A 57,671-nucleotide genomic window follows, 5' to 3' on the forward strand; every position below is an offset into this window, starting at 1 on the left:
ACTGTTCTGAGGGAATTTATTGATCGGGGTGTAACATATGTTTGACAAACCTACAATGGTGTATATTAAATTATTACCTTACATAGAAAAAGCCAGCCACAATTATGTGACCAGCCTCTCTTCTACTTGCTCTATTTTTTGGTACGTTCTCCCTCAGATTCCATTACCTGTTGCATAGCTTTCTGTCCAGTGCGTCTTGCAACTTCTTCCTTTTTCTCATTCAGTTTTGCAAGGACAGATTCTTTTTGACGGTTCTTTTTATCTTTTGGTGCAGCATTATTCTTAAGTCCGTCAATCATATTATAATTTGCTTCCTCTGTGATTTCCGCACTTCGCAGGTATTCTCCATTCTCCATGTACTTCTGCCAGTTATCCAATTTCGGTTTATAGCCTTCCGTCTGCTCCTGCACTGGCGGATGCAGAGAATCAAGAATCTTCTGTTTTACTACATCATCAAATCCGTTGTAGGTGCTGTCTACAAGCACATTACCTTTCTGATCTAAGACTACATACGCAACATCTTTCCCATACTGCTCATGTTCCATAAGAAAATAATTTTTTCCCTCTACCAACAGGTAATCTATTACTTCCCATGTTCCGTCTTTTCCCTCTATTTCATATCCAACTGTATCTTTTGTAAGTCCACCGCTTTCTGAAGATGTGACTTTCATAAAATCAGGAATCTCTATAAAAGTGTCTTTGTTTACATAGTAAGTGGTCGTGGCACCATTATCATTAAGGATCAGCACATCACTGGTACTGACTGCATGACCTTTATAATTATGGGGCTGTTTCTTCTCCAGATCCTTTTTTATCTGCTCTGGCGTTTCTCCCGGTTTCATTGTTCCAAGATACACCTGTTCATAATTTGCCACCTGCACCGGAATCTGATCCTGTGCAAGTTCTTCATAGGTACGGAAAAGAAGATTTCTCAATTCCGGTTTCTTTTTTAACTGATAAACTGCAAACTGACTTCTACTCATTCTCCATCCACCTCCAGATCTGCTTTATAAATTTCTACCATTTTCTGCAATTCTTCATATCCCTCATCGCTAAGATAATAGAGCTTCTGAATCGTTGTAAAAATCAGCAGCTTCATATCTTCGTCCAGATAGGAAAAAATCTCATCCATTGCTTCCATTGTCTGTACCCGGTTTCCTGCATCAAAAATTGCCACTGCTATATATTCATCTTCCTCAAACCTTACTATCATAATGTTACATCTCCCTTCTTATGTGCATTGGATTTTTCTTTCGATGTATTCTGCTCCTGCTCTTTTATTTTCGCCTGACGCTCTCTGAGTGCCTGAAGAACAGATTCTTTTCTGCTCTTTGGCTGCGGAACATTTTCTTTTTGTACAGGCTTCTCCGCTATTTTCGTAAGCTCCTGCTTTTGAGCAAAATATTTTTCCACATCATCCATTGCTTTCTGTACTAATGGACTTTTCTTATAATGCTGAATCATATCCACCTCTTCCCGATCAACTTTTCCAAGTCGCATAAGGTCATGCGGTCCGTCGTAATCACTTCCATCATGCAGTTCAAATCCAACACCTTTTATTCCATTCATGCGATCTGCAGGAATTGTTTCATAAATGCGTAGGGCTTCTTCCAAGGTAAGGTTCTCATGATACTCACCCATAACAGGAAATTCCATACACTCTGCAACATAAAAAGTAATCGTGGCTTCTGGCTGTTCCTGCTCTGGTTGCCTGGTAAAAACAGAGAGTGTTTCCGCATTTTCCAGACGTGAAAGCAATGATCGGGCAGTGACTACATCACTGTCTATATCCGATTCTTCCGACACCTCAATCAGCCAGTTTTTTAAACCTGCTGTATCCTTGTTCAAAATATCCTCTGTGATTTTCTCGACCTGTTCTTCCCTATTTTCAACGGTATCCTTATATCCATAAGTATCATACTCATAACTAAAATTATCCAAGTCCACTGCGAGTTTCTTGATTTCCTGCTGATCAAGATAGGCTTCTGATTCCTTTATATACTCTGCCAGAGTAATTCTTTCTTCTAAGATTGGGTTAATGTCTACTTTAATGCCTGCTATTGCCATACCATAAGAATTCAATTCGTTAAAAAAACTATCCTCCCGAATATTTCCCCGATAAGAAAGCACTACATCAAGATCAGAATCTGCACGATACAGGTCATCTCTGCTTCTGGAACCATGTACTCTCGCCCCAATCAATGTAACTTCATTTTCCAGTCCCATTTCTTCCAGAACAGCTCTTGCATGAAATAAAACTTCATATTCAATTTCTGCCCTCCCCATTCCATTCAATGCTGTTTCACATCTGCCAAGTTCCGAAGTGAATCGAACATCTCCACTGGCCAGCACTTCTTTAGAATGACTGATTACCTTATCCCGAAACTCCCTGTCATCAACTTTTACACATTCAACATCTTCCAAACCTTCATTTTTCAGGCTGGCATACATTGCTTTCTGAATAGAATCTTCTGGATTTCCACAGGCATCTCCTGAAATTTCATGAAGTTTCTGATCATAAACCAGGTATTTATAGCCTTCCTCAGTCGGTTGCACTGTTAAATACATACCAGACATTTTAAATTGTACGGTTATTCCTTCATAATTTTTTAATGCCGGTTCCCTGTCATAACCATCAAAAAAAGCCTTTGGACAATTACGTTCAAACTGTATCTTCTCCATTCTCTCTTCTTCTGCATATTCAATTTCTGCATACAGTTCTTCATAATCCATCACATTTGCACCTTCTAGGGGCAATCCTTCTTCCTCTAAAATGTTCTCCATTGCTTCTGAAATAGAAATATCCGGATTATCGTAGACACCACCATCCAGTTCCAGATAGTCCTTATCATAGAATGTATAATCATAACCATCTTCTACTGTCTGGATTGTAAAATACTTCTCTCCAATCTGGTATGCTATCTCTGTATCATGCCCTGCCAAACTGTTGCGTATATCTTTAAAAGTATTGTATATCTGCGGATTCAACCATCCTTCCACTTTCTGACAATCATAGATCAGCGTATCTATTCCATTCTTACACTGGATGAAATCAAGACTGCCTCGCAGCGGTGCCGTATTTTCAATTCCAAGAGCTTTCATTTTATGGTTTGGCAGAGAGTAATATGCTCCGAGGGCAGCTCCAAGATCCTTATATCGCTCAATCTTCATTCCACCTTTTGCTGCCAGATCTTCGATCACATAATATTGGTCAATATAATGATTTTCTGGCATTTTCAGGTCAATGCCATTATTTTCTCTGACTTTATGTATCTCGAAAAAACTGAATTTCTGTTCTTCCCCCTGCTGATTCTGTCCGGTCAATGTCGGCTCCCATGTATCCGTACTGATTGACTGCTGTTCCATGATTTTCATAACTGTTCCGTCTGCTAAGATGACTGTTGCCTGGTCTGGAATGTCCATCAGGTCATATACCGTTACACCATTTTCTTCCAGATATTCTGAAATAGCTTCCCTGGCTCCTTCATCAAATCCATGCCAGATGTCTTCTGCCACCAGTGTTCCATTTTCCGATACGATAATATCTGCCACGTCCTGACCGTATTCCTCACTCCTCATCTGGAAGAATCGCTCCCCATGATACGTTTTCATATCCATCGCATACCAGGTGCCTGTATGTCCGTCTGCTTCATACTCTCTTGTAGTTTCAGTGATATGCTGATTTTTCACACCAAGCACCTCTTCCAGTTTCCGGGTACGGATTTCTTTTCTTGCCATATCAATAAATCCATTCAGGACTGCAGGATGGCTGCCCACAATATAGTCCCTGTTCAGATTTATTCCTCTGCTGATATTTTCCGGAATATCAATGCCATCTGCCCACCGTTTATTGCCATCAGAAAATCTTCCATCATAAGAAAGTTGCTTTAATGTGTTTGCCAGAACAAAGGCAACACGTTCTTCTCCATATTTTCCGATCACATCTATCGCAGTATCCGGGTTCAGACTCATGCCATCAAAGTTTTCTGTGATTGCCTGTTCGATTGCATTTTTACAGTCAATATTCAGTTTTCTGGAATCCAGGTAAGCATCTACATTTCTCTCCTGCATAGCCTTTTCCAAAGTTCCCATATAAACTTCCGGATATGCTTTTACCGGATTGGCATTTAACATCTCAGCTCTCTGTGCCACAAAGTCCGGCAGTTCTGTAAAACCAAAGGAATCCACATAGTATGCGGTTAATCTGCCGCCCCGGTTCATAATGATCACATCACTGACTGACATGGAATGCCCGGTAAAATCGTTTGGTCGTTCTATATTAAAACGCTCAAAAAGATTGTCCAGTGTCGTAGCATCTCTCAGTCTTTCACTGTAAACCATCTGATAGTCTTTGCCATCTACGGTAAATCCCATTTCTTTTGTCGCTTCCAGACTTAAAAATTGGTACCCTCTTTCTTCCTGTCCGCTGTTGATCTGGTAAATTCCATAGCGGTTTCCATCACTTTCTAAAAGAAGTGTTTCTTTGATTTTTGCTTTTTCTTCCGGTGTCATAACTGTTTCCAGGCTTCTCCGGTAATTTTCCCATTCAAATTTCGTCACTCCGAATAACCCGTCATGCTGTAAAATATCCAGTTCCAGATTCATAACCCTCTGTGACTGTTCCTGACCACTCACTGCTCCGGTCAGCCCGTAAACTGTTACTCCCTCATGGTGCAGTTCCACTGCCCGTTCCCTGGTAAGCGGAAGCATACTTTCTGAATAAAATCCGGCTTCATGCAATTCTGATAAACCGATCATCGAATCCGGCAGACTGTCAATCTGTTCCTCCGCTTCTCCAATCAGTTTTAGTACCGCTTCCCTGTTTCCATCCAGAATAGATTCTGCAAGATTCTCTGCCAGTTTTTCCGTTGCTTCCCTGTCATCCAGTTTATAAGCAAAATTCACGATAAGGTTTCTCTGGTCATTGCTGAAAATCGTCCGTTCCTGTTCCAGACGGTTGATGGTCTGCTCCGCATACTGCATGACACTCAGTTCTTCTGTCTGCTCCACAGCAGTTACTTCCTGCTCTGGCCTTTCGATATGAAGTTCCTTGAGTTTTTCCTCAATCTGTCCGATCATATCAGCAGAAGTCTTACGGATGGTGTCCATAGAAGCACGAAGCTCTTTCATATTTTTACCGGAAGACCAGCTCGCAATATAGGAAAAGGAATACTCCGATGTATCCAGTCCAAAATGGTTGCATACCACATAGGCAACACTTTCTGCTTCCACTTCCCTTGTAAGCTGGTCTTTTACGATGCCCTCTGCTTCCATCTGGTCACGATCATGCAATACTGCATGTGCCGTTTCATGCACCGCTGTTTTCATGGTCTGTGCTTCACTCATGCCAGGCTGGACAGCGATATATTTATCGACAAGCTGATAAAAGCCTTTCGCCTCCCCATCAATCTCAATAAAACGGATGGGAACCGGGGCAACCGTTTTCAGTGCTTCCATAAAATCATGGTAGATCAGAACATCCCCCTCCAGTTCTGATACCTCAAACTCTGGAATCGGTTCTCCTGTGGTCTGACTGACATCAAATACTGTCGTAACCCGGAATCTTGTAATGACACGCTCTACTACTTCTGTTTCCGGCTGTCCATCTTCCCCGATCACAATCTCTCCTGTTTCCGGATCAGTTTTTTCAATCTCCTGTTTCTCTTTAAACGGAGCCGGGGCAATGATCTGGATGCCTTTTTCCCCTCTTTTTACCTGCCGGTTAAATTTCTTCTGCCATGCCTGATACCCCGCTACCAGTGTCGCTTCCGGTTTCTGCATGGCGATCAGCAGAGTATTATTGAAACTGTAATTATGGAACTTTGCCATTGTATTCAGATATTCGCTATACTTTTCTGATGTGAATATTTCTGCAACACCCTGTTCCAACTGCTCTGTAATCTGCTTTAATTGTTCTTCTCTGTTTGCCATAATCAAATCCTCCATAGAAAAATCCCGCCAAAGCTCTGGTCACTCTGACGGGATACCCTTTATAACTCCTGTTCATGTTTCTTTTTAGGTTTCTGCTGTGTTTCTCTTGTCTGCTCCTGCTGTTTCTGTTCTTTCAGTCTTTCCAGAACAGACGTTTTATGAACACTGTCAGCAATTCTGTCCTGTCGTTCCTCCGGCATGTTTACTTCCGGGTTTTCCCCGATTCCCTCATCTGCCAGAAGATTTTCTCCCCCTTTCTCATCCATGTTGAGCATGGCATTTAATTCTGCCAGACGTTCCATTTTTTCACTCAGTTCCGCTTCTTTCGGGAATGGCTTCTGCACCTCTTCCTGTGCGGTCTTTAACTGCTGTTGTACCGTTTCCAGATTCTGCTCGGTATCTGCCAGCTTTTTCCCGATTGCAGAGAGTGCATTATGAATTCTCTGGATATTGCCCAGAGTATCCTTTCCGAACTCAATCTTATAAGAACATTTTCTCTTAATCGTCATGGTATAAGTATTCGACAGGAAATTATATTCTGAAGAAAGTGCAAAACCATGATATTCCCCGATCTGCCCTGCTGATTTCACGGACTTCAAGCCGGATGCTGCTGAAAGTAGTGCAACTCCCGCTTCTTTTTTATCGGTATACAGCTTTCCACCGACTGTCATTGCAAAGTGGTCATTATCCTGTAAATCTATTCCTTTAACCACATCTGCATCCACACGCATACCGGCAATCTTCTCTTTTAATGCGGTAATCTGTACTGGATACCGCTTTGCAATATCCGATTCCAGACGATAGATCTGACTGGTGTGGTTTGCTTTCAGAAGTTTCAGTTTACTTACCTGCACATCCAGATCCATCTTTTCTTTGATGTATTCGTTTCCTGTTGCCAGTGCCTTGATCTCTGCATAAGATAGAGCTGTATCATCTACATCTTCACAGGCACGCACCGGGGATTTACTGGTCATGATCTGTGAAATAAACTTCTGCTTGTTTTCCAGAATCTGCCACATGTACGAATCGAACGTATTTTCCGTTACATACCGGAAGATTTTTACCTTGTCATTCTGGTTTCCCTGTCTGAGAATACGTCCCTCCTGCTGTTCCAGATCAGACGGTTTCCAGGGGCAGTCCAGATGATGCAGTGCAAGTAATCTGTCCTGGACGTTGGTACCAGCACCGAGTTTCGGAGTGGAACCCATCAGGATTCTTACCTGCCCTGCCCGCACCTTTGCAAACAGCTCCGCTTTTCTTACTTCCGTATTATATTCATGAATAAATGCGATCTCCTCTTTCGGGATTCCCCGTTCCACCAGCTTGTTTCTTACATCATCATACACGTTGAATGTTCCATCATTTTTCGGTGTGCTGAGGTCGCAGAAGATCAACTGGGTAGCCTGTGTATCTTTTCCGTCCTCCCATACCTGGAAAGCATTCTCCACACAGGCATTTACCTTGCTTTCCCCTGCATCCGGTAGCATATCATTCAAAAGCCTCTGGTCTAATGCACATTTTCTTCCGTCATTGGTAATCTTGAGCATGTTATCTACCCTTGGATCTACTGCACCGCCCCTGACCTGTTCTGCACGTTCCGAAAAGGCTTCCACCATTTCTTTCTGTTCCTCACTCGGCTTTAATACTTCATTGATATATTCTGCTTCCGGTACAGGAAGATTCAGCATATCTGCAGTCTGAATATCCGCAGCTTCTTTAAATATGGAAATCAGTTCTGGAAGATTAAAGAAACGGGCAAATCGTGTTTTTGCACGATAGCCCGTCCCTTCCGGTGACAATTCGATTGCCGTAACTGTTTCTCCAAAAGTTGCTGCCCACGAATCAAAATGTCCCATTCCCATATTCATTAAAGTATCATACTGGAGGTATCTCATAATGGTGTATAATTCAGTCATACTGTTTGATACAGGTGTTCCCGTTGCAAACGTGATTCCCTTTCCCCCGGTAATCTCATCCATGTACCTGCATTTCATAAACATATCTGAACTTTTCTGTGCATCGGTCTGTGAAATGCCTGCCACATTCCGCATTTTTGTGTATAAAAAAAGGTTCTTGTAAAAATGTGACTCGTCCACAAACAGCCTGTCCACGCCTAGTTGCTCAAAAGTCACCACATCATCCTTTCGTGTCTGGTCATTCAGTTTTTCCAGTTTTGCTTTCAGGGTTTTCTTTGTCTTTTCCATCTGCTTGATCGTATACTGCTGTCCCGCTTCCTCTTTTGCTGCTTCAATAGAATAGGTAATATCTGCGATCTGATCTTCCAACAATGAAATCTGCCTTTCCCTGGAAAGCGGAATTTTCTCAAACTGGCTGTGTCCGATAATGACCGCATCATAATCCCCTGTTGCGATTCTGGAACAGAACCGTTTTCTGTTTGCCGGTTCAAAGTCTTTCTTCGTTGCCACCAGAATATTTGCTCCCGGATATAAGCGTAAAAAATCGCTTCCCCACTGTTCCAGCAAATGGTTCGGAACCACATAAAGACTCTTTTGTGCCAGTCCCAGACGCTTGCTCTCCATACCGGCTGCGATCATCTGGAACGTCTTGCCTGCACCTACACAGTGTGCAAGCAGGGTATTATTTCCATAAAGGATATGTGCCACCGCATTTTTCTGATGCTCCATCAGCTTAATTTCCGGATTCATTCCGACAAACTGAATGTGACTGCCATCATATTCCCTTGGCCGGATGCTGTTAAACCGTTCATTATAAATTTTGCAGAGTGTTTCCCGTCGGCTCATATCCTTAAAAATCCACTCTTTAAACTCTTCCCGGATCAATTCCTGCTTCTGCTGTGCCAGGGTGGTTTCTTTCCGGTTCAGTACCCGGTGTTCCCCATCCGCATCATGTATTGTGTCATAGATTTTTGTGTCACGCAGATTCAGTGCATCCTCCAACAGCCTGTAAGCATTTGCCCTTTGTGTTCCGTAAGTTGCGGTGGAAAGCGGGTTATTGCTGCTGTCCACGTTCTTTCCTTTTACGTTCCATTGTCCGGTCACTTCTGCATACTGTACTTTGATACGCTCATAATTGATATGCTGTCGTGGTGTATGGAATGTTTCTGCCATGAACTCTGTAATATAGTCCGGCGAAATCCATGTTGCACCAAGCCTTGCTTCAATCTCGGAAGCGTCCAGATCTTTCGGCTGTACCCGTTCCAGTGCCTGTACATTGACCATATATTCCGGGTGGTTCTCTGCAAACTGCTTTGCAATGTTCAGCTTCTCCCTGACATTCCCGGAAAGATACTCGTCGGATGGCTCCCATTTATCCGTAAGCGGATTCTTGAAGATAACACCTGTAAGCTCCTCTGTGACCTCCTCCTCTGTTTTTCCGGTAAGCTCCATCATATAAGGAATATCCACTTTTGCCTTTTCCCCGATAGATACCGCCAGTGCCTCACTTGCAGTATCTACCGATGTTACCGGCTCTGCCCTGCGGATCGTCCTTTTCGTAAATATGTCTGCTTTCCGCTTCAACTCGCCCTTTTCGTCCAAAAATTCAAGGGAAGTCAAAAGGCAATAGCTGCTGTCCATGCTGAACGCTCTTTTATTCGCATTGCTGCTGAGTAGTCCATATTTTGCAGTAAAGCTGTCATAAACCTGATTCAATTCAGCCTGTAAGCTGGCAACCTCTTCATCACTGCATTCTTCCAACTGCCGTTCCAGAAGCCTGTTTGTTGCATCCCGGATGGCAACCATGCCTCTGACACGTTCGCCTGTCACAACGGGAAGTTCCATCTTATTCATAACAGAATTTTCCCTGTAATAAATATCCTCTCCGACAAGTGCAAAGCTGAAGTTCTTAATGTTCGGATCTGCCGGTATGGATACCACCTGTTCTTCCAGTTCCGTATCCAAAATCTCCTGCTCTGTGATAGTTCCCTGGATATACTTTACCGCTTCTTTTATCTGCTCTGCCAGATCTGCTCCCTCTTTTGCCTTTACTGTTACTTCCTGTTTTCCGTACTGGGTACTTTCTGTTGTGAAATCCCCAAGCACCATTTCCGGGTGGTCAGCAAAATAAGAATTGACCGTATAGCCTTCTGATGTGGTTTTTAACTGTACCCAGTCTGGCTCTGTGATCGCAGCCCTGTCCCTTTTCTGGAAAAACAGAATATCCGCAACCACACTGGTATTGGCATTTCTCTGGAAAGCATTGTTCGGTAAGCGGATTGCCCCAAGCAGGTCTGCCCGGTTTGCAAAATACTGTCGGACTTCCGGATTCTGTTTATCCATTGTACCGCTTGATGTGACAACTGCCACCACTCCTCCCGGACGTACCAGGTCTAAGGATTTTGCGATAAAATAATCATGGATCGTAAAATGGTATCTGTCATACTTGCGGTCACTGACCTGATATGCCCCAAACGGTACATTTCCAATCACACAGTCAAAAAAGCTGTCCGGGTAACTGGTTTCCTCAAATCCCTGTACTGCAATCCTGTTCTTCTGGTAAAGCTGTTTCGCAATCTGCCCGGAAACCGGATCAAGCTCCACGCCATACATATTTGCAGCACTCATGCTTTCCGGTAAAAGTCCCATAAAGTTACCAACTCCACAGGATGGTTCCAGGATATTTCCCTGTTTCAGTCCCATATTTCCAAGTGCTTCATACATAGCCTTGATAACTGTCGGAGAAGTATAAAAGGCATTCAGCGTTGATGCCCTTGCTGCACTGTATTCTTCTGGCGTGAGGACTCCTTTTAACTGCGTGTATTCCTCTGCCCAGGCACTGTTTCTTTCTTCAAAAGCCTGGGGAATACCGCCCCATCCAACATATCTCGACAACACTTCCTGTTCTTCCGATGTTGCTAATCTCTGATCCTGTTCCAGTTCTTTCAGCAGCCGGATAGCTTCCATATTTGCTTTAAACTTTGCCTTCGGACCGCCAGCACCAAGGTTATCGTCCGTAATATGGAAATTATGAGGTTCCTGTTCCTGCACCTGTTCATTCTGCAGATATGGTAAAAATTCTCCCTCATAGCCAAACAGTTCGTTCTCCCCTGGAATATAATTTCGTCCGGTTTCCATACACCGGAAAATATCAGCTTTTGATGAACCACTCGCTTCGTAGAATCCTGCATAGGAATATAAAATATCTTCTTCTCGCTCGTAGGTAGTCAAGTGCAATTCTGTATTTCCTCTTGTCTGGTTTACCAGTTCTTTCCCTTCCAGACCTTGCGGAAGAATCCCCACTGCTTCAAAATGATACCCCTGATATTCAAATACATTCTCGTCCCACTGTTCCTGTACAACTACATCTTCTGGCTCAGATTCTGGTTCCCCTTTTTGTACCTCCTCCATTTCTGCAGACGATTCTTCCACTTCTGGTTCTTCTGTATTTTCTTCTGGTTCGGAGGCACTCACAATATCAAATAAAGACATCTGGTATCCATCTAAGCCATCTGCCTGATCTGGTACTTCCTGTGCTGGGAAAATCGTATAGCTGCCTTCCACATACTGATGTACTTCCGTCAATAGCTGTAATTTCTTCTCATAAGTTTCATTCACTGCTTCAAAATCCAATGGCAGCATTGCCAGCGCATCGTCCATCGCCTGTAACAGTTTCTGTGTCTGCTCCGAATCATTCAGCATAACGGGTAATTCTTTTCTTGCCTCTTCATTGAAGAAATCCTGTTTAAATGGACGCTCAATTTCTTCTGGAAGCCTTGCATAAAAGCTGATCACTTTTCCTGCAATTCGTTTTCTTTCATAATCTGGCATACGTGAATAATCAGCGGAACGTAAGAACTGCTGGTTATCAATCAGGTAGCCGACTCTTTTCGCCACTTTTGCCCAGGGAAGTAACACCGAAGTATCCGGATTTCCAATCTCTCCTCTCTTCAGTTGCAAACCTTTTCCATCATAATCTGCATAGGAATTGTCTGCGCCACATAAAGCATGACTCTGACCTCCTGTTCCGTATCTTTCTTTAATAAAATCCGTTCTGGCTTTATCATCTTCATTTAAGAGATAAAAGGAATAAGTAGAAAGCCTGCCATCGGAATACGGACCTCCACCAGCAAGAAAAGCGTCTATTTCGTCCTGGGTAATAAACACCTTATATTCCTGCCATGCAAACCCATCCCTGGCATTATATGGAATCACTTCTGCAGCAAATTTCTGGAACTGACCGGATATTCTGACCGGGTTATAGGTACGGAACCGCATAATGCTTTTATCTTCCTCATAAGCCATTGCCAGTCCTTCCAGACGCTCATTCATATCTGACAGCCACTGCGGATCTGCCAGCTTTTCTTCCAGATAATCTGTTATTTCCGGATAAATACTGCGAAGATGTGGTAAATCCTCTTCATCAAAGACAAGTTCCGCTACACCCTCTGCCATATCCGCTTTCATATAGGCAAGTGCCTGGGCATGTTCCTTTATCGCATTTTCCCTTGCAACATCAAGTACGGACTGTGGTGCATACTCACCCTGTTTCAAAAGCTGATGGATACGGCCACTCACATCTTCCCAGGACAAAAACGCCTTATCCAGAATCTGATCTGCAACCGTATGCCCTACTGCAATCTGCAATCCGGTTTCATCAAACCAGACCGAATACTCCATACCATTGATTTCAAAGCCCTTTCCACCAGTCCCATACTCCCGCTTCACAAACTCTGTATATTCTTCCGGTGTCTGTTCACTCATAAAATTATAAATAATGCGAAGCTGGCTTTTACTTCGGTTTCCCCCGGTTCTTAAAACCTCATCGACCACCTCACTTGGAATGGCAATCTCCCCGGCATAGAGGGCAGCTATTCTGTTTTCGATTTCCCTTTTCTGTTCATTTACAGATGGAAGTTCGGGCAAAGATAAAGCAGAGGCAATTTCTTCCTCTGCTTTACTTAACTGATCTTCACTTGTGTCTTCGATTAGCTGTATACCAATTCCGTCAAGATGCTCTCTTCCGCTGTTGCCGTCAGACTGTTCATATGTGCTGTCCACGCCATCGGGTTCTCCTCTTTCGACGGTGCCGGATTCTTCTCCAACAGTTTCTCCATCAATACTTCCAATCTCTCCTGCGCTGCTTTCTCGACCTCCTCCAGATGGCTGTTCAGTTTCCCGGTCAGCAACAGGCTCTGGTACAAGCTGTTCTTGTACTCCTTCAGAAATGTCCTCCGCAGCATTCCGTATTTCCCGATCTGTGCTTCTGTTTCCTGAATTGTCAGATTCGGAAATAGGTAATCCCCTTTGCGATGATATGTCAGTGCCATACTCATTTCCTCCTTCATTTTCCTGTGAATATTCTTTTTCTGTAATAGTATCGTTGTTTTCTTTACTTTCGCGAATTAACGTGTCAAAGTTATTATAATTCCTTTCTTCTGAATTTTCAATACCTTTTTTCATTTCTTCTAATGAAATGCGGTGTACATATCTTCCAATATCCACTAGCACAGACTCACTGGCCATGCTTGTCGCATTTCCAATAAATGTCAGCACTGATAAACTGTTATAGTCTGTGATATGTACGAAGTCCATTTCTTCCTGCCGTTCCAGCGGATCAAGTCCGCATCTGGAAGCCAGCGTATAATAAATGCTGTCTGTCAACAGACTGCGAAATTCGCTGCGTATGGTATCTTCTTCCAGCTCCTCCAGGTATGTTCCTTCCGTCACATATGTCAAGCCATCCAGGTATTCATCCAGATTTTCTTCTACCATATACTTCGCTGTTGCCATCAGTGCATCAGAAAGACTTCCTGTATCTTTAGCTTCCAGTCCATAAACTTCTTCTAAATGGTTTAATAACTCCTCCTGTTGCTTCTCCTGCAACCGCCACAGGTAAGGGGTTCTTCCACCTTTTACCTTATGAGTATCCTGAATATCAAATACATATCGGAGTCTTGTTTTCTGCATGGTTTCATCCAAAAGAGCAATTCCCTTTGCTCCTCGGTTTACCCACCGCAGCATTTTTTCATTCCATAATTCCAGCGAAGCACAGGCAGTTGCTTTTGGACGCTGTGCGTGGATCAAAAGCTGATCCATAAATGGATACCTGTATAATCTGGCTGCTGTATCCAGATAGTTCATCCAATCCCTGGGTGAACTACTAATACTGGATGCATGTGCTTCTGCAAGACCTCTTATATCTTCCAATCGAGCCATAACCTTATTCCTCCTTCCGTCAGTTCCTTATTTTTTCTTACTGTTTGTTTTCTTTTTAGGAAATTCCAGACTAAATCTGGCTTTTCCATCTTCTACCCCAAGTACAAGATCAGCATCAAATTTGCTGTCCTTTTTCTTGGAATACAGTCCTTTTACATGGGTACGTCCCTTTTTCAGAAGCTCCACTGCCATCTTTTTATCCATTGATTTTTTCATGCTTTCCAGAAACCTATTTGACTTCCATAAAGCAAACGGACAGCTTCTGTCAGAACAGTAATAATTGGTCTTACCCTCATATACATCAGAACCGCATACCGGGCATTTTCCGATTATTTCCCTTGCAGTCTGAAAACGATTGCGTTCTTCTTCTGGAATCTCCCTGCATACAGAAAGAATCTCAATGATCATAGATACAATCCCATCCATAAATTCATCGTCTTGGATTTTTCCCTTTTCCATCATCAGAAGCTGATTCTCCCATTCTGCTGTCAGGCTTGCGGATTTCAGATTCTCCGGCATTACATGAATCAGCTCACAGCCTGCCACCGTAGGAAAAATCTGTTTTCCTTTACGTTCTGCATACCCGGAAAATACCAGCTTCTCAATAATATTGGCCCTGGTTGCCGGTGTCCCAAGTCCTTTTTTCTCTGTATCAGAATCAAATTCCTTATTCCCCGCTGTTTCCATTGCTGCAAGCAAGGTATCTTCGGTAAACATCTTCGGCGGGGATGTATAATGGGTACTCTTCTCTGCTTTCACAGGAACAAGAGTCATTCCTTCCTCATATCCTTCTGGAAGTTCTGTCTTATTATCTGGTTCATCAGATTTCTTATCCTTCACACAATATTTCCGAAAGGCTTCTTCCACTTCTTTGAAGCCCATCTGCACAGGCAGCTTTCCTTTCGCAGTAAATTCATGTTCTTTGCACTGTACGGAAATTTCTGTCTGCTCATAAAGGTACTCTTCCCCTGTTGCCTGAACAAGCTGCTGTCCGATCAGCATCAGCAGATTTTTCTTTCCACCGGAAAGTCCTCCCATGCCTTTTTCCATTGCTTCTTTTGTCGGCAGGATTGCATGATGATCAGATACCTTTGCATTATTAACCACACGATCTATGTTTCCCCTAATCTGTCCAGATTCCAGAAACGGAAGAAAATCTGTCATGCCTTCGGCAAGCATTTTTACCGTTTCTTTCATATCCTCGGTTACATACTGACTGTCTGTTCTCGGATAAGTAACCATCTTTTCTTCATACAGTTCCTGCAGCATATCCAATGTTTTCTGTGCAGTGTATCCGAAAAATCGGTTTGCTTCCCTCTGCAGACTGGTCAGGTCATAAAGTTTGGGCGGAGAAGTCTTTTTCTGTTCTCTTTTCACTCTGGTCACAACAGCTTCTGTTCCATCACAGAGTTTTCTTAATTCTTCCGCTTCTGTTTCAGACTGAATATTTTCTGAAATTACCGCAAGCCTTCCATCTGACAGGGAAACCTTATAATAGGCTTCTTTCTTGAAATGCTCAATTTTCTCTTTTCTTTCCGTCAGCATAGCAAGCGTTGGTGTCTGCACTCTGCCAACTACCAGACGTTTTAAATATCTGGTTGTGTAAGCTCTCGTTGCATTCATTCCGATCAGCCAGTCTGCCTGTGCCCTGCATACCGCAGCATTACAAAGACCTGCATAGTCTCTCCCGTCATTTAAGGACTGAAATCCTTTCTGAATGGCTTCATCTTCCATTGAACTGATCCACAGACGCTTCACTGGTTTCTGACAGCCTGCCAGATCATAAACTCTTTTAAAAATCAGTTCTCCTTCTCTTCCGGCATCACAGCCATTCACCAGATATGCTACATCTGCCCGGTTCATCAGGCTGCATATCACATCAAACTGCTTCTTTTTATCCTCTGATACCTGAACTTTCCATACTTCCGGAATAATCGGTAAATCCTCAAACTGCCATTTTGCATATTTTTCATCATAGATTTCCGGTGGAACATACTCTGCCAGATGCCCCAGACACCAACTAACAATGCAACTGTTCCCCTCCAGATACCCATCCTTTCTCTGATAAGCAGATAAATTTTTTGCAAGACTCTGTGCCACACTTGGTTTCTCTGCAATCACTAAAAATTTCGCCATATTTTCCTCCTGTTCCTGTCAAAAAGGCAGTCCATAAAGAACTGCCCTTTCTCCATACCTTATGCTTTTTTGTTATTTCTGCTGATCTTCCGCATTTTCTTCATCTTCATTGATGTAACTGTCATCAGCAAATTCCAGACCTTCCTCTACAATACCGTCCTCTTTTTTCTTTCGAAATTTACTTAAAGCAAAAGCAGCTAAACCGCCGAATACCAGTACAATGCCGCCACCCAGGACTGCAGAACCAAACATTTTATTACCACTGGATTCCGGTTTTACTTCTGTTTCTGGCTGTACGGTAGTTTCCGGTTCTGGTGTTGTGGTTATTTCCGGAAGAACAACTGCAGATTCCTCTTTTTTCTCGGTTTCCTCATTTTCATCTAAGAACTCTGCCAGATCCTGTTCATCTACCAGTGACATCATGTACACATTTTCAGAAGTACCGGAACGATCAATAACCATATAAAAGGTATTTCCATTCTTTGTCTGGACAGTCAGAAACTGCTTGGAGCTGTCATTCTCCTTATCATCCACAAGTTGTCCGTTTCCCGGCGTGGAAAATGGTGTTCCCTCTGTGGCAGGCTGCTCCGTCGGCTGTTCTTCTATCACCTGTTCCGCAGTTTCAGCCTGCTCTGCGTTTTCATTTGCCTGTGCAAAAGCGGTCACACTGGCAGAACCAATCAGCATCGTTGCCGACAGCATAATCATTAAAACTTTTTTCATTACTTTATTCTTCATCTTCCAAATCCTCTCTTTCTTCTATCAGTCCGGTTGACATTTCGCTATCCATATTTTCTTCTTTCTTTATACCTGTTTCAGAACTATCCATAGAAAGATTGCCCTCTTCATCAAACTGCATGGTAACTGTTCCGTTCTGAATTCCATCCAGAAAAGTCAGCATCTTTCGGCTATCCATTTTCATGGAACGGATTGCCTTAATGATTTCTGCATCTTCCATCTGCTTTTTCTGGATTCTCAGTTGCCTTACATGCTCCTGCAGTTCCAGAATCTTGTTTTCAGTTTTCTGAATGTCATCCAGAACCTTTTTTAATCGCATATTCATCTCTTGTTCGCTCCCTTCTAGTGAAGTCTGCCAAATGCCATAAAATGTTGCTGCCAGTAAGAACTTGCAATGCTTGTATACTGAATCGGATTTCCACAATGAATCATCATGTTATTTCCTACATAAATTCCAACATGGCTCGCTCCCGGCGTATCATAAGTTCCCTGGAAAAAAATCAGATCGCCCGGCTTTGCATCAGATGGAGATACATAGGAACAATAAGAACGAAGTCCGTCCGCTGTTGCTCTTCCCACGTTCCATCCATTTCCGCAGTTATTGATTACCCAGCATACAAAACCAGAACAATCAAAACTGGTAGATGGCGATGCACCGCCCCAGACATACGGATAGCCCAGATATTTTTCCGCTTCCTGGATCATCTTGGCAAACTGCGGATCTGAAAGTGCTTCTGCCGGAATATCGTATCCAAAGCCTGCCCCACCTGTCGGAATCTTGTTAAGGTCAAACAGGTAATCACGATTTCCATAGTATTTGTTATAAGCGTCATACTGCTCCTGCTCTTTATCTGTCATACGGTTTCTTAAAACGGCATCCAGATTATGGTTTGTAAGTGTTACATCCAGCCGGTTTACTTCTCTTGTTGTAGTTACTTCCACCTCCTGGCTTCCATTACTGTCTGCTATGTATGCTTCCCAGGTCTGGTGCCCATGTGCTGATGCAGAAGCGTGATCGCTGTAAAATACATCAAACTGAACACCATAGCTTGCAAATGCTCCTGTATCTTCTACTACATATTCCACTCCATTCATAACAACATGGGTTCCCATTGGCACAAATGGATTGGAAGCATCCACCGCAATCGTGTGATTTGCCTGTGGATATGCTCCACTTGCAGTCGGGCCTCCACTCCACTGCCCGCAACAAATCGGACAGTTGCAATATCCACTGGTCACAACCTGTCCCAGCGATTCTCCAACCCTGACAGTTTTCTTTTCTGTTACAGTTTCTCTTGTCGAATCTGTATATAAGCCATACTGCTCCCTGAAAATATCCTGAATCTCGTCTGCAACCTCAGCATAGGTAAAACCGCCATACTTGACTGTCAGATAAGAAATAAGCTGATACGGATTGTGTCCGATCTCATCAATCTGGAACTGGAACTCATCGTAGTCAGAATGACTTGCTTTCATCTGGTTAATCTGTTCATTCAGTGCATTTTCCAAGGCTACATAAGCATTTTCCGCAGCATAAATATCCTCGTCCTCACTGGAATAACTGGTAGAAATAATGGCATTGGAACCACCCTGGAATAATGCTGCACAGCTTGAAAGACTGGTTGTCATCAATGCAAACAGCAGAATCAGAACTCCTATGGACAGGAGGATATTTCTGTTCTGTGCCACGATCTCCTTAACCGCAGCCTTGGCTTTCTCCGTAAATCGCTGTGCATTTACAAGAACTGCATCTTTCGCAGCCTTTCCCTGTTTCGCAGCCTGATATTGCTTCTGGTAACGCTTTTTCTGCAGTAATTTCTTTAATGCAGACTGTTTCTTCTGCTCTGCTTCTTTCTGAACCGCCTTTTTTGCTTCATTGGAAACACTGGTACCAAACTGCAAACGGGATTTTTCTGTTTCTTCCAGAACAGATTCCCTTAACCGATTATTTCTCTGTCGTTTTTCTTTCAACCGTTCCCGAACGTAAATTGACTTTCTTGCAAGACTTTCTCCCGCAAGTTCCATCTGATCTGCTGCATCAAGAGCAGCATTATCATCGGTATCCTCTCTGATTTTTTTCTGACCATAGGCAGATACCGTTTCTGAAACAACGGTTGCTCCCTTTCTTGCCATTCCGCTACCGGGAATCATACCTTTACTTTCATCTTCAAAGGAAAGACGGGATTTTGATTTTTTCTGTTCTTTTAGCGTCTGTTCCCTTTTCGTCTTTCCTTTAATCTCTTCCCGAAAATCTTCCATTGATTTTTCATCAACTTCTGACTTTTCATGGTAGCATTTCTGTTCTTTCGCTGCATAAGCTACAACCATCTTTTTCTTTCGGCTCTGCCTGTCCGGTTCCGATGTTTCAGCATCACGTTCCGGATGCCCCCGGATACTATCTTTCCGAAGTCTGGAACGTGAAACAGGCGGAGATTTCTCCCCGCCTGCTTTATCATCACTCATTTCTGAGTTTTCCATTTCCTCCGCTTCCGCAATTTCTTCCTGTTCCAGAAAAGCGTGTCTGGACTGCAGTCTGTGTTTTCCTTCTTTCACTCCCTCAACTGTTTCTTCTGCAGTATGAGTTTTTCTGACCTTTCCAAAGTCCAGCTCCTGTTCCCTGTGTCCGGCTGTTTTCTTCTCATCTGCCTCACGCCCGGTAATCCGCTTTTCCTTTTTACTGCGGAGATTTTTTTCCCGGAGTCCATCCCGGCTCATCTTCTGGACAGTCTTATCCCTTGCTTTATATTCATGCTCCTGCATGGTCATCATCTCCTGATCTCTGGTAATTTTCCGTTTTATTCCTTTCCGTTATTTTTCTTTGCAACCAATACCATACGTCCATTTTTCTGGGAATACTCACAAGTAGACAGTGTAAGTAACTTATCTCTGTATTTTGCTGTTGTTCCTGTTTGATAAAGTGATTTTTCCTTAACGGAAACAACAAATTTTTTATAATCAGCCACTGTTCCAGCTTTGATAAAACTGTAATAATCAAAATCATTTCCTGTATAAACAGGCGTTGTAAATGCTGCAAATATCTGATACTGTTCATTTCCCCATATCGTGCGGAACAGGATTGTCGGATGTTCTTCGTAAAATCCTTCGTCCTTATATTTCTCAAGGTCAGCAAACATCTTCCCACTGTTCATGTGATGTCCATATATGATCAGATTGTCCGAATCCCCTAGTACACATTCCTCTGCCAGAAATAAACATCCATTTGCAGAATATTCCCCGTTGAAATCCCGATGCAGATAATAATTTTTATCTCCCGGCCGGTACATGACCGGATAGTCTATTCTCGTTCCATCAATGGTCAGCCAGCCAATACAATCCGGATTTTCTTCATGCAATGCCAAAATTCCAGCATCCACCTCTATCAAAGAATCGCCGGAAACATCTTCTTCCGGTTCATCCTCTCTTTTCTGCATTAGCTCCTGCAGTTCCTGCTGTAACTGATTATCCTGTCTTTCCTGCATAAAAAATCCCATTAAAAAATACAGACTGATCGTAAGCAATATAACAGATATAGAAAGTAACAATCCTGCCACCCATTTTCTCATGCTCTGCTGTCACCCCTTTAACTATCGTCTCTGCCTTTGATGCCGAGTTTTTCACGCTTCTCTACATCTTCTGGTTTCGATGACATTAACGCATAAAGCATAAGGGTATTATCGAATCTGTCCTTAAATGGAATAATTGTATTTCCATAAAAAATCAGCCCTTCTCCCTCTCCACTGTTTGTTACATAGGAAAGCTGGTGTGTTGAAATATTAAGCTGTTTTGCCAGAATCTGTCGATCCCCGGATGCCTGGTTGAGCATCAGGATAAAATCTGAGTTTTCAAAGATATTCTCGATTTCCCTTGAAGCAAGCAGATCTTTTACATTCTGCGTGATACCAGTCGGGATACCGCCCCACTTACGGAATCTCTTCCAGATTTCCACACTGTATGCTGCTGTCTGTTCCTCTTTCAGCAACAGATGGAACTCATCAATATAATATCTGGTGGATTTATGAGCAGAACGGTTGACTGTTACCCTGTTCCAAACCTGATCCTGAACGATCAACATGCCAAGTTTTTTAAGCTGTTTACCAAGGTCTTTAATATCGAAACATACCAGACGATTGTTCAACTCTACATTTGTGCGGTGATTAAACACCTTCAGGGAACCATTTACATAGATTTCCAGTGCAGTTGCCAGCCTCTGCGACTCTGCCTCTTCCTGTTTGCGAAGCAGATTATATAAATCTTCCAGGATTGGCATTTTCTCTGGAATCGGATCAGCAAGATAGTCCTGATATACCAGACGTACACATCGGTCAATGATTGTTTTTTCCACTGGTTCCAGACCGTTTTTTCCTCCTACTACCAGTTCACAAAGCGAAAGGATAAAATCTGATTTTAAAGATAGCGGATCATCATCATCCGCATAATTGATGTTAATATCCATTGGATTGATGTAATCGTGACTGGTCGGAGAAATACGGATAACCTGCCCGTTAAATGCCCGGACTAACGGAAAATATTCACCCTCCGGATCACAGATGATAATGTCGTCTTTTGTGACAATAAATACATTGGTAATCTCTCTTTTTGCCGCAAAAGATTTACCAGATCCAGGAGTACCAAGTATCAGACCATTTGGATTTTTCAGCTTTTTCCGGTCTGCCATGATCAGGTTATTAGACAGGGCATTTAATCCATAATAGATAGATTCCCCACCCATAAACAGTTCCTGCGTTGTAAAAGGGACAAAAATAGCTGTTGACGTGGTAGTTAAGGCCCGCTTGATCGGAATCCAGTTTCTTCCCAGCGGCAAGCTGCTCATAAGTCCCTGTTCCTGCTGATAGTCCAGTCTTTTCAACGCACAGTTATATTTCTGTGCAATACCTGCGGTCTGAAATACCACATTTTCCAGCTCCTGTTTATTTTTCGCTGTATTTAAGAACACCACAGTCACAAGGAACATTCTCTCATTCCTTGACTGTAAATCTTCCAGAAGTCTTTTCGCTTCCCCTCCGTATGTGTTCAGATCAGATGGGATAATATCCATATCATATCCGGAACGTACCGCTTTTTTCTGTTCCTCGATTTTCATACGGTTAATGTCCGTAACCTTACTCTTTACCAGCTTGATTGCTTTCATCTGGTCAATGGACTGGATATGCAGATTCACAAGCAGATTACAGTCCATTTCCAGAAATTCGGCAAGCATTTTATCCGTCAGCTCTGGTGCCAGTATCTGCAGATAGGATACTGCTCCGATGGTATCTCCCATCTGAAAATCCTTTCCATTTTTGAACAGGAAACTGGATGGTGCAATATAATCCTTTGTATTCAACCCGGTACGCAGCATATCATCATAGCTGAACTTGAATGGCACTTTGACATTCTGGTTGAATGTTTCATACATGATCTGCAAACGCTCCGCACCATTTAATGGATACGCAGATACCCCGAAAGCCTTAAAATTATTGAGTATATCTGTTTCGATACGTTCCAGTTTTGGTTTTGCTTCCCGGATATTGTCAGCTTCAATTCCAAATGTAATATACTTGGTTCTGACAAGACCATTATTTCCTTTTGCCAACTGATTTCTGAGCATCTGGGCAAACTCCATACGCAGATCATCAAAGCTGTCATTCTGCTTTTTAATACGGATCACGTCTTCATATTCCGTCATGTTGCTGTGATGATTGATAAAAGACAACTGAAAATGGATGGTGCTGTCAAAATAATTCAGGAAATCACACCAGTTCTCAAAAATCGCATTTTTATCCTCATTCTGTGCCAACTGATAGTTGATGTCATAAAAACGAATCGTTTTTGAATAATACCCATCCTCCACACGACAGATTCCGTCTTTTCCCATTTCCCTGTATGGAATGGACTGCTGTGCGGTAATGTTTTTCCCTTTATTTCTATTGTCTTTATTTGTACTGGATATTTTCTTTACAGTACCTTTCTTTCCGCTGGATTTTACAGAACCCGGCGACTTTGTCTTTTTTTTATGCTTTTCTTCTTTCTTTGCCTGTTTCTGTGCCGCCTTTTCTTCACGAACAGCCTGTTTTGCCGCCTGCTTCGCAAGTTTTCTTTCTTCTTTTTCGTGTGCCTTATGTAATTTCAGTTCATATTTCTGGGCTTTTTTCCAGGCACGTTTTTCCCGTCTGCTTAATTTACGTCTTGGTCTGCGGACACCTCGGTGTCGCTCCAGTGCTTCATACCCAGTAACCATCGGTACTCCCGTCAAACGCTGTCTGTCCTTTGCATAATCTTCTGCCTCGTCCGGATCAAACACTGGTAAACCATCAGCAGAATCCTCTTCATCCAGCCACCAGTCATCCGGATGGGAAAATTCTTCTGTCTGCTCTGGAAGATTCTTATCGTTTCTTACTTTTTCCACGAACGGTACCTCCTTTCGCTTTTATCAAAATTTTCTTTTTTTCATAGAGGTTTTCCACCTCATATTTCCGTACCGGGGGACGGATAAATTTTACTGTAATCACGTTTTTGAGGACTTTCTCTAAAGGAAGTCCATCTTTCTCATACATTGCAAATAAAAAAGCCGGAAGCATCAACAGACACATTCCGGTTGCCGCATTACTCGAACCAAGCAATCCCCTTGACAGGAAATAAAACGGAAGCCCTACTGCCGCTGCAATACCAAAGCAGATAAGCTGTCGTTTTGTAAGGTTGAGAATAATTTTATTTTTCACTTTTGTCAAATCTTTTGGTACTGATACAAAAGCCATTTTCATCGTCTCCTTTTCCACATTTAGTGTGCATTAAAAATACTCTTCGAGAAATTAGCTGTTTTCATAAGACTGAAACACAGTATCACCGTATATGCCATTACACTGAGCAGTGCCGTATGCACATTGTCTGATACCTGTATGTTTGCAACCAGCACAGAATAAATGCCCACGCACACCATGATAAAAAATCCCTGGAATGCCAGTGCGAACAATCCTCTTAAATAATTGCTGCCAATCTGTCCCCATTCCCGGTTGCTCATAGTGGCAAATGGAATTGCACCGATTGACGAATACAGATAAATTTCTATCATACGGCCATATAAAATGACCGTTATAAAAACGGATATAACCTTTAAGCACAGGCTCGCCAGAAGCGTTTCCAGTGCCAGTATAATCAGCTCCCCTACTTCCATTGATTCCATTGCAGTCTCCATCGAGGTGACTACTGAATCAATGTTAATTGCCGTCTGCTGGTTGATAACACCTGCCGCCCGGTTCACTACATTCTGCCCGACATCAAAAATTGCCATTGTGATCGTAAAAGCATTGCTCACGAACCAGACTGCTACCCACATCTTGAAAAAATATTTAAAAAACATCCATGTATCTATGTCATGCATGTTGTTCTTTTCGGTGAGCATGGAAATCAGCTCATAGCACAACACAAAGGTTATGATCATTCCGGCAATCGGTACGATCACAGAATCCGACAGATTTTGGATCAGACTAAAAATACTGCCACTCCAGCCCTGGGGCGTTTGCCCAACCTGACTTGCAATATCACCGGTTTTTTCATTCACATCGGTAAACATGTTCGTCAGGTTTGAGCTGACCATGCCTGTAAGGAGGTTACGCATCCATTCTTCTATGGACTCAAAAATCTTATCCATGCGTGTTCTCCTTTCTTACTGCCCCGGCTAAAACAAATTCGCCAGTAATGGTACAAGCTGTGTACCGATCAGAACGACACCTCCACCTGCCATAAGCTGTTTTATCCCCAATTAGGTGTAAAACTCTGCTCGATGGCGGGCGGCGGCGTACAAAAAATCTATATGGTGTTTTTAAGAGAACCGTCCCGGCGGGACAGGTCAGGCAGTGACCTGTTCCACCTCCGGGATGGGTTTGAGATTAAAATGAATTTCGATAGAAATGTGTCTTGTTTTATCTTCGTCTATGCGCTCATGCACGACGATTTCTTTGATTAAGCGGTTGAGGGTGGCTGCGTCCAGCTCTGTGATGTTGGCGTATTCCTGAATGGCTTCCACCCATTGTTTTGCGTCATTGGCAAGCTGGACTTCATCGGACAGCCGCTTTCTGCCCTCGGACACTTTTGCTTTAAGCTCCGCTTGCTCGGTCTGTGTCTTTTCCAGCATGGTGTTGAAATTCTGTTCACTGATACGCCCTGCAATCATATCCTCATAAAGCCGCATTACCATTTTGTCCAGAACCTCAATCCGTTCCTCGTCCCTTGTGAGGGAGCGTTCCATTGCTTCCCGCTGTTCCCGCTGCTCAGCTTCACAGGTATTGGTCAAGCGGTCGGCAACCGCTTCCCCGTCCATCAGGGCGGCTCTGGCACATTCCCGGATTTTCCGCAACACATGGCTGTAAAGGGTGTCATAATCAATCCGGTGCTGGGTGCAGTGGTTCTTTCCAAAGGCATTGTAGGTCTTGCAGGAGTAAATCCGCTGGGGATGTTTTGCGTTTGTGTAGCGTATCGTCAGCGACTTCCCACACTCGCCGCATTTTATCAGTCCGGCAAACAGGCTGATTTCATTGGTCTGCCCCGGACGCTGGCGGGATTTCAGCTTGTTCTGCACAATATCAAAGCTCATGCAGTCAATCAGCGGTTCATGCTGTCCCTCCACCACAATCCAGTCCTCCGGCTTCTTTTCCCCAATCGTGCCGATTTTGAAGCGGTAGTCCTTTTTCTGGGAAGCAATCGCCCCGGTGTAGACGGGATTCATCAAAAGGTCTTTGATAACGGAGAAGTCCCACATATACCGCCCATTTTCCGGGTCTTTCTTTTCCCATTTGGTACGGGTATTGCGAAGCCCCCGTTCCCGGTTCCACCATGTGGGGCAGGGGATTTTTTCTTCCTCCAGCCGTCTGCGGATATAGTTCGGACCATGACCGTTTAGGGCATATCCGAAAATCAGCCGCACAATCGGGGCGGTTTCCTCGTCAATGAGCAGATGGTTTTTGTCCTCCGGGTCTTTCCGATACCCAAACGGGGCAAGACACCCGGTAAACTGTCCTTTCTGCGCTTTCAGAAGATAAGAGGAATGGACTTTCTTGGAAATATCCTTACTGTACATCTCGTTCAGGATATTCTTGAACGGGGCGATGTCGTTGTTATCCCGCAGGGTGTCGATACCGTCATTCATGGCAATATAGCGGACACCGTTTCTTGGGAAAAAGTCCTCAATCAAATGCCCGGTTTGCAGATAGTTACGCCCCAGTCGGCTGAGGTCTTTCGTGATGACAAGGTTGATTTGCCTGCGCTCAATGGCTCTCAACATTCTCTGTAAATCAGGACGCTCCATATTAAGACCTGTGAAGCCATCGTCCTGATAGACTGCCACAACCTCCCATCCCTGCTTTTCGCAGTATTTTTCCAGCATATCACGCTGGTTTGCGATACTGGCACTTTCGCCTTGCAGGTCATCGTCCTTTGACAGTCTGCAATAGACCGCTGCACGATAACCCCTGGCAAGTGCCGAACCTATTGTTCTGTATTCCATTTCATTCATCATAGCCATTTACCCACACAATCCAGACGGTATCTGGCTCTTTTGAACCTCATCTTCATTATACTTCAAATCTTTCTTTTTAGCAAGATATTCTTTCGTATTTGTCTTTCCGTATTTCTGGGAAATCAGGCTGACGAACACATCGGTTGCGTCCAGCTCCCCGTCAAATACAGTGGTCACATGAATCTCTGTTTTGTTTTTTGCCATAGGCAGTTATCCTCCATACATGAAAATAGCCAGACAGAGGGTGTCGGCAACGAAGTCCGGCAACGGGCTTCAAAAGACCTTGCAAACAATCTCAATCTGGCGATGGTTACTATTTATACTTTTCTTTTATTTTTCTGTTGTTTTGGTTGTTATAAGGGAGAAAAGCCCGGAAATAAGGGGTTTTCCCCGGCAACCGGCTCGGCAACGGGATAGCAACAGAGGGTGCAACGGGCTGTCATTTTCAGAATGGAAGCTCCATCTGTTCTGTGACCTCCACAAAACCATCCATCGTTTTTTCAGACGGGTTGCCGGAGTCCGTTGCCGGGTTTTCACGCTCCCAGCCCTTTTGTCTGCCATATTCTGAAAACATTCTTGGGTTCGGGAAGTACCGCCAGCCGGAAATGCACTGGTTCATAATCTCGTTGATTTCCCGGATTTCCCATTGCTTCGGTTCGTCAAAGGCATGGTTCAAGGCTTCCTTGTAGAGCTGCTTGGAACAGACCATGCTCCCGGTGTACTTATCAAGATACGCCTGTATCATTCCGGCTTTGGTGTCCTCCGGCATAAAATCCCGCTGGTGTTCTTTGAGATACCGCTGCATGGCGGGGCTGAAAGCCAGCTTGAACCTGCCGCTTCGGTAAATCTCCATCGCTTCTGCCCACATCTGCTCGATATAGGCTCTGGAAGCAGCTTCGTCCTCTAAAATGTGAACCTCGGCTTGCTCCGGGTACACCATGACGGGGATAAAGCGGCGGTTGCCGGAACGGTCAAGGGGCAGGAAGTCAAGGGCATTGGAAGTGCCGCCAAACACGCACTGACGGGGGCGGTCTGCCGGGTGGGTTTCATAGGGTATTTTGTAAACCTCTTTCTGCCGGCTTAAAAATGACTTGATTTCCTCAATGCTCTTGGCGTTGGCGGTTGCCATCATTTCTGACATTTCGATAATCCAGTGACCTTGCAGCTTGCGGTACACATTGTCATCGTCCAGCTTCCGCAAATCATCGGAGAACCACTCGTCCCGGACTGCCAGCAGACGGAAGAAGGTGGACTTGCCAGCCCCCTGACCGCCTACCAGACAGAGCATGATTTCAAACTTGCACCCCGGCTGAAAGGCTCGTGAGATTGCACCCAGCAGGAACAGCTTCAATGCTTCATAGGTGTAATCGTCTGCGTCAGCCCCCAGAAAGTGCCGCAGGCAGAAACGGATTCGTTCCGTCCCGTCCCACACAAGGGTATTGAGATAGTCCCGGATGGGATGGTACTTGTTTTCATTCGCCACAATCCCGATGGCGTTATCAATCTTTTTCTCATTGGTAAGCCCGTAGGTTTCTTCCAGATAAAGAAGCAGATACTTCATGTCCGTATCGTTCAGGGCTGTGCTTTCCCTGTGGAAGCCGATGGGCTTTATGATGTCCTTGCGGTCGGTCAGGATGTTGTATGCGATAGCCCCGGAAAGCAGCGGGTCACGCTGGAATACGGTCAGGCAGTTCCGTATGCTCTGACGGACACCGCCTTTCTCGGTAGTTTCCAGCCCCGCCTTGATTTCCTCAACGCTCTGGGGCGGCTGCATGGCGTTCATGGTGTTTTTTAGTTCTTGCTGCGTCTGCGGCTGCAAGCTCTGCCATTCGCTGTTCAAGCTGTATCACATCCTTTCCGTAGTCCGTAATCAAAGCCGCTTTTTCCTCTGTTTCCCCGAACAGCAGCACATCCAGCAGATATTCCACTTGGTCTTGCTTCTGTAAGGCTTCCACAAACCGGGGATGAAAGATTTCCTCTGGGGAGTGCGGGGCATATTCCTTTCTCCACACTCGGAGTAGGTGGAGATAATCGGCAAGGATACGGAAGCAATGGTTTTTTGCTTCCTGAAACTGTTCCTCCGGGGATTTCTGCCGGGACTTGGGCTTTTTTGCCTTTCCCGGCGGTTTCCAGTCCTCATAGGAAAGCCCGAAGTCCTGTGCCAGTTGTACGGCGGCTTCTTTCTTTCCCAGCCCATACAGGGCGGCGGCAAAATCAATCACATCCCCATCCGCACCGCAGCCGAAGCAGTGGTAACGCCGATCCAGCTTCATGCTTGGGGTTTTATCGTTATGGAACGGACAGCAAGCCATCCCGTTCCGACCTACATGGATTCCATAATGCTCCGCAGCCTGTCTTGTTGTGACGGACTGCTTCACAGCTTCAAATACATTCAAATCTGTCCCTCCTTGAAAATAAGAAAAGCACCTGACATTCTCTGATTGAAAATGGCAAGTGCCTGTTAAAGTTCCATATCCTGTTGTTTGTGTTTCGTCTGTGCCGGGACAGTTCTTTGTGCTTTTTTCTCGTCTGCCTTATCCTGCAAGACTTCTTTGATGGGCTGCTTCTTGGGCGGCTCTTTGCTTTCTTCTGTGCCGGGGGTGGCTTTCCGTACCCAGTAGCGGATGTCCCGCAGCTTCTTCAAATCCTCCTGTACCTCGGTCAGTGGTACTTTCAGCTCTGCGATTTCTTCCAGAAGTTTTTCCTGCTCCTCTTGCAGCTCCTTTTGGGTACTGTCCTTATCGTCTGGGTGCTTGGCAAGGTAGGCGGCGGCTTTCGCATACCGGGCAACCTCCGGGTGTTCCTGTTTGAATTTCTCCTTTGTTTTCTTAAAAAATATCTTCTGGTACTTCTCATAGACAGGCTTACATTCCTTGCAGGCTGTCTGGCTGGCAAGAATCCCGTCAATCACTTTGCTGCGGGCTTCCTTTGGCTTCATCTGATTGCGGTAATCTGCGGCTGATTTCCCGGAAGATTCCAGAAATGCTTCTAAGTCCTCCACAGTGGAAAGCCCCTTTTGCCGAAGATAGGACAGGGCTTCGCTGACTGCCTTTAAGTCCTGTGAAGTCCCCCGGTTCTGTCCAGCCCTTGTCCAGTCCTTCCGTTCTTCCTTTCGTATCTCCATGTACTTCATCAGCAGATTGGGAAGAAGTGTCGCTTCCTCCGCCGCCTTTTGTGCAAGCAGCTCTTTCCGTTTTTCTCCCAGCTCGGTAATCCAGCCTTTGAGGTTTTGGATAAGCTGCCGGATGGACTTCATCAGACTGTTGGCGGCTCTGATTTCCCGGTTCAGGTTTCCGATATTCGTCTGGATACCACGCTTTTCCATCTGCCGGACAGCAGCCCCCTCATGGACAGTGGGGACAATATCAAGCCCCTGTCTGGCATAGGAACGCAAGTCCACACGCTCCGGACGGTCATTGGCTTCCAGATAGCGGTTCTGGATGACCTCCCATTCATGCCGCCAGATTTCGCAATACTTCTGGTCGTTCCAATCCACCGTATCCTCCTTGTGGCTTTTCCATCTGCCGGACGGAAGTTTTATCCGTTCCCCGTTTTCGTCAAGGTCATAAACCTTGCGGCTCTTGGGAAGCCATTTTCCATGTTCGTCCATTGCCCTCATAGTGAGCATGACATGGGCGTGGGGATTGTGTCCCGGCGGATGGGGGTCATGGATGGCAAAGTCAGCAATCATGCCTTTGGAAACAAACTGCTTCTGGCAAAACTCCCGGACAAGGACAGCATACTGGTCGGGCGGTATCTCTCTGGGGATGGTAAGCACCCACCGCCTTGCAAGCTGGGAGTTCCATTGTTTTTCCACCGCTTCGGCGGCGTTCCACAAAGTATTGCGGTCTGCATATTCCTGTGGGGCATTAGGTGGGAGCAGGATTTCATTGTGGACGATACCACGCTTTTCCGGGTAGTGCTTCACTTGCTGGTCATATTCACAGAACAGTTTTTCGCCACTCTGGTAAGCAGCGGCGGCAACCGCAGACTGCCGCTGACTGCGCTGAACAATCGTGATTTCGTTGTGTGGACAGGGCATTTCGTGTCCCTCCTTTCGCTAATTGGTGGACGGGGTGGCGTTTTACCACCTCATTTTGGGCAGAAAAAAGCAGGAAACCTTTCTTTCAGATTTCCTGCTCGGTGTGCCGCTGTGTGGGCGGCGGGTATTTAGTTGTAAAAGTTCGGGACAAGTTGACCCGATGTGAAGCTGACGAACTGGAATTTATTTGTTGTTATTTTCTATCAATCCCCAAAACATCATAGTATTCATCACTATACTCAATGCCACTATTGTCAAAGCGAGATTGCAGTTCTTTTACATAGTCATAAGGGTTATCAATAGGGGAAATTTCTAATTCTGTTTCAAGATAACTTAATGTCGCTTTCTGTTCCTCTGTGCGGATTGCTTCTTCCTCTTTGAGGTGTTTTTCAAATTTGTCTTTGTCCATCCAAATAATCTGCTCAATAGGATTAGTAGAACCACAAGCAAGAATAAGTCTCATAAAATCCTCAAAGGTTCTTGCCAGTGGATAAACAAAAACATCTGCACAAGTATCAGGATTGCAGGCAAAAACCATTTCCCCATACGGCTCAATAAAGCAATACATAATACTTCCTTCAAAACCTATTGCCTTTGCATTGGTCGGATAGCAGAAGTAAGAATAAATATCTTCAACTTGTTCAAGACAAATCAAAGAGCCATTTATATTCAGTTCTTTGTATTGGTCAAAAAGTGTTTCCATTTTATCACACTCCTTTACAACTTCTAATTTTTCAGTTCTACAAGTTGGAAGTTGTCGCTATGAAATTTCTTTTTCATCATCTCTTGGTGGTCGGACATAACATAACATTTCTTTTTCACAAGCACCAAATTTTGAGAAATTGGATTTCGCTTCTTTTAGCGTTATTCCATGATTAGAGTCGCTTGGTTCGTTATCAGAAGCAATGAACGGGTCATTCTCCCAAAAACAAACGGGGCAAATATACCCACAATCTTCATTTGCCGGAACATTATAGGTAAAATATCCGCAGCAAGGACATTGGTATTTTTTCATATAAACCTCACGTTTAAGCCTTGACCTCAAATTCCTGATTTATTTCTGACTTTATTATACTTCATCGATTATCGAAAAGATAGCATATTTTATGAAACTTGTCGGCTGGGAACAGCTTGCACCGCAAGGTGTCCCCAACAGGCAAGTCCACAAAAGGGTAGCTGGCGGCAGCCAGCGCAGGGGAAGTGTAGCGTCCCCTGTATGATTTGGAGCAGACCATGACTGCGGAAAATCACAGCCCTCCGGCGAGGAGCCTTCGGAGAACGCAATGCACCAACCTCTGGGTGGTGTATAATTGCGCCCTTAGTAAACTAAGGGGTTTCCGGCTTCTCCCGTTCCAGCAGTTTTTTCAATAGTTCCTGCGTGTCCTGCCTGTGAAAAATGAGTTTCAACAACAGCATGACATCATCATCTGTCAGGCGTTCCGGCTCTTGCAGAAAACTTTCCAGCATACCGCCACGAGTACAGAGCCGGTGCGTCCGTTCCTTTCGGGTAAGCTGCTTTAACTGGTGCTGCAATGCCTTTTCATCATTGATGGCTTTCCGCAGTTTCTTTTCGCTTTTCTCCAACTCCCGATTGAGTTTTTCCAGCTTTGAGGTATCAGGCAAGGGCAGCGTCCTCCTTTCCCGGTATCAGCACATAAATCCTGTTTGGTTCTCCAACGCCCTGACGCACCCGCATGATAAGTCCGGCGTTTTCCAGTTCATTCAAAGAACGCTTGACCGTCATAGAGCTGCGGGACAGGACTGCGGCAATGGCTGTGACAGGGAAGCAGACAAACAGGATTCCGTTCTCGTCCTCCTGCCCATTGGAGAGCATAGCGTCCAACATCCGGCAGTACATGATCTTTGCGGTGCTGCTGACTGGAAACCCTGTCAACGCTCTTGGAAAAGCCATACAGGGCGGCAATGGTGTGTCTATCGTCATAAATTCAAAAATCATTCGGTGTGTTCCTCCTTTTTCTTTGCTCGTTTGGATAAATAACGGGGGCAGTCAATCACAACCGCCCGGAAGCTCTGCTTGCACCCATGCTGGCATTTCCGGCATAATTCGTTGTAAGTGACACGCCCCCGGTCATTGAGGTAAAAAGAAAGCTCATGCTTCCTCTTTTTGCTCATTCTCGGCATATTGCGCTTCCTCCCGTTTTCGTGTATGGTTTCGGGGCGATTTTCGGCAAAATTACAGCCATAGAGCCGCCTAAAATCTCCCGAAGTATCAGAGATAGGGTAGACTATCCCCCTATCAGATTGTCGTGTTTCGGTATCATTTCGGTGTCAGTTCGCCAGTTCTCCCCGGTGTCGTTCCTCCCCTGAATCTCACAGCGGCGTATCGCTCCCTTTGGTATGCTCGTTTTGGTCAGGGTTCCTCCATATCCCTGCCAAAAGTCATGGCACTACATCGCCGGGGAAGCATATCCCACACAGGCTGGTCATTCGATTGGAATAATCCATCGATGAACTACCTGTATCATAGAACATTTTTGTGCCCTGTGCCGTATGTCCACAAAGTAGGAATTCGGGGTAAAAATCAGAAATTTCCACGATTGCGGAATTGATATGGTATAATCAATTCAACGGTTATAAATGTCGTTAGAAAGGGGGAACTGCTTCAATGAACGGAGCTACTACAATACAGGAACGGCTAAAAGATTTACGATTAAACAAAGGATTAAAACTGGAAGAACTGGCTGAGCAAACGGGTATTTCAAAATCGGCTCTTGGCAGTTATGAAAAAGACGACTATAAGGAAATCAATCATGGCAACCTTATCCTGCTGGCAGATTTTTATGGGGTGTCCCTCGATTATCTCTTTTGCCGGACAGAGAACCGGGCGGAGATCAACACGTCATTGACGGAGCTGCATTTGAATGATGAGATGGTAGCACTTCTGAAAAGCAGTCGGATTAACAACCGTCTGCTCTGTGAGCTTGCCACACATAAAGATTTTATCAAGTTTCTTGCAGACATTGAGATTTATGTGGACGGGATTGCCACCATGCAGATTCAAAATCTCAATGCACTTGTCGATACCGTCCGGCATGAAATCATTGAACGGTATCGCCCCGGCGAAGATGACCCGCATTTGAAAGTGCTGCAAGCCGCCCATATCAGCGATGATGAGTATTTTAGTCACATGGTTCTGGATGACCTCAACCTCATTATCCGGGATATTCGGGAAGCCCACAAAAAGGACAGTGAGAGTGCACCCCAGACCACCGTTGCCGATGAACTGAAAGAAAATCTGGAAGCGGTCGAAAATTTCAAGGGCAGCCGGGATGAAAAGCTGGTTGTCCTTTACTGCAAGCAACTTGGTATCAACTATAAAAATCTGTCAGATGAAGAATTTCGCTGGCTCATTCGGATTCTCAAAAAATCAAAGAAAATGGGAACGCCTATCAGCCAAAGGAAAAAACGGTAAAGAAAAACCGCTGTTGCATGGTTTGTTAGCTTCCATGTAGCAGCGGTTTTTACTGTGGTTATTCAGTTGAAAATCAGAACGATAAACTGGGATTTACGAAAATCTTTTTTGAATCTTATACAGCCATATACTACAAATAACAGCTATAAATAATATAAATATAACTGCAATAGAAATAGCATAATCTTTCGGTAATATAACTGCAATCACTCCAGAGAACAAAAGACAAATTCCTATCAATAAAACAGGCTTTCCTAATGCTTTTGCATATCCTTTTCTGTCGTTTGTGGTTTCAAATACTTTGCCATGAACAGAAGAATAATTTCCTTTTAATAGAGAAAAACTAACAAATATGAGAAGAGCAGAACAGAACCACATCATTATACTAAAGCCTATCATAATATATCCCTCCATCAATTCTAATTTTCTTAGTTCTATAAACTGAAATTTTGTTATTTCATTTTTTCTTGACACTCGCTACATTCTTTATCGTGAATAGAAATAATGCCACCGCATTTAGGACAAGTATATTTTATTTTCTGCTGTTCCATGAAATGTTCCAAACCATGTCCTTGAACAAAACGGCTATTTTCTATAAGACTTGCTTGATACCGTTTATTATAGCTTTTTTCAAGATTTTTAATCAACTTACATGGATATTCAGCACATTCAAAACAATAGGATAACGATTTTCCTTTGATGCAATCCTTTATTTTGCATTTACGACAATGTTCTGGTTTCCCTTTATCACTATTCAAGCACCCAGAACAAGTTTTTTTATTGTAACAGTGCTTATAACAAACCTTACAATTCATTCCGCATGGGGCAAACATGCTTATATCAATTTTTTCTTTTGACATTTTCATAGTTGTTTACTCCTTTCAACAAATTCTTATTTGTCATAATCATTCTACCATACCGTTATGAATAAATCATCTCTTGCAAAATAATTTCTTCTGCCCGGTTGTGAATGTTATTGCAACGCCGCACCCATTCCATTTGTTGGGTTCGTTTCAATTCCTCGGTCACGCCCTCGGCATCTTTAATCTGCTCCATGATGGTGTCTAACCGTTCCTGTGCCTGTTCGTTCAGGTCTGCAAGGTATGTCCATAACTCCCCTGTCAAGGTCAAGGTGTTCAATTTGGCTGGGTGGACTTCTCTTAAATACTCCCGGTGCATCCGTCCGTACTTTCCGATAGGGCGGTGTTCCTCCGGCAGCTTCAAATCTGGGATATAGTAATCTCCGACAAGGATATAATCAATTCCGTTTTCCGTTATTCTTGGTTTCAATTCGCTCATGCTCCTTACCTCCTGTGGAAGCAGGCTCGTCTGATACTAACTCAATCACATCGGTAATCTCACAATTCAGCGTTTCGCAGATACGGGCTAATGTATCCATGCTGATGTGCTTTCCCTCTTTGCTCATGTTGGCAATCATATTCGTTGTCATACCAGCAGCAAGCCTTAAATCTTCTTTTCTCATATCACGCTCTAACAGTGTATGCCAGAGTGGTTTATAGCTGATGTGCATATTGCTTTCCCGCCTTCCTATCCATACCACCGGGGCGGCTGCCCCGGCAGGAACTTTTCTCTTATTATAGCACCAATCTTGTGAAATCACAATTTATTCTTGTGGACTGCCGCTGATACCGTCTGGATTGTGCTTTTCCTTTCTTTTTGTTCCCTTTAATTAGCCATGAACTGCTTGATTCCCTGGGACTTGGCTCCGGGATTGTCATTTCCATATCCTTCCAGGAGATTGATAACTCCCCAAACTGCCAGACCAGCTCCGATTGCAACAACCAGAGTCTGTAAAATATTAATTGCAGATGTAAAAAACGCCATAATCTATGTTCTCCTTTCGTAACTGCTGTTTTCATTGTGATTTTTTAACGGTTACTACTCGGAGGGTTCCGCCCTGATGGGCGGTCTTTCATGCTTACGCATATCGCTACCTCCCAAAAGGGCATAAAAAAAGAGCTATGTATGTTTTACGTTACATGCTCTGTGCCTTCATTTTCACTATTTGATTGTTCTTCCAGTTCACTGCCTTCATACATATAAAGGTCGAACTGTTCTTCCGGATCTAACCGGACTTCCATCTGATGTTTCATGTATTCTTCCACATGGAACTCATTCTTTTTATCATAATCGGATAACTGCTTATACCGTTTATGTTTTGTAATATCAAATTTATCACTGTAAAACGGACGGACACCACGAAGCTGTAAAATACACTTGTTGCCGTCCATGACTGCCAGTTCATCCCGGCTCATCAGTTCTTTTCCTGTTTTCTGATAGTTCAGACCATAAGACCTGCTCTGTCCTCTTGTATCAGAAGTGTTATATAAGTCAATGGTTTCCTTACCCAGTGTTTCTGAAATTTCTTTCAGAGTGGTACTTTCCTTACCTCCAAGGAATAACATTGTGTCGCAATTCCCGGTAATGGTTTCGGCTGCATCCTTGTAAATGGTCTTGAGCTGCGACTGGGACTGGAGTATAATAGAAGCAGAAATTTCCCTGCTTCGGATCGTTGCAATCAGCTTATCGAACTTCGGAATCTGACCGATATTTGCGAACTCGTCACAGAGGATTCTTACATGATAAGGCAGTCTTCCATGATGAACGTCATCGGCTCTATCACATAACAGATTGAAAAGCTGACTGTACATCATGGCAACCACAAAGTTAAATGTATCATCCGTATCAGAGATTACAATAAACAATGCAGTTCTTTGATCTCCGATCATATCCAGCTCCATCTCATCATAAGACATAAGCTCCCGCAGTTCCGCAATATCAAAGGGTGCGAGTCTGGCACCACAACTGATTAAAATACTTTTTGCTGTCTTTCCTGCAGCCAGCTTGTATTTTTTATACTGCCTTACTGCAAAATGATTCGGCTCGTCTCTTTCCAGCTCCTCAAATAACAGATCCACTGCATTTTTAAACTCTTCATCTTCTTCCCTGGTTTCACTGGCATTGATAAATTCCAGCAGGGTTGAAAAATTCTGTTCTTCCTCTGGTGCTTCATAATAGATATAACCAATCAAAGCACAATACAGCAGACGTTCCGCTTTTGTCCAGAAATCCTCGGAAGATTTTTCTCCCTCTCCTTTGGTATTTACCATGATCGTATTTACCAGTTTCAGAATATCTTTTTCCGAACAAATGTAATGAAACGGATTATAGTGCATACTTTTGGCAAAGTTGATAGTATTCAGCACCTTGATTTTGTAAGGAGCCATTACCACTCTGCCATTTTTATCACGCAGGATTTTCCCATTTTTATCTTTCTTCGGTGTCCCTCGTGCTAACATCTTACCACATTCTACGATAATTGTCCCCTTGGGTACTATTTCGTCAAGTAGGAATTTCAATAAATGCTTATTTTTTTCTAAATGCCAGCAAGCCCAGTATTTATGCTGGATTACGGACTTCCATATCTAACTCTGCCTTCATAATTTTCATTACTTTTTCCTGCATGGTCATGCTAGAGTTTTGATTAAAATAGTAATTAACCTGATAACAGGTATTCCCGATTTTCTTTTCATAATCTGGATTTTTTTCTTTTGTAGTCTGAACTATATTTTTATCTTCCATAAATTTTCTCCTTTCGCTAAATTGCCCGACAGAGAGAAGGATTGTTTTGTCTCTGCCGGACGTATTCATTTAAAGCTTTAATTTGCAACTGGCAACAACATGGTTGAAACTTTCTTTCAAGTGTTTTTCACCACTCATTTTCCCAATTTATAACACTACTATTTTCTTTTTTGAAATATCTTGTTGCCACCTAGTAAAAATAGCTGTAAATCCTTTAAAATCAGTGGTTTTCGGCGGATACAATAGTGGCAACAACCGATAACCAACCGGGTAAAAATCAGCCTTCCGGCTTCAAAAACTGTCCTCTTTCTCTGTCGGGCTAGTTAAAAGGAAGTGCCATCTGTTCGGCTTCGGAAAGGTCAATAAATCCCTCTCCTCCTTCGTTGTTGCCACCATCTGTATCTCCCCGAATCCAGCATCTCTGCTTCCCATACCCTTCCTTTGTAAAGCGATGATATCCGCCTCTCTTCCACCCGATAATCTGAGTATCCATGATCTGACAGATTTCATTTGTCTCAAATTTCTTCGGCTCTCCGTCATAATGGTTAAAGGCATTTTTCCAAAGCTGAATAGAGCAGACATAATTTCCGTCATAGCTGTCAAGCCACCCTTGAATCATTCCTGCCATTGTATCTTCCTGCATGAACTGTTTCCGATATTCATTGATATTAAATTCCATCTCACTGTCAAACCGCAGTAATTCCGATTTATTTTCAGCTGCATTAAGCAATACCATTGCTTCTGCCCACAGCTGGTCAAAATACTCTCTGGCTTCTGGCTCATCATCAAGAATGTGCTTCTCTGCTTTGCTGCTATCAATTTCAATCGGCAGAAATCTTCTTGCCCCGGTACGATCAAACGGAATGAACTGCCGGTTATTTGATGATCCAGCAAACACACATTGCCTTGGTCTGTCTTCCTCATATTTTTCATAAGGATTTCTGTGGGTTTCCTTCATTCTTGATAAGAAAGATTTTGTTTCTTCGATACTCTTTGCACTGATTGCAGCTGTCATCTCCGACATCTCCAAAATCCAGTGTCCCCGAAGTAATTCATAAGGTTTTTCCATATTCAGGTTTTTCAAGCTGTCTGAAAACCACTGATCGTCCAGTGCCAGAAAGCGGAAAAAAGTGGATTTTCCCGCCCCCTGCTGTCCTACCAGACATAACATTTCATCAAATTTACACCCTGGACAGTAGATGCGGTTTAAGGCTCCCATCATAAAATGTTTCAGCATTTCATAAACCATATCCGAATCGTCCGCACCCATATACACTTTCAATACATTACGGATTCTTTCTTTCCCGTCCCATTCAAGAGTTTCTAAATATTCACAAATGGGGTGGTATTCTTTACTGTATGCTTCCAGATCCAATGCATCGTCCATAACACTTTCATTGAACAGACCATAATATTTTTCAAAGAAATACCGAAGTGCTTTTCTTCCTTTGTTCGTTAATACACATGGTTCTTTATTCCACCAGAGAACTTTTGTTACGTCAATTTTCTCTGTCAATCGGTTATATCGAAGACTACCTACTAACAGCGGATCTTTTCTTAATACGGTCACATAATTCTCCATTGAATTTTTGACTGTCCCTTTTTCCGTCATATTCAGGGTTTCTCTGATTTCCCGACAGTCCCCCGGGTTCACCATAAGAATCATTTTCTTTATCAAATCTTTTTCCTCTTTCATTGAAATATCTTTTACATTTTCGCTCAATATTCTCTATCTCCTCTCGCTTTTCTCTCACTATTGTTTCTTTGTCCGCAGGCTCTCCAAACAGCAAGGTATCCAGATAATAATTAACAATCACAAGTTCTCTCAGGGCAGTTGTAAATCTATCGTTCCATTCTTCTGTTCTTGTTTTGGGTCTGTACTTTTCTTTCCATTCCAGCAACATAATCCGATAATCCAGATAAGCTTTCAGGCATCTCATATATTCTTTTTCCCATTGTTCTTCTGGTGTCGGTTCTGGCTTTCTCACCAAAATGTTTCTTCTGCTTTCCAAGGAATCTCTTCCTCTGGCAGAGTAGTTAATTCCAAAATCATCTGCCAGTTTCATTGCCGCATCTCTTAATCCCAGTCCAAATAACTGTGCTGTAAAATCAATCGCATCTCCTGTGCAGCCACAGCCGAAGCAGTAATATCTTCGGTCTACTTTCATACTGGGCGATTTATCATTATGAAAAATACAGCGAATCAGCCCACTCCTGTTTGGCTTCAATCCATACATCTCCGCAGCCTGCCGGACGGTTACATTCTGTTTCACGTCATCAAATAATCCCAATTCATTTCCTCACTTTCTCAAATCTGCTTCCCAAATCTGGGAAGCAAGTTTTCAATAAAAACAAAAAAGCACTCTGTCCTATCCTTACGGAATCAACAAAATGCCCTACATCTCTAAATCTCTGGAATGTGATTTTCCTTTTTTCAGTTGTTTTCTCTCCGCCTCTTCTCTTTGAATCTTTGCTACATTCAGTGCAAGTTTTTCTCTGATAGATGGCTTCACTTCTTTTCTGATTTCCTCCACAACCGCTTTTTTCTTTTCCGGCTGTTTCAACTGGCTGGTAATCCTTATGACTATCTTCTCCATCGCAGTTTCAATTTTCTGTATCAAACCATCCAATCTTTTTATTGCATATTCCTTTTCTCTTCGGGAAGCTTTATGCTTCGGATCTTGAATCCACTTTTTTGAATCTTCCGCCAGACGGATATCATCTCTTCTGGTAGCCAGCATTGCTTCTTTTGCCACTTTCTCCACAGCCTTGTCATATGCTTCACTGGAGACTTCATCAAGCAAAGTTTCTACATCTTCAATACGAACTGTAAGCTGTTGCAACTCCTGTTTCTGTTCTTCAATCAGATCACCTTGTTTAAATATCCGATCAGAATTATTTGCAAATTCTTTGTCCTGCTGTTTTATTTTTTCTTCCTGTGACTGGATAATTTCTTCGTTTGCATTTACACGACTTGATTGTTTTGCAAGTTCCAGACGATTTTCATTTACCTTATCTATCTGCATAAGGATTGTTTCCTGTCGGTCTGCAATCTCTTTTTTCTGCTTCATACGGATATAATCCTGTTTCTCCAGATACTGTCGCCCACCATAAGCTGGTTCTTCATCAAGTTCCAATCCATGCCGTTTACAGATATCCAGAAACATCGCCCGGCAGGCAGAATCAAAAACGACCTTACGGTTATTTGTCTTTGATCTCTTCTTTTCTGGATTTGGAAGTTCAAAGCCAAGTTCTTCCAGTGCTGCTTCCTGTTTTGGCTCAATCTCTCCATATCGGTTTGTAGCATCAAATACATGACGCTCATGGATATGAGGAGTTGCTTCGTCCATATGCAGTGACCAGTCAATGATATGAACATTAGAGCCAAACCGCTCATCAAATTCTTTTTTAAATTCATCAAAAACCCTGATCAATGTCTCTACAGAAGCATGTTCATCTATCGTCCCCAGCTGATAGATACTTTCTTCAGGGCAGGTCTTTTTATTTTTCAAAATCTCTTCCACACCTTTGCATCTGTCTGGGTGTCGAGCTTTCTCATGTCGCTTATTTTGGTTAATCACATAGTCACTGTAATGCTCCGAATAGTAAGCCATTTCAATCTGGCTAAAAGAAAAATTATCCTCTTTTCCCCGGTCTTCCATTGTGGTATATCCCTGATAGCAGTCCCAGTAAATATTTTGGCGAACTCTTTCATTGTCGATATGCTCACTGTGTTCTGGATCAAATCTCCGATCATTGTGAAGCGGATTATAAACTCCATCTTTTCCAGATCGTCCGTTATGCCTTGTTCCTTTCAATTCACATTTCCCCTTTCTTTCATGTTTTTCCCCGAGTGGAATTGCAGCGAAGCTGCTAAAAGTCTCTGTCTCCGTTACAGACAGTACCCAGTACCATATGGCGAAACGCCATATCACTGGGCAATGGCTGCCGCCCTTAACCTGCTAAAGGGCTTCGCCCCTTAACCCCAGCAAGGTGCTGCCACCCTTTGCAATCCTGCCACAAAGGACTCACCGCCCTCTGTACTCCCGTCAGCCAAAACAAAACTCTTGTCGCTGTCCCTTCGACAAAATTTCTGTTCCGTCTGTTTTTCAAAAATCCTCTGAATCGGATTTTGTGAAAATAAAAAAGCCGACACATTTCAGACCTTTCTCAAAAGTCCCAATCGTATCGGCTTAATCCATTTGACCTGTGCGGTCATATTCAGTTTGCCCGGCAGATTAGATCACTACCTTTTCTAATGAGCAAAACAAAAGGCACTAACTTTTTTACGGTTAATGCCCTTTGGGTTAATCATTATTGAAATAAACTTTTTTTCACAGTTTCACTTACAACATCTATTAAAAGCTGTCTCATCGAATTTTTTAATATATCTCCTGCACTCTTTATTCCCTTCTTATATTTTGCAATGGCTATTGGCGTTGCCGGAGTTTCAGTAATAAGATCTGGAATAGCAGTTTTTATTAACTCTTTCATCGGCTCATCCAATTCATCTTCTAAAGAAACTAACATTACTGCATTATCCAAAATCATTTTTGTCCAAGGATATGGTGCTCCACAATTATAGCAATAGTCTGGTCTGTTATAGCTTCCCGACAAATCAACAATCCCTTCTACTTCGTATTTCCCACGAATAGGAGAATTACACTCAGGACATTTTGAATATGTTTCTTTTCCACATTTGGAACAAAATTTTTGATAATTTTCTTGATATTTACTAACAACATGACCGTTTAAACAAATTGTAGCATTATTATAATGTCCCATCTTTTATTCCTCCACTTCAACAAAATCTTCTTCCATCTTTAAATCAAAAATAGTTTCTTCTATAACTTGTACGCATTCATCAGTATTCTTCAAAATGTCTTTTCCCCAAAATCTTATAACTGTCCAACCTTCAAACAATAACTGCTTTTCAATTTCTATATCCCGTTCTCTATTTCTTGATATTTTCTTTATCCAATAGTCACTGTTTTTTGCTTTTTGTAATTTCGGTTTAAGTACTTCCCAATCTTTTCCATGAAAGAATTCACTGTCACAGAATATTGCAATCTTATACTTAGTTAAAACAATATCTGGCTTTCCCGGCAACTTCTGATAATTTTTTCTATATCTATATCCTCTACTCCATAATGCCTTTCTCAACGCAAGTTCTATTTTTGTATCCTTGCTTTTTATATTTTGCATATTTTTCTTTCTTTGTTCAGTTGTCAGATTATCTGCCATTCTATCAACCTTCTGTATTTTACTTAATTGCCTCTAAAATGCTTTCAGCAATTCTATTTATGACTGGAACACAAACTGAATTGCCCGCTTGTTTGTATAAACGAGCATCGCTTTGTTTCGGAAGTTTATAATCTTTTGGGAATCCCTGCGTATTAAAGCATTCTCTTGGTGTCATTTTGCGTAATCCATATTTTGTTTTCACAATGCACACATTATGACCGCCTTCCCCCTGATTGGCAGTAAGTGTAGGAACTACTCCACTTTTATTCTGTCGGACATATTTTCTTCTCCACTGGTAAATAGCTGGGTGATTTATATCTTCATCCTTTGTTGCTTCAACCAACAACTTATAAATGTCCCCTTTATATTTTCCTTCTGTATAATAATACTTATCATCAACCTTTCCTTCAAAGTCAATAATATCTTTAACAGTTGTTGTTAATGGAATTGACAGTGGCCAATGAAATTTATTGAGATCTTCTTCATCTTTAAATGCAACAATATAAATACGTTCCCTGTTTTGAGCCATATTTCCATAATTCATAGCATTCAACACTTGATAAGTATAATGATATCCCAATAAGTCTAATTGTTCACATATCACTCTAAATGTGTTTCCATTATCATGTCCAACTAGATTTTTAACATTTTCAAATAATGCAACTCTTGGCTTGTTTGCTTCGACCATACGCATAAGCTCAAAGAAAAGTTCTCCTCTTCCCTTCTTGTCCTCAAAGCCCTGACGATATCCAGCAATAGAAAATGCCTGACATGGAAATCCTCCTATAATTACATCTGTTTTTGGAACATCCTCCACAGGAACCATATGAATATCTCGCTGATCAACTTTTACTTCCGGATAATTCAATTCAAATGTTTCACTCGCATATGAATCAAACTCATTTGCATATACCGTTCTAAAAGCTCCGGTTTCCTCAAATCCTAAATCTATACCGCCTACACCGGCAAAAAAAGATGCAACACTAAACATTATTATTCTCCTTATTCCGTAATGTGATTATATTATCACATATTGCGGCGCGCCGCAATATCGGTTTATAAAAGGCAGAGATAAAACACTCTGCCTTTCGTATTATTTGCCTATTATTCTTTTGTAATATTCTGACACTCGGTCATAAGCCCTACATCTTCTAATATCGAAAATAATATCAGGCTCTAAATTTTGTGCGTCTACAAACAACGCTTGCAGACTAACGTGTGGTCTTCTTCCCTGGTTTTTTTGTTCCTGTATTGTCTGACTTTTATTAGCTGGATATTTTCCAAATTCTTCCGAATTGATATGCAAGTCATAAATATAAAGCAAGTTATCATCCAGCTTAAATCTCAAAAATACCAAGTCATCAAATACACATTTTGGTCCAAAAGATGATAAATCTCCTTCAAAGCGGGAAGTTGCTTTAAATTCAATTTTTCGTCCTGTACTTGGATCTGTTGCATCGCCTACCTCATCGCCACGGTTCCATAGATAGCCCAGACAATAGCATCCCATCGGTTCACTAATTGCATCCGGCATATTGATACCTCTGTGACTGTTGTTAGATATATACGTATTCAAGTCCTTCCATTTGAAATAAGCATTGCATGTTTCATCAATTCTGGCATCATCTATCGTGATGTACCCAAATTCATTATATACTGCCATATTTCCTGTTAGAGTGTTCTATCTCTGCACAGAAAAATTATAGCATACTTTAGTCACCCGATACCAGTCATTTATGAAAGTTGCGTTATAATGAGTTTCATCAGCTTTTTCAATTTCATTCCATCCCGTAATCCTAAGCGATAGAAGAATTCCTCTGTCTCCGCTCCGCTGTTAAATATGGCATTGCAGTATTTTGTAATCGTTTCCTCCTGCTCTGGTGTAAGCATAGCAATAACTTTCTGATATTCTTCCTCAATTCCATCTGGTTCTGTTACAGAAGGTTGGCTCATTTTCCACTCTGCATACGCTTTTCCCATGTGCTCTGTTATTGTCAGGTTGATAAAATCTTCAATTTCTTTTGTCATTTTCATTCATGGTCACCATACCTTTTTCACTTATTACTCTGTTAATATATCCAACATAGCCTGTATTGCTTCTTTCAGAATTAGCCCGTCTCTTAATCCCATACGGTAATAAAATTCATTCAGATCACTGCATTTGTTTGAAGTTTCTGTTATGTAATCAAATACAATCTTCCCCTGTTCCGGTGACAGTTTCCGAAGTACTTTCTGCAATTTCAATTCTAATTCCTCATTGAATGGATCATACTGTACTCCATCTTTTTCCTGATAAACCTGCTCCATTCTTTCCCCGATCAGGTCATTCATAAATTCTCTCATTCTCTCTGTTACTTCCATCTGCTTAATCTCCTTTTAAAATGATTTTGATTGTTTCCAGCCATACTACAGTCCAGCCCGAAAGAACAGGCAAGGTGTACAGCACAAAACCTATCACAAGCATTCTGATTGTCTCTGTGCCTGTCTCCTGCCCGAATCCATAGCCTAATATAGCTGTGATACAAATAATCCCCGACAAGACATGAAATATGATGGCAGACAGCCATGTAATGAACATAACCACCAACTGTATAATCGTCAGGCACATTCGCACTGGCAATAACAGAACTCTTATTATAATTCGCATAATCACCATGACTGTCCTCTCCTCTCACTGCTTCAAATATCTGCGGTAACTGTCCATAACTGAATCTGTGACACCGTTTTTATACACCTTTCGGATATCTACAATCTTTTCATCTTTCAACAGTTTCAGCCAATTCAACAGGTCTTTTCTGCTATTGGCAAAGTTACAGCATTTTCCATCAGCATATTCAATTCGGTATCTCATTAGCCCCTCCTACACATACACAATTCAGTCAGTATGATTTCATCTACCCGGCTTCTCACGTTGTTTGCCCGGCGAACCCACTCCATCTGGTCTTTTCGTTTCAATTCCTCTGTAATTCCTTCCTGCTCCATCATCTGATCCATCAGATAATCCCTTCGTTCTACACACTGCTCATTCAGGTCTGCAAGGTAAGTCCAGAGCTTTCCACTCAATGTCAGATAGGAATACAATCCGCTTTTATAGTCTTTCAAGTAATTTCTACGAATACTTCCGTAGAATCCGATATCACGTTTTTCATCCGGCACTGCAATCAATGGCAAATATATTTCTCCGACAAGAATATAATCCAGCCCGTTTTCTTCATCATGAATCAATGGCTCTAATTTTTTCATTTTCTACTACCTCTCTGCTTGCTTTCTCCCTGTCCCTGTGATACGATCAAGCCGAAGCGGTGACAGGTAAATCCTGATCCGGTTCAAGTTCAGACGGCTCTGGTTCTATTTTGCAGGTAGGCTCCAGAGCCTTCTTTTTTTGCTTATCTCTCCATTTTTTCGTCCTTGCAGTCGCTTTCTTACGTTCTTCCAAAACCTTTTCATATTCTTTCATAGCTTTCGGATCACCAGCCTTTGCAGCCTGTTCTATCTCTTTTGCTTTTTTCTGCCTTTTCTGGTAACTCCTTTTACCACTTGCCCGGTCTCTTTCCCGTCTTTCTCTTTCTTTTGCAAGAATCGCTTCATACTGCCGGATTGCTTCTTCATCGCCAGCTTCCGCAGCTGCTTTTATTCTGGCACGTTCTTCTGCTCTTTTCTGTGAACACTTTCTTGAAGCTATCCTCTGTCGTTCCCTTTTTGCTTCTGCCTTTCGTTGTTCCTCTTCCTGTCTGGCTTTTCGTTCCTGTTCCAATTCTTCTTCAGAAAAAGGTACGGCAAACTGTCCGATAAAATTGAAGTAAATATCAATCTGCTGTGTCCGTCCAGTTCCTTTTCCAACCGCTTCATGAACCATAATCTTATCAATAAATTCATTCAACATTCTCGGTGTGATTTCATCAAAGCTCTGATACTTTTTTACCAGCCGGACAAACCGATCTCCATTTCCTGCTGAATCCTCATTCTCTCCAAGCTCCTGTTCCAGTTCAGATACCTTTTCTTCCAGTTCCTGCTGTTCATCATCGTATTCCTTCATCATGCGGTTAAAATGTCTGTCAGGAATCTTTCCCAGCACATTTCCTTCATACAGGTTTTTAATCAAAGTATCCAGCTCTTGAATACGGTTCTTAGCTGCACGGATCTCTTTCTGTGAATCCTGTAAGAATCTTTCACTGTAAGTCTGCCTTAGTTGTCCCACCTGCTCCAAGAATTCTTTCTGATCGGTCAGCACAAATCTGGCAACTCTCCGTATGGAATCATCAACCAGCTGATCCAGTGCCGATGATGTTATGAAATGAAACGTACACTCTTTGTATTTATTTCCGTATGCGGAACAAGTAAAACTGCTGTCTGAATCATAACTTTTTCCATCTTTCCTTTTCTGGGCTTCTGGGCTTCGATAACTCATCCTGCTGCCACAATCCGCACAATACACCAGACCGGACAGCCTGTGCTTATAAGTTCCATTCGCAACACGCTTTGTAACTCTTTTTCGCAGTTTCTGTGCCTGCTGCCAGGTATCTTCATCAATGATTGCTTCATGGGTATTCTCGAAAATAATCAGTTCATCTTCTCTGGCTTTTCTTCTTTTCTTTGTCTTGAAGTTATCACAGATTGTTTTTCCAAGAATTGTATGTCCCATATATTCTCTTTTATCGAGAATCCCACTGACTGCGGTAGCATTCCATATATACGGATCATGATAGCTGTGATTTCTGCTCACTTCTCCATGCCTTTCCAGATACGCTGACGGAATCAAGATATGCTCTTTTGTAAGCATGTCAGCAATCTGTGCCGGTCCATATCCTTCGATTGCCAGATGATATATCTTTCTGACGACCACCGCTGCTTCTTCATCAACTAACAGATGATTTTTATCCTCTGGATCATGCTTATATCCATATGGGATAGCACCACTGCATCGTTTGCCGGATTTCATTCTTGACTTGAAAATAGCCTTAATCTTCTTACTTGTATCTTTGGCATACCATTCATTCATGATATTGAGAAACGGAGTAAAATCATTATCCGTAGGTTTGGCACTGTCAATGCTGTTATTGATCGCTATGAACCGAACATCTTTCTCCGGGAACAAAATCTCTGTGTAGTATCCGACTTTCAGATAATTTCTTCCCAGTCGGCTCATATCCTTTACACAAATGGTATCAATCAGTCCTGCTTCTACATCAGCAATCATCTTCTGGAATCCGGGACGATTAAAGGTAACACCGCTAAAACCATCATCTGTATAATGCCGGATATTGGTTAATCCCTTTGCCTGTGCATATTCCTCAAGATAATTCTTCTGATTTGTGATACTGTTGGACTCTCCCTGCAGTTCATCATCTTTTGATAATCGCTCATAGAGAGCTGTCAGTTTATTACTCCTTGCCATGTTCTTTTCACCTCCTTTCACTGAAATTTTTGCAAATACAGACAAATAAGCGTTTCTTTACATCCTTTGTTGTGAAGCAACGTTTGTTTCTCTGTACTTTATATATTAAGCCCTTGGGATCAGTAACCACAAAGCTCACATTATCCGGCATCTGCATAAGCTGTGGTTTCACATAAAATCTGGTCTTGCCGCTGCCAGATCCCCCGATTACTATGACATTCTTGTTTCTGGCATACTTTGGTTTCTTCGGTCTGCTGTTCATGGTCAGACGTTCCGTTTGTGTCAGCAGAATATTGTTCTCAAAGACCGGATCAATAAAAGGGGCTATATCCTTTTCATTTCCCCATCTGGCAGAACCATATTCTTCTCCCTGGCGAAACTTCTTTCCATTTTTTCCCTTAAAATATACCACTGCCCACACACTGACTGCAGCAATAGTTCCCGCAGCCAGACTTTTCGGTTGTATACTTGGCAGCAACTTTTTAAACGCTAACGGATAGTTCATAAAGAGAACCATCAGCCTGTCCACCACTGTACTGCCTCTGCAATACTGATACAGCCAGGTACATTTATTTACCACATAAAATACAACCACATACGGAATATGCAACAGAACCTTTTTTATCACTTCTGCATTCGGGGGACGCACCTGAAATCCTTTCAGTTTTTTCTTTATATTTTTTATCCCACTCATAAGCTCGGCTCCTTCTGTTTTTCTTTCGATTTTTCCCGTTCTCTCTGTTTATCCTGGCTGCGGGCTGCGATTGCCTGCTGTAATTTCTTACGGACAGACGGTTTCTTTGTTTTATTCAGCGTCTTTCCGGTAAATTCCCGAAATGCCGCTGTCATCACATCCACATCCCTTGCCTTGAAGAAAACGAAATATCGGGGTGGATCTACGGACTTATCACGTTTCAGACTAAAATCAATGCCATATTTTTTTGCCACTTTTTCAAAATCCTTAATGTTGTTATCCGTAATCTCAATGTTGGAAAGCTGAACATTCTGCTGTGCCAGCTTCTTTAAACTCTGCTTCCCATGATAATCTTTATCTGGCGGTCCTTTTACCTGCTGTTTTCTTGCTTTCTCTGCTTTTTCTTTCTCTATTGCTGCCAGAAAACGCATCATTGCCTGTTTCAATAAGCGAACTGTCACTTTTCCGCCAGTGATACACAGGGACACTGTTTTTTCATTCACTTCTTCCTGCATCAATCTGCTCCTTTCTATGGTTTTCCAACAGACGGTCTTCCTTTGCTCCTACCCGGATACAGCAGTACAGAACAAAGTTGACTGCTAATACCAGAAGAATCCCTGCAATAATCAATAACGTTCTCATTTTATACCCCTTTCATCATTCAAAAGGGCATCTATGACTTCTGCTGCTCATAAATGCCCCTCCATTAACTTTTATTTTCTTTTTTTCGCAATCCAGAATGCTGATACACTGCCTGCCATACCTGCTACTGCAAGCAGAATCCAAAGCAGCATATGTGTATTATCTCCGGTTTTCGGTGTATCCGTTACCTGTGTAGATGGTGTTTCCGGTGTTGGTGTTTCTTCCGGTTTTACCTCATCTTTCATCACAACTTTCTGAATCTCCCCGGTATCCTCTACTGTGAACTTCACGTCCTCAGCTACCAGATAGCCGTCAGGGGCAGACTCTTCACGAAGTGTATACTCCCCTATCGGAAGCATTTCAATGTAATGCGGTTTCTCCTCCGAAGTCCAGCTCTCTACTGTCTTACCGTCTTTGTCAAGAATGGTCAGTTTTGCTCCTGGCAGTTCCTTACCGGAAATATCTGTTTTGGAAATTTCTACCTTGGTCACATCATCTTTCATTTCGATTTTCTGTGGCTTTGCAGTGTCTTCAACGGTAAACGTGATGCTTTCTGCTGTCACATAACCATCTGCCGGTTTTGTTTCTGTCAGAGTATATTTCTGTCCGACTACCAGTTCTTTGATGATATGAGCTTCTTTACCGGAAGTCCAGGAATCTACAACTTTACCGCTTTCATCAGTTACCTGTAACTTAGCTCCTTCCAGTTCTTTTCCGTCTGTCAGAGAAGTCTTAGTGATCTCGATTACAGTCGGCTCGTCCTCAAAAGTAAAGGCATAAGATACTTTTTCCTTTTCTGCACCCTCGTACTCAAACGTGAACTCCTGTATTTCATCCGTCGTTGCAAATCCAGATGCCGGTGATGTTTCTTTGATATAATACGCAAAGCCAATCGGTAAATCTGCCGTAAAAGTCAGCTTGCCTTCTTTGTCCGTTGCCAGTTCCTCAATCACAGTATCTGCTTTCAGAATTACTTTTCCGTCTGCTCCTGTAATATCCTCTTTGGCACAGAGGGCAAATACCGCACCTTCCAGTACATGATCAGAATCTTTCTCTTTTTTCACAACTTCCACTTCCGCTTTCTGGCGGTTATTCTGCCAGTCAGCAGAGTAAGTAACCTCTGCAGTATCCTGATCCCGGTATGTCAGATCAATCTCTCTTGCTTCATTATCCAGTACAAAACCATCCACTGTATCTTTTTCTTTTACATAGTATTTGCCAAGCGGAAGTCCGGATATTTTTGCAATACCGGTATCATCTGTTGTAATGGTTGCCACCAGTTCATCTTTTTTATAATAATCTTCACTTTCTCCGTCAGCAGACTTCACATCTTCTAAAGCATAAACTTCAAAAGTAACATCTTTCAGACTGCCTGTTACATACTGGAATAAATGTTTAATCCAGCCTCCAACGGAATCCAGTGCAGTTACTTTATCCAGAAATTCTCCATTTTTATTGATGATAATTGTTCCTGTCGGCACATTATCTTTCATTTCAACTTTCTGGATTTCCCCGGTATCCTCAATCGTAAAAGTAATCTCTTCTGCCTTGAGATATCCATAAGGAGCCATCTCTTCTCTGATCGTATAGGTTTCCCCTACAGTAAGTCGTTCAATCAGATGCTGCTCGCCTTTTACAGATTTCCATGTATCAACTACATTTCCATCTTTGTCCAGAACAGTAAGTGTCGCACCTGACAATTCCACGCCAGTAGTTAAATCAGACTTGGAAACCACAACCTTTGTAGGCTGGTTCTTAAATACGGAAGATAACTGTACTACTTTAACATTTTGTCCCTGATATTCTGCTTTTACTTCCAGAACTTCATCAGAAGATACATAACCGTTTGGTGCCGCAAGTTCTTTGATATAATACTCACCAAATAGAAGATCCTGTGCAAATACCGCCTTTCCATCTCCTCCGGAAACAGCTTTTCCAAGCAGTGTGTCTGCTTTTACAATTACAGCTCCATGAGCTTTCATATCATTCTTTGCATAAAGTCCAAATTCTGCTCCTGCAACGGCTGCTTCTGTATCAGCATCCTGTTTTACTACAGAAATTTCTACTTTCTGACGGTCATTTTCAAAGATAGCTGTCTGCTCAATGACAGGTGTTTCCTGATCTTTGTAAGAAAAAGTGACGGTCTGTGCTTCGCTGTTTAAAACAAAACCATCTGGTGCTGTCTTTTCTACAATCTTATAGCTTCCAAGCGGCAGATTTTTCAGGACCGCTTTCCCATCTTTATCCGTTGTAACCGTTTTTACCAGTGTTCCTGCCGCATATTCCAGAATACGGTTTCCATTATCATCTTTCTGGAAATCTGCAGTATAGATGTCCTCGGCAGCGTAAATCTCAAACTCTGCCCCTTCCAGATTTTCTGTCTGATATGTAAAATCATCCTTGAATCCGTCCAGAACTTCGCCCTTTTTCACGATAGTCAGTTCACCTTTAACTGGATGGTTCTCATAAACTGCTTCAATGATCACATCCCCGGAAGTTCCGTCCATCTGGTATGCAGTATTGGAATCTACTGTTACCTCATAGTAATTTTCATTCAAAGTATATCCATAAGGTGCATTTACTTCCTCAATGCGGTAATGTCCGATTTTAAGATTCTGCGGAAGAATCAAATATCCCTGCTCATCTGTAAAATAGGATTTATGTTTTACCGTAGCCGGATAAGTTGTTACCTGCTCCACATATTTTTCAGTGTCCATATTGAAAATCTTGAACTCTGTATTCTTCTGAAGCACTGCCTTTTTCGTCTCATCATCCTGTTTGATGATTTTCAGTTTTGCTTCAAACTCGTCATCCAGAAGCACTCTCCATGTCTGTGGCTGGTTCGGGTTGTTCTCAGTGATACGCACTGTGAAATCATCTACCGGAGTGTAATTATGAGGTGTCGTGGTTTCACGCACAATATAAGTTCCATAAGGAATCGCAATACTGCAGGCATAACCTTTTTCATCTGTAAAGATTTCTGTTGCTCCGTTTTCCCCGATCACTACCGGTTTTGTAGAATCAAAATCATAGCTTCCATCCTCTTTTACTTTCAGGGAAGATACCAGATAAGCGGTAAATCCTGCCCCTTTCAGTAAGTCGGCATCGGTCTTTCCGTTATTTGCCGCCTTGATAATCTGGAATGGCTGTTTCATTACCTGCTCCAGAGACAGACAGTCACGTTTTACTTCTGCTACAAGATCTCCTTCGTAATTGCAGACCAGATCATGTTCTTCTTCATCTGCCAGATAACCAGTTGGAGGAGTAATCTCTTTCACATAGTAATTACCAAGATATAATCCATCCACAGAAGCCTGTCCATTCTCATCTGTCGTAAGAGTGGCAACCTGTTCTCCTGCTTTATAGATCACGCCAGTAACACCATCCGGATGCACAATATCCTCACGAGCATACAGTCCATATACTGCTTTTTCCAGAGTGGCATCGCCCTGTGGAACTGCCTTTTTGGTTTCTTTATCCTGCTTCTGCAGAGAAATCTTAGCTGTCACACGTTCATTTTTGAATGTATGCTTGAATGTCTGTTTTGCTTCTTTATCATTCGTATAAGAGAAAGCAAACGTATAAACATCATCTGTGTTTCTCACATACCCTTCCGGTGCCTGCACTTCTTTCACATCATAAGAAAATCCAAGCGGCAGGTCTGCTGTAAACTTCGCTGTTCCGTCTGCTCCTGTTGTCGCTTTCTGGATCAGTGTCCCTTTCTTTACAATGACGGTTCCATCCACGTTGGTAATGTCACTTGCAGCATAAAGTCCAAAGATTCCTCCAGCCAGAGGATTTTCTGTATCTTCATCCTGTTTTGTTACCATTACTTCTACTTTCTGTCTGTCATTAGTAAAGGTTGTCTCAGTGAAAACAACATCCACATTCTGTCCTGCATAGGATAATGTTACTGTCTTTTCCTCTCCGGCATTATAGAATCCTGTCGGAGCCTGTTTCTCTTTTACGATATATGTACCAAGATACAGATTTTTAAGAACGGTAGCTCCGTTTGTATCTGTTGTCAGATTCTCTTTTACTAGATCACCCTTGCTGTAAACTTTTGTACCATAAGCAGTTTTAATATCTGCTCCAGCATACACATCATAAACAGCACCACTCTGTCTGCGTTTCTCATACTTAAATGTTGTTCCATTTTCTGTTACATCTGCACCAACCAGAACCTCACCTTCTTTATAAACGGTAAGCTGTCCCATCTGTTCTTCATCTGGAACGGTAACGGTTGTGGTCTTGCTGACTTCCAATTTCACATTGTAAGCTGTTGCATTGATACGATATCCGCTTGGAGCTGTAATCTCTTTCAGATATACAGTATCCTGTGTCTTAGTGATCTGTACGGACGCTTCACCGTTTTCATCCGTCGCAGGTAACTGTGTGATCAGTTTTGTGCATTCTGCATCACTGTATAATCCAAACACAGCACCAGACAGCTTTGCGTCTGACTTGGCATCTTTCTTGATCACCTTAACACTTGCCTGCTGTACCCAGGATACTTTGAAATCTACATATTTCTCATCATCAACGCCTTCACCAAATACCAGAGCCAGATCCTGGTTTCCGGAACCTGTTGAAATCTTATAAGCTGAATAATCTTTGGTAATGCTTCCTTTCATGGTTGCAGACCAGCTTCCTGCCACATCACTCACCTGTGTTAATGGTGCAGACAGATAAAACTTTGTACCACCACAAATTTCCACACTTTCTCCGGCTTTACTTGTTTTACCTGTTGTCAGGTTATGAAGCTGTACACCTGCTGGAAGTTTCATGGTAATGGTCTGTAACGCATCCGCATTAAATGTAATATCCTTTGTTCTCTGACTGTTGCCATCCACATAGGCTTTTACATCTGCATCCGAAAAGGACATTGCCACATCTGGAATTTCCGGCTGTGAAATACAGTAATTATAGAGTTTCATTGCCAGATTCTGTGCTGTACTGTTTGCACCTGAAAAAGCATCCCCACTTCCATTTGCATAAGATGCTGCCAGATGTACCAAGATAAATCTGGCTCCTGTACTTAAATTGCCATATCCGTTTTCTTCTGTAAAAAAACCATCATCACCAGAAGCCTTTGTACCGTAATAGCACACTTTTGCAAGTGCTTTCCCATCACCAACTTTATTGATCGTATAGGTTCCACTTCCTGGCCCTGGTTTGGATGGCTGCACACAGTATGCTGTGGCAGATATATTACCGAATTTTACAGTGTACTGATAAGTAAGATATGTTCCATATCCATAATCTGCATATCGGTATTCTGCCCCTCTGGTCACAGAAACCTGCTGTGAACTTCTGGCATTGCCTGCCGCAACCATAAAGGTTACTGTTTCGCCTTCATTCATTGCATACAGATTAATTCCATTACTCTCTGCCTGCTCCAGTGCTTCTGAAACAGTTAATTCAGATTCCAAATCTGCTGTACTTTCAGAATTTTGTGTTTCCCGGTGCGACTCCGAATCCTCCTCGCTCTGCTCCGTATCTCCAGTATCATCGTCAGCATTCACTGTACTTTCCGAAGCATGCTCTAACTGCACTTCTGTTTCCGGTTCTTTCACTGTAATGTTTCTGCTGATTCTATAAGCAGGATGACCGCTGACTGTTTTTACTGCATAGACAGCTTTGTAAGTATCCGGTGTATGTGTGTCAAAATCTGTACCAGTTTCGTTCTTTGCTTCATGGAATAAAATCTTGATTTTGCTTTCATCTACACCTTCGATTCCCGACAGATCAACTTCTACATCAAATTCCTGCCCGTAAGAAAGTTCAATATCATTTGCCTTTACGATTTCATCCGGATCAAGGGAATCTTGAACGTCTTTTAATTCTGCATACTGCTGTTCAAATGGTATTTCTTCCGGTTCTAATTCAGAAGCCGAAACTGCTACTGGCTGAATAATGACAGAAGCCAGTGTTGCGACTGCCATAAATCCGGACAAGAATCTTTTGAATCTCATTTTCATTTTGACTGAATCCTCTCTTTCTTCTATTATCTGCTCTGTTTTCATGCAGGCTCACACCTGCATTATTCAATCATTGGAACCACCTCCCACATCTTATTACTGATACAGAAATAACTCTGATAACAGCACATTCATATGGCAGTGCCTTTTTTGAAACACCGCCACATGGTATCTGCTGTCATCCTGTAAAACAGGAATGACACTCAGGTAAAGTTCAGGATCAAGCATTAAGCCGCAAGAGGTAATTCGTAATCGTTCCTGCAAAGGGTGCCTCCCATCTGTATCCCTTCACGTTTTCACCGGATTCCCGCCGCAAAAATGCGTAGCTGAAAAATTCCGGGTATCCTCTCGCTGCTGGTATGAAATTGTCAAGGTGCAATTTTTAAGGGGATTTATCTTCTTGAATTGCAAATAGACATTTGCCCCTTCACTAACTGCATGTGTGAAAGGGCAAAAATTAACCTGTTTGAAAAATTTTTTAGATATTTTTATTTCAACATTGTTTTATGTGTTTTCCAGTTGTTCTTTTAATTTCTCCAATACTTTCTTCCTCCGGTTTCTGATCGTCTTTGGGCAGCACCCAAAATACTGTGCTGTTTCTTTTACTGTAAATTCTTCAAAAAACAATAGCGTTATCAGTTCCGCATCCTCTTTAGTCAAATATCCCAGAGCTTCTTCCAGTTCCTGTATTTCTGACAATCTGATAATGATTTCTTCCGGTGATAATACCGAAAAAGAGCAGTCATAGCCTTTTTCCTGTAATTCCTCCATACTACATACTCCATGCCTCTGCATTTTTTCAACCTGGTATCGCTCTTTTCTTCCAGCCTGATACCAAGCCAGATATACTGCCCTGGTAACTTCCACAAGCGTGTCATTTACACGCAGCATATAGCGTTGTCTTTCTTTTGGCTTTTTACCAGGCATACTTCCAGTCTCCTTTTTTCAATACTCTGGCAGAGTCATCCGAATTATTCCGCATTTTCTGCATTGCCTGTGAAATGCACTTTGATACTGCCGGAACTGTAATACCCAGTTCATGCGAGACTTCTTTTTGTGTCTGCTGCTGAAAATAAATACGCTGGATCATCTGTCTCTGTCGCTCTGTCAACAGATTCATCAACTCCCTGACTGTTTCCTCTGCAATGATTCTTTCAAGCAGACATTGTCCTTTATCTGCCACTTCGCACCATTCTTCGGAAATACAGCTATACGAAATGCAATTATTATGTTCTCGTGTTTCCCTGTTTCTCCACAGCCTGTCTTCGCCTTCTAATATCAGCCTTACATACCAGGGTTGATCATCAAAAAAATTCTCCTCAACAACTGCTATTTTTCTTTCTGCTTCATACACATAATCTCGACAGGTAAATAACGGAAAAACCGTTGCATAGTCCCCCACACAATAGAGAACATATCCGGTCTGATATGCGATAATTTCCGCACAATCCATCAACCTTTGCTTCGCAACTGCTACATCGTTTTCTCTTAAATATTTAGCGGACGGAACCTTTCTTCTTTCTTCCCTGTTACTTACAACCTGTTTCAATTCCTGCAATGTAAGCATAATTACCACCTTTCTGCCTGCTGGCAACAGGTGCCCATCGGCAGAAAGGATAGGATTTTTACTGATCAACTGACAAAAAGGACAGTAAAAAACAGCTTCCGGTACACCCGTTTTTTTTAACGAGAGCCTGAAACTTCCTTACTGCCCTTTCTAATAGTTACAATATTCTCTACTTTATTTTCCGTCTGATGCCAGGATCAGACTTCTTGGCATTTCTTTCTGCTTTTATGTTCTTTTCATTTTCCATCAAAACAGAATAGTCTCCCATTGCATCATAAGGACACTGCCTCCGATAAAGCAAATTTTCTTCCCTTGTCATCCATCCTATCTCCCTTCTTTATCTCTCTGTTTTCCATTTTAACAGCACAGGATTCTATTATCCTTAGCATATATGGGGAGTGTTTTTATTTTGCACCCCATATATGGTGAAATTTCACCTGTACTCATTAAAACTGTCTATCAGAGAATCTATGGTCTGCATGATAATTTTCTGCTCTTTCCGTTCCATCTTCTGAATCCGGCAAAGCACTTCCTGAATTGATTCCTGCTTCTCTGTACCGCCTCCCTCTTTTCCCAGCAGGAGATTGGCATCTGTTTCCAATATCTCAATTATCTTCCT

General features: G+C 42.6%; 52 protein-coding genes and 2 pseudogenes (1 of these 54 running past the window's edge). 2 read left to right on the forward strand and 52 right to left on the reverse strand.

The genetic code is table 11. The features are described from left to right. Positions 1–131 precede the first annotated feature (131 nt). The 16 genes and pseudogenes from LI112_RS07395 to LI112_RS07470 form a co-directional block, all read right to left on the reverse strand. Positions 132–983 (reverse strand): YodL domain-containing protein, encoded by an 852-nt coding sequence (locus LI112_RS07395; protein ID WP_226843646.1) that lies wholly within the window; start codon positions 981–983, stop codon positions 132–134. Then, positions 980–1,213 (reverse strand): transposon-transfer assisting family protein, encoded by a 234-nt coding sequence (locus LI112_RS07400; RefSeq protein ID WP_226843647.1) that lies wholly within the window; start codon positions 1,211–1,213, stop codon positions 980–982. The genes LI112_RS07395 and LI112_RS07400 overlap by 4 nt, the downstream gene beginning before the upstream one ends. Continuing rightward, the gene (locus tag LI112_RS07405) at positions 1,210–5,931 is read right to left on the reverse strand and encodes a DUF3849 domain-containing protein (protein WP_227190454.1); all 4,722 of its coding nucleotides are present in this window, start codon (positions 5,929–5,931) and stop codon (positions 1,210–1,212) included. The genes LI112_RS07400 and LI112_RS07405 overlap by 4 nt, the downstream gene beginning before the upstream one ends. A gap of 59 nt (positions 5,932–5,990) precedes the next feature. Further along, positions 5,991–12,611: an SNF2-related protein gene (locus LI112_RS18355; protein WP_319638776.1), complete on the reverse strand. Its 6,621-nt coding sequence runs from the start codon at positions 12,609–12,611 to the stop codon at positions 5,991–5,993. 224 nt (positions 12,612–12,835) lie between these two features. Next, complete coding sequence (locus tag LI112_RS18495; RefSeq protein ID WP_319638774.1) at positions 12,836–13,195, reverse strand: TnpV protein; 360 nt, start codon at positions 13,193–13,195, stop codon at positions 12,836–12,838. Between the two features lie 898 nt (positions 13,196–14,093). Then, a complete protein-coding gene (locus tag LI112_RS07420) occupies positions 14,094–16,202 on the reverse strand; it encodes a type IA DNA topoisomerase (protein WP_227190456.1) in 2,109 nt (702 codons plus the stop codon). A gap of 72 nt (positions 16,203–16,274) precedes the next feature. Continuing rightward, positions 16,275–16,940, reverse strand: a complete 666-nt coding sequence (locus LI112_RS07425; protein ID WP_227190457.1) for a CD1107 family mobile element protein — start codon at positions 16,938–16,940, stop codon at positions 16,275–16,277. Next, entirely contained in the window at positions 16,930–17,259 is a 330-nt protein-coding gene (locus LI112_RS07430; protein WP_227190458.1) for a DUF4315 family protein, read from the reverse strand. The genes LI112_RS07425 and LI112_RS07430 overlap by 11 nt, the downstream gene beginning before the upstream one ends. 23 nt (positions 17,260–17,282) lie before the next feature. After that, positions 17,283–19,700: a CD1108 family mobile element protein gene (locus LI112_RS07435; protein WP_227190460.1), complete on the reverse strand. Its 2,418-nt coding sequence runs from the start codon at positions 19,698–19,700 to the stop codon at positions 17,283–17,285. 35 nt (positions 19,701–19,735) lie between these two features. Continuing rightward, on the reverse strand, positions 19,736–20,503 hold the full coding sequence (gene srtB, locus LI112_RS07440; RefSeq protein ID WP_118741647.1) for a class B sortase: 768 nt from the start codon (positions 20,501–20,503) through the stop codon (positions 19,736–19,738). Between the two features lie 17 nt (positions 20,504–20,520). Beyond that, complete coding sequence (locus LI112_RS07445) at positions 20,521–23,346, reverse strand: VirB4-like conjugal transfer ATPase, CD1110 family (protein WP_195983143.1); 2,826 nt, start codon at positions 23,344–23,346, stop codon at positions 20,521–20,523. Next, positions 23,324–23,695, reverse strand: coding sequence for a PrgI family protein (locus tag LI112_RS07450; protein ID WP_227190462.1), 372 nt, complete (start codon positions 23,693–23,695; stop codon positions 23,324–23,326). The genes LI112_RS07445 and LI112_RS07450 overlap by 23 nt, the downstream gene beginning before the upstream one ends. A 23-nt stretch (positions 23,696–23,718) precedes the next feature. Continuing rightward, positions 23,719–24,588 carry a VirB6/TrbL-like conjugal transfer protein, CD1112 family gene (locus LI112_RS07455; RefSeq protein ID WP_015543459.1) on the reverse strand — a complete coding sequence of 290 codons (870 nt, stop codon included), beginning with the start codon at positions 24,586–24,588 and terminating at the stop codon, positions 23,719–23,721. Positions 24,589–24,615: 27 nt separating this feature from the next. Further along, positions 24,616–24,696 (reverse strand): annotated as a pseudogene (locus LI112_RS07460) (Maff2 family mobile element protein); the annotation flags it as partial. A gap of 90 nt (positions 24,697–24,786) precedes the next feature. After that, positions 24,787–26,457 (reverse strand): recombinase family protein, encoded by a 1,671-nt coding sequence (locus tag LI112_RS07465; RefSeq protein WP_173738879.1) that lies wholly within the window; start codon positions 26,455–26,457, stop codon positions 24,787–24,789. Next, positions 26,458–26,655: a hypothetical protein gene (locus LI112_RS07470; RefSeq protein ID WP_004612761.1), complete on the reverse strand. Its 198-nt coding sequence runs from the start codon at positions 26,653–26,655 to the stop codon at positions 26,458–26,460. Here LI112_RS07470 and LI112_RS18360 point away from each other — a divergent pair. After that, entirely contained in the window at positions 26,629–26,868 is a 240-nt protein-coding gene (locus LI112_RS18360) for a hypothetical protein (RefSeq protein ID WP_021682886.1), read from the forward strand. The two genes, LI112_RS07470 and LI112_RS18360, sit on opposite strands and share 27 nt — an antisense overlap. Before the next feature lie 28 nt (positions 26,869–26,896). On the opposite strand, the gene LI112_RS07475 is transcribed toward LI112_RS18360, so the two are convergent. The 8 genes from LI112_RS07475 to LI112_RS07510 form a co-directional block, all read right to left on the reverse strand. Beyond that, the gene (locus LI112_RS07475; protein WP_118554113.1) at positions 26,897–28,234 is read right to left on the reverse strand and encodes a virulence-associated E family protein; all 1,338 of its coding nucleotides are present in this window, start codon (positions 28,232–28,234) and stop codon (positions 26,897–26,899) included. Beyond that, positions 28,203–28,847, reverse strand: coding sequence for a CHC2 zinc finger domain-containing protein (locus LI112_RS07480; RefSeq protein ID WP_117930459.1), 645 nt, complete (start codon positions 28,845–28,847; stop codon positions 28,203–28,205). Before LI112_RS07480 ends, LI112_RS07475 begins: the two co-directional genes overlap by 32 nt. Before the next feature lie 65 nt (positions 28,848–28,912). Next, positions 28,913–30,493, reverse strand: a complete 1,581-nt coding sequence (mobQ, locus tag LI112_RS07485; protein ID WP_006873178.1) for a MobQ family relaxase — start codon at positions 30,491–30,493, stop codon at positions 28,913–28,915. Between the two features lie 193 nt (positions 30,494–30,686). After that, positions 30,687–31,196, reverse strand: coding sequence for a hypothetical protein (locus LI112_RS07490; RefSeq protein WP_006873177.1), 510 nt, complete (start codon positions 31,194–31,196; stop codon positions 30,687–30,689). A gap of 57 nt (positions 31,197–31,253) precedes the next feature. Next, a complete protein-coding gene (locus LI112_RS07495) occupies positions 31,254–31,508 on the reverse strand; it encodes a CPCC family cysteine-rich protein (RefSeq protein ID WP_006575072.1) in 255 nt (84 codons plus the stop codon). A 311-nt stretch (positions 31,509–31,819) separates the two neighbouring features. Then, positions 31,820–32,116 (reverse strand): DUF3847 domain-containing protein, encoded by a 297-nt coding sequence (locus tag LI112_RS07500; protein WP_002594808.1) that lies wholly within the window; start codon positions 32,114–32,116, stop codon positions 31,820–31,822. Beyond that, complete coding sequence (locus tag LI112_RS07505) at positions 32,109–32,450, reverse strand: DeoR family transcriptional regulator (protein WP_015524256.1); 342 nt, start codon at positions 32,448–32,450, stop codon at positions 32,109–32,111. The genes LI112_RS07500 and LI112_RS07505 overlap by 8 nt, the downstream gene beginning before the upstream one ends. Continuing rightward, positions 32,447–32,635 (reverse strand): hypothetical protein, encoded by a 189-nt coding sequence (locus LI112_RS07510; protein WP_002304353.1) that lies wholly within the window; start codon positions 32,633–32,635, stop codon positions 32,447–32,449. The genes LI112_RS07505 and LI112_RS07510 overlap by 4 nt, the downstream gene beginning before the upstream one ends. A 484-nt stretch (positions 32,636–33,119) precedes the next feature. Here LI112_RS07510 and LI112_RS07515 point away from each other — a divergent pair, with 484 nt between their 5' ends. After that, a complete protein-coding gene (locus LI112_RS07515; protein ID WP_227190463.1) occupies positions 33,120–33,926 on the forward strand; it encodes a helix-turn-helix transcriptional regulator in 807 nt (268 codons plus the stop codon). A 93-nt stretch (positions 33,927–34,019) separates the two neighbouring features. Here LI112_RS07515 and LI112_RS07520 read toward each other — a convergent pair whose 3' ends face one another. From LI112_RS07520 to LI112_RS07655, 28 genes and pseudogenes are all read right to left on the reverse strand, one after another. Next, positions 34,020–34,325 (reverse strand): hypothetical protein, encoded by a 306-nt coding sequence (locus tag LI112_RS07520; RefSeq protein ID WP_021425049.1) that lies wholly within the window; start codon positions 34,323–34,325, stop codon positions 34,020–34,022. A gap of 53 nt (positions 34,326–34,378) precedes the next feature. Continuing rightward, positions 34,379–34,792, reverse strand: coding sequence for a DUF3795 domain-containing protein (locus LI112_RS07525; RefSeq protein WP_117505909.1), 414 nt, complete (start codon positions 34,790–34,792; stop codon positions 34,379–34,381). A gap of 55 nt (positions 34,793–34,847) precedes the next feature. Further along, positions 34,848–35,225 carry a TnpV protein gene (locus LI112_RS07530; protein WP_227190464.1) on the reverse strand — a complete coding sequence of 126 codons (378 nt, stop codon included), beginning with the start codon at positions 35,223–35,225 and terminating at the stop codon, positions 34,848–34,850. Then, positions 35,185–35,457, reverse strand: coding sequence for a helix-turn-helix transcriptional regulator (locus LI112_RS07535; RefSeq protein ID WP_009274451.1), 273 nt, complete (start codon positions 35,455–35,457; stop codon positions 35,185–35,187). Before LI112_RS07535 ends, LI112_RS07530 begins: the two co-directional genes overlap by 41 nt. Positions 35,458–35,612: 155 nt before the next feature. Further along, on the reverse strand, positions 35,613–35,771 hold the full coding sequence (locus LI112_RS07540) for a Maff2 family mobile element protein (protein WP_002595213.1): 159 nt from the start codon (positions 35,769–35,771) through the stop codon (positions 35,613–35,615). Between the two features lie 146 nt (positions 35,772–35,917). After that, positions 35,918–37,306 (reverse strand): annotated as a pseudogene (locus LI112_RS07545) (VirD4-like conjugal transfer protein, CD1115 family); the annotation flags it as partial. Between the two features lie 40 nt (positions 37,307–37,346). Next, positions 37,347–37,529: a transposon-encoded TnpW family protein gene (locus LI112_RS07550; RefSeq protein WP_227190465.1), complete on the reverse strand. Its 183-nt coding sequence runs from the start codon at positions 37,527–37,529 to the stop codon at positions 37,347–37,349. 319 nt (positions 37,530–37,848) lie between these two features. Next, positions 37,849–39,099, reverse strand: a complete 1,251-nt coding sequence (locus tag LI112_RS07555; protein ID WP_195656027.1) for a virulence-associated E family protein — start codon at positions 39,097–39,099, stop codon at positions 37,849–37,851. Next, positions 39,062–39,820: a CHC2 zinc finger domain-containing protein gene (locus tag LI112_RS07560; RefSeq protein WP_227190466.1), complete on the reverse strand. Its 759-nt coding sequence runs from the start codon at positions 39,818–39,820 to the stop codon at positions 39,062–39,064. The genes LI112_RS07555 and LI112_RS07560 overlap by 38 nt, the downstream gene beginning before the upstream one ends. A 105-nt stretch (positions 39,821–39,925) precedes the next feature. Further along, a complete protein-coding gene (locus tag LI112_RS07565) occupies positions 39,926–41,347 on the reverse strand; it encodes a serine/arginine repetitive matrix protein 2 (RefSeq protein ID WP_227190467.1) in 1,422 nt (473 codons plus the stop codon). 496 nt (positions 41,348–41,843) lie between these two features. Further along, on the reverse strand, positions 41,844–42,314 hold the full coding sequence (locus tag LI112_RS07570) for a DUF2321 domain-containing protein (RefSeq protein WP_227190468.1): 471 nt from the start codon (positions 42,312–42,314) through the stop codon (positions 41,844–41,846). 3 nt (positions 42,315–42,317) lie between these two features. After that, a complete protein-coding gene (locus tag LI112_RS07575) occupies positions 42,318–42,773 on the reverse strand; it encodes a very short patch repair endonuclease (RefSeq protein ID WP_227190469.1) in 456 nt (151 codons plus the stop codon). 19 nt (positions 42,774–42,792) lie between these two features. Further along, entirely contained in the window at positions 42,793–43,764 is a 972-nt protein-coding gene (locus LI112_RS07580; protein WP_227190470.1) for a DNA cytosine methyltransferase, read from the reverse strand. A gap of 102 nt (positions 43,765–43,866) precedes the next feature. Next, the gene (locus LI112_RS07585) at positions 43,867–44,436 is read right to left on the reverse strand and encodes a Bsp6I family type II restriction endonuclease (RefSeq protein WP_227190471.1); all 570 of its coding nucleotides are present in this window, start codon (positions 44,434–44,436) and stop codon (positions 43,867–43,869) included. 71 nt (positions 44,437–44,507) lie between these two features. Further along, positions 44,508–44,807, reverse strand: coding sequence for a hypothetical protein (locus LI112_RS07590; RefSeq protein WP_227190472.1), 300 nt, complete (start codon positions 44,805–44,807; stop codon positions 44,508–44,510). Positions 44,808–44,834: 27 nt separating this feature from the next. Beyond that, positions 44,835–45,134 carry a hypothetical protein gene (locus tag LI112_RS07595; protein WP_227190473.1) on the reverse strand — a complete coding sequence of 100 codons (300 nt, stop codon included), beginning with the start codon at positions 45,132–45,134 and terminating at the stop codon, positions 44,835–44,837. 4 nt (positions 45,135–45,138) lie between these two features. After that, positions 45,139–45,429, reverse strand: coding sequence for a hypothetical protein (locus tag LI112_RS07600; protein ID WP_227190474.1), 291 nt, complete (start codon positions 45,427–45,429; stop codon positions 45,139–45,141). A gap of 15 nt (positions 45,430–45,444) precedes the next feature. After that, a complete protein-coding gene (locus LI112_RS07605; RefSeq protein ID WP_227190475.1) occupies positions 45,445–45,624 on the reverse strand; it encodes a hypothetical protein in 180 nt (59 codons plus the stop codon). After that, on the reverse strand, positions 45,624–46,016 hold the full coding sequence (locus LI112_RS07610; RefSeq protein WP_227190476.1) for a TnpV protein: 393 nt from the start codon (positions 46,014–46,016) through the stop codon (positions 45,624–45,626). The genes LI112_RS07605 and LI112_RS07610 overlap by 1 nt, the downstream gene beginning before the upstream one ends. Positions 46,017–46,062: 46 nt before the next feature. Beyond that, complete coding sequence (locus tag LI112_RS07615; RefSeq protein WP_227190477.1) at positions 46,063–48,168, reverse strand: recombinase family protein; 2,106 nt, start codon at positions 48,166–48,168, stop codon at positions 46,063–46,065. Between the two features lie 7 nt (positions 48,169–48,175). Beyond that, positions 48,176–48,862, reverse strand: coding sequence for a type IV secretory system conjugative DNA transfer family protein (locus LI112_RS07620; RefSeq protein WP_255646906.1), 687 nt, complete (start codon positions 48,860–48,862; stop codon positions 48,176–48,178). Next, positions 48,859–49,377: a PcfB family protein gene (locus LI112_RS07625; RefSeq protein ID WP_227190478.1), complete on the reverse strand. Its 519-nt coding sequence runs from the start codon at positions 49,375–49,377 to the stop codon at positions 48,859–48,861. The genes LI112_RS07620 and LI112_RS07625 overlap by 4 nt, the downstream gene beginning before the upstream one ends. Next, positions 49,358–49,504: a hypothetical protein gene (locus LI112_RS07630; protein WP_002594282.1), complete on the reverse strand. Its 147-nt coding sequence runs from the start codon at positions 49,502–49,504 to the stop codon at positions 49,358–49,360. Before LI112_RS07630 ends, LI112_RS07625 begins: the two co-directional genes overlap by 20 nt. 71 nt (positions 49,505–49,575) lie before the next feature. Beyond that, a complete protein-coding gene (locus LI112_RS07635) occupies positions 49,576–55,485 on the reverse strand; it encodes a SpaA isopeptide-forming pilin-related protein (protein ID WP_227190501.1) in 5,910 nt (1,969 codons plus the stop codon). A 504-nt stretch (positions 55,486–55,989) separates the two neighbouring features. Further along, positions 55,990–56,412 carry an RNA polymerase sigma factor gene (locus tag LI112_RS07640; protein WP_005421633.1) on the reverse strand — a complete coding sequence of 141 codons (423 nt, stop codon included), beginning with the start codon at positions 56,410–56,412 and terminating at the stop codon, positions 55,990–55,992. Next, complete coding sequence (locus tag LI112_RS07645; RefSeq protein WP_118741642.1) at positions 56,402–57,052, reverse strand: sigma factor-like helix-turn-helix DNA-binding protein; 651 nt, start codon at positions 57,050–57,052, stop codon at positions 56,402–56,404. Before LI112_RS07645 ends, LI112_RS07640 begins: the two co-directional genes overlap by 11 nt. A gap of 169 nt (positions 57,053–57,221) precedes the next feature. Further along, positions 57,222–57,371, reverse strand: a complete 150-nt coding sequence (locus tag LI112_RS07650) for a hypothetical protein (RefSeq protein WP_015543441.1) — start codon at positions 57,369–57,371, stop codon at positions 57,222–57,224. Positions 57,372–57,485: 114 nt separating this feature from the next. Continuing rightward, positions 57,486–57,671 carry the 3' portion of a helix-turn-helix domain-containing protein gene (locus LI112_RS07655; protein WP_227190479.1) on the reverse strand. It continues 171 nt past the right edge of the window, so the window shows 186 of its 357 coding nt (coding positions 172–357); the start codon falls outside the window, past its right edge; the stop codon is at positions 57,486–57,488.

Origin of the sequence: Blautia sp. 210820-DFI.6.14 (assembly GCF_020558815.1) — a bacterium.
Lineage (GTDB): Bacteria > Bacillota > Clostridia > Lachnospirales > Lachnospiraceae > Blautia_A > Blautia_A obeum.

What these genes read in the sequence shown, in the direction of transcription:
- srtB (WP_118741647.1), bottom strand. Translation starts at nt 20,503, where the DNA reads ATGAGAAAATGGGTGGCAGGATTGTTACTTTCTATATCTGTTATATTG.
- LI112_RS07630 (WP_002594282.1), bottom strand. Translation starts at nt 49,504, where the DNA reads ATGAGAACGTTATTGATTATTGCAGGGATTCTTCTGGTATTAGCAGTC.
- LI112_RS07450 (WP_227190462.1), bottom strand. Translation starts at nt 23,695, where the DNA reads ATGGCTTTTGTATCAGTACCAAAAGATTTGACAAAAGTGAAAAATAAA.
- LI112_RS07495 (WP_006575072.1), bottom strand. Translation starts at nt 31,508, where the DNA reads ATGAAAAAATACCAATGTCCTTGCTGCGGATATTTTACCTATAATGTT.
- LI112_RS07420 (WP_227190456.1), bottom strand. Translation starts at nt 16,202, where the DNA reads ATGGCGAAATTTTTAGTGATTGCAGAGAAACCAAGTGTGGCACAGAGT.
- LI112_RS07395 (WP_226843646.1), bottom strand. Translation starts at nt 983, where the DNA reads ATGAGTAGAAGTCAGTTTGCAGTTTATCAGTTAAAAAAGAAACCGGAA.
- LI112_RS07520 (WP_021425049.1), bottom strand. Translation starts at nt 34,325, where the DNA reads ATGATAGGCTTTAGTATAATGATGTGGTTCTGTTCTGCTCTTCTCATA.
- LI112_RS07585 (WP_227190471.1), bottom strand. Translation starts at nt 44,436, where the DNA reads ATGGCAGTATATAATGAATTTGGGTACATCACGATAGATGATGCCAGA.
- LI112_RS07550 (WP_227190465.1), bottom strand. Translation starts at nt 37,529, where the DNA reads ATGGAAGATAAAAATATAGTTCAGACTACAAAAGAAAAAAATCCAGAT.
- LI112_RS07615 (WP_227190477.1), bottom strand. Translation starts at nt 48,168, where the DNA reads ATGGCAAGGAGTAATAAACTGACAGCTCTCTATGAGCGATTATCAAAA.
- LI112_RS07535 (WP_009274451.1), bottom strand. Translation starts at nt 35,457, where the DNA reads ATGCACATCAGCTATAAACCACTCTGGCATACACTGTTAGAGCGTGAT.
- LI112_RS07610 (WP_227190476.1), bottom strand. Translation starts at nt 46,016, where the DNA reads ATGAAAAAATTAGAGCCATTGATTCATGATGAAGAAAACGGGCTGGAT.
- LI112_RS07490 (WP_006873177.1), bottom strand. Translation starts at nt 31,196, where the DNA reads ATGGAAACACTTTTTGACCAATACAAAGAACTGAATATAAATGGCTCT.
- LI112_RS07600 (WP_227190474.1), bottom strand. Translation starts at nt 45,429, where the DNA reads ATGGTGATTATGCGAATTATAATAAGAGTTCTGTTATTGCCAGTGCGA.
- LI112_RS18360 (WP_021682886.1), top strand. Translation starts at nt 26,629, where the DNA reads ATGAATCTCTGTTTTGTTTTTTGCCATAGGCAGTTATCCTCCATACAT.
- LI112_RS07635 (WP_227190501.1), bottom strand. Translation starts at nt 55,485, where the DNA reads ATGAAAATGAGATTCAAAAGATTCTTGTCCGGATTTATGGCAGTCGCA.
- LI112_RS07425 (WP_227190457.1), bottom strand. Translation starts at nt 16,940, where the DNA reads ATGAAGAATAAAGTAATGAAAAAAGTTTTAATGATTATGCTGTCGGCA.
- LI112_RS07605 (WP_227190475.1), bottom strand. Translation starts at nt 45,624, where the DNA reads ATGAGATACCGAATTGAATATGCTGATGGAAAATGCTGTAACTTTGCC.
- LI112_RS07455 (WP_015543459.1), bottom strand. Translation starts at nt 24,588, where the DNA reads ATGGATAAGATTTTTGAGTCCATAGAAGAATGGATGCGTAACCTCCTT.
- LI112_RS07470 (WP_004612761.1), bottom strand. Translation starts at nt 26,655, where the DNA reads ATGGCAAAAAACAAAACAGAGATTCATGTGACCACTGTATTTGACGGG.
- LI112_RS07515 (WP_227190463.1), top strand. Translation starts at nt 33,120, where the DNA reads ATGAACGGAGCTACTACAATACAGGAACGGCTAAAAGATTTACGATTA.
- LI112_RS07540 (WP_002595213.1), bottom strand. Translation starts at nt 35,771, where the DNA reads ATGGCGTTTTTTACATCTGCAATTAATATTTTACAGACTCTGGTTGTT.
- LI112_RS07650 (WP_015543441.1), bottom strand. Translation starts at nt 57,371, where the DNA reads ATGACAAGGGAAGAAAATTTGCTTTATCGGAGGCAGTGTCCTTATGAT.
- LI112_RS18355 (WP_319638776.1), bottom strand. Translation starts at nt 12,611, where the DNA reads ATGAGTGAACAGACACCGGAAGAATATACAGAGTTTGTGAAGCGGGAG.
- LI112_RS07620 (WP_255646906.1), bottom strand. Translation starts at nt 48,862, where the DNA reads ATGAGTGGGATAAAAAATATAAAGAAAAAACTGAAAGGATTTCAGGTG.
- LI112_RS18495 (WP_319638774.1), bottom strand. Translation starts at nt 13,195, where the DNA reads ATGAAGGAGGAAATGAGTATGGCACTGACATATCATCGCAAAGGGGAT.
- LI112_RS07400 (WP_226843647.1), bottom strand. Translation starts at nt 1,213, where the DNA reads ATGATAGTAAGGTTTGAGGAAGATGAATATATAGCAGTGGCAATTTTT.
- LI112_RS07530 (WP_227190464.1), bottom strand. Translation starts at nt 35,225, where the DNA reads ATGAGCGAATTGAAACCAAGAATAACGGAAAACGGAATTGATTATATC.
- LI112_RS07465 (WP_173738879.1), bottom strand. Translation starts at nt 26,457, where the DNA reads ATGGCTATGATGAATGAAATGGAATACAGAACAATAGGTTCGGCACTT.
- LI112_RS07645 (WP_118741642.1), bottom strand. Translation starts at nt 57,052, where the DNA reads ATGCTTACATTGCAGGAATTGAAACAGGTTGTAAGTAACAGGGAAGAA.
- LI112_RS07510 (WP_002304353.1), bottom strand. Translation starts at nt 32,635, where the DNA reads ATGCCGAGAATGAGCAAAAAGAGGAAGCATGAGCTTTCTTTTTACCTC.
- LI112_RS07575 (WP_227190469.1), bottom strand. Translation starts at nt 42,773, where the DNA reads ATGGCAGATAATCTGACAACTGAACAAAGAAAGAAAAATATGCAAAAT.
- LI112_RS07505 (WP_015524256.1), bottom strand. Translation starts at nt 32,450, where the DNA reads ATGATTTTTGAATTTATGACGATAGACACACCATTGCCGCCCTGTATG.
- LI112_RS07595 (WP_227190473.1), bottom strand. Translation starts at nt 45,134, where the DNA reads ATGGAAGTAACAGAGAGAATGAGAGAATTTATGAATGACCTGATCGGG.
- LI112_RS07525 (WP_117505909.1), bottom strand. Translation starts at nt 34,792, where the DNA reads ATGAAAATGTCAAAAGAAAAAATTGATATAAGCATGTTTGCCCCATGC.
- LI112_RS07405 (WP_227190454.1), bottom strand. Translation starts at nt 5,931, where the DNA reads ATGGCAAACAGAGAAGAACAATTAAAGCAGATTACAGAGCAGTTGGAA.
- LI112_RS07625 (WP_227190478.1), bottom strand. Translation starts at nt 49,377, where the DNA reads ATGCAGGAAGAAGTGAATGAAAAAACAGTGTCCCTGTGTATCACTGGC.
- LI112_RS07475 (WP_118554113.1), bottom strand. Translation starts at nt 28,234, where the DNA reads ATGAACGCCATGCAGCCGCCCCAGAGCGTTGAGGAAATCAAGGCGGGG.
- LI112_RS07580 (WP_227190470.1), bottom strand. Translation starts at nt 43,764, where the DNA reads ATGTTTAGTGTTGCATCTTTTTTTGCCGGTGTAGGCGGTATAGATTTA.
- LI112_RS07430 (WP_227190458.1), bottom strand. Translation starts at nt 17,259, where the DNA reads ATGCGATTAAAAAAGGTTCTGGATGACATTCAGAAAACTGAAAACAAG.
- LI112_RS07570 (WP_227190468.1), bottom strand. Translation starts at nt 42,314, where the DNA reads ATGGGACATTATAATAATGCTACAATTTGTTTAAACGGTCATGTTGTT.
- LI112_RS07590 (WP_227190472.1), bottom strand. Translation starts at nt 44,807, where the DNA reads ATGAAAATGACAAAAGAAATTGAAGATTTTATCAACCTGACAATAACA.
- mobQ (WP_006873178.1), bottom strand. Translation starts at nt 30,493, where the DNA reads ATGCCCTGTCCACACAACGAAATCACGATTGTTCAGCGCAGTCAGCGG.
- LI112_RS07435 (WP_227190460.1), bottom strand. Translation starts at nt 19,700, where the DNA reads ATGCAGGAGCATGAATATAAAGCAAGGGATAAGACTGTCCAGAAGATG.
- LI112_RS07640 (WP_005421633.1), bottom strand. Translation starts at nt 56,412, where the DNA reads ATGCCTGGTAAAAAGCCAAAAGAAAGACAACGCTATATGCTGCGTGTA.